This window comes from Roseateles flavus (assembly GCF_039872765.1).
Classification (GTDB): Bacteria; Pseudomonadota; Gammaproteobacteria; order Burkholderiales; family Burkholderiaceae_C; genus Roseateles_B; species Roseateles_B flavus.
Map to the genome: position 1 here is coordinate 1 of NZ_JBDPZC010000015.1, position 55,199 is coordinate 55,199.

The following is a 55,199-nucleotide window of genomic DNA, read 5'->3' on the forward strand; positions in this document are numbered from 1 at the left end:
CGAAGCGAGCTGAACAAGCGCCGCGCTACAGTTGTCCACAGCCGGCATCAGCCGATGTCGGCCCCAAGCCCTGGGTCAAAGTTCAATCGGCAGGGTGGGTCAAATTTAGATCGGCGCCAACACCACTTGCCTTCGAAGGCGTTGACAGAACGCGTTCGGCGGCAGTTCCCCCAGCTGGAGTTCGAGTTTCATCATCCGGCCTGGTACCTGCTTCGCAATCCTGCGCTTTCGGCCGACAGCGTGCGGCGACTGGTGGGTCAGATGCCGAAGCCATGGCGAGAGAGGCTGAAGTCCTTGGACAAAGCCGACATTCGAGCGCTGAGGATTGGGGGAGGCCTGGTGGAAGTCGCTGCGCTAGGGAGCTGGTCCTTCTTGGACGCGGTTCTACTATTCGAATGCCTTAGACGAAAGGCCGAGCAGCGCGCCGATGAAGAACGGCTTGATGCGCTAATTGCAATTCTGTACGGATTACCGCTGCTGTACTGCGACGATTCAGTTTGGAGCCTTGTCGCTTCCCAGACGAACGATGCCCAGCATGAACTTGGTGCAGAGATACTGGAGGCGCTTGATGCGGGGCTAGAGCTAGACGGTCAGCGCAGCCGAGGAGTTCGGTTTCCTGTGGACAAGCGGCTGCTCGCCCTAGGGATGCAGTGGCACGAAGTCATGAACTACAAGCGCAAGCATTCCCGCGCATTGCGCGAAAGGCGGACCTATCGCAACTATCTGGAAGAAGGGTTGAACACCTTTTCCGGTAGCGCGTCGAGCCTTGCCAGAACTGCTTTCACGCCTGCTGGGTCGAACGACGTTATGAGTGGCGAATGGTGGGTGCCACCCATCGACGAACGGCTCTGGGTATGGGCTTTGCAAACGCCGGCGCGGGGGCCTTGGCGGCGATACGCCAGTCGTGAGGACATCGATGAAGCCTGGAACTTGTACCGTGCAGAGAAGGCGGGAGAGCTGTGATCGCAGTCGTCCCGGAGCCGTTCCCCGATGAGAGTGTTCGGAGCATCTTCCAGCGCATTGGGCTACTCAATGGTGGCCGCCGCTCCCGATGCGACAACTCGCAAGGTGTGCTGGCCGTGCTGGTGAACCAAGCGGGACTGCCAGAGAAATCGCTCATCACGGACCACAGCCATGTTGGCTATCTGCGCTTTGTGAGCAAGGCGCACGCCGCTGTGCCAGTTCACTCGCATAGCGACCGATTTGCGAATCCTTCCCTGACGAGATGGCCGACGGCCGGTCCCCGTGTATGCCTTGACTGCATCGGAGAGGACTTGCATACGCGCGGCATCAGCTACTACCGACGCGCGCATCAACTGCCTGGTGTGGAGGCATGCCTCACGCATGCAGCATCGCTGGTCCTTCCTTCGCCTGATCAGAGCGGCGCGCTTTTGGTGGGACTTCCCGAGAAGACGCGGCCTGTCGATCCGAGCTTCGCTGAACATCTGGAGCATCCGGTCATCGAGCGCTTTGTATCGCTATCGATGATGGCGCTCAAGTCGATCATTCCGATTGCCCCCTCAGGCATGACTGCAGCACTTGGCCGCCGCGCCGCCATGCATGGCGTCCGAATCACGGTTTCTGGCAAAGGCCGACGTCTCAGCGACTGGGCGCGGAGCGTGCTGCCCGCTGCATGGGTTGCAACTCATTTCGCGGCATTGCACCAGAAACCCATTGGCGAGCACGCACCGTCGGTGGACGACGTATTCCGCGCCCGGCATGTCGCTCACAAAACCGCGTCGTACCTACTTGCCATGGCATTGCTATGGGACTCGGCGGAAGACGCCATGCGCGACTGTGCAGCCGCGCCGACACACACGAACTGTGAGGTTCCGACGGGCGCTGGTCGTCGCGCACTACGAGCAGTCCTCGACGGAAAGTCCATCATTTCTGCTTGCCGTGCCGAGGGCGCGAACATGCAAGCACTTGAAATAGCCATGCGCGCCGCACTTCGCGAGGGATCATTCCCTACGCTGGGCTCTATTGATGGCACATGCTAGCTGGCGACCGAAGCCGTCATGCTGGGGTGCGCTTGAGGATCCAACGCGCGATTGTCGGGCAGCGCAGCGTTGCGATGGCGGCGTGCTGAGAACTCTTGAAACGGCGGGTGTTCGGAAGCAGCTGACGAACCGCCGCGTCCGGCATATCCTGAACGGACCTGTTTCACCGGACCAAGACCATGTACCGGATGAGCCATCGGCAGACATTCCTGGATGTATTGCGCCTCTACTTTGCACCGCTGGTAGGCGCGGTACGTGGCGCGTTCAGGGAAGTCGCACGCGTTCGAAGGGACATCGAGCGTCGAAAGCATCGGGAGACCATGGACAAGCTGAACTTTTCCACTCATTGAACCGTCCCGGGGTTTCGGGGAGTCTCAACGCTCTGAGAGGATTGAGTCATGTTCGAGAAGAACAAGTTCACGCCTGATGTGCTTGGGCGCGCAGTGAGGATGTTTCAGGAACACAAAGGTTAGTACGCATCAAACGCGAGTGTTCGTCGGGTGCGGCAGAGATGCCAGTCATCGCTGTTGTCAGAGAGGTGTCCTAGGCTGCAACGGGAGATCCTCGGGCGCTTTGACTCCGACGAGCTGCCCACTGCCCGCCCCGAACGCCTGGCGAAGAGCAGGGTCGAACACCCCTCGTCCGAGAGTGTGGTCCTCCTCCATCAGCCGATCAAAGTCCGGGCTCCCAAACTCTCGCCCGACAGCGGGCATCTGATCCCAGATCTGGTCTTCAAGCATGCTCTCGTTCCGTCGGCGAAGGATGTCCCGATGTATGCGGCGGATCCTGGCGCGCTGCTTTCTGAGCGATGGCATGGGGAGGATGGAGCGTGAGCTAAATCGGTTGAACTGAAGACCAGGATTGGGAGCGTTCGGGATGGCCCACACCCGGCACTGTGGCGCTGCCGCCCTCAAATGTCCACCTGGGCCAGTGGACTTCGCGTAGAAGCACGTCGGCAAGACGCCGTTGAACGCGTCCTTGCGCGACTTGCTCCACGCATCGCTGCTACATCACCATCGATCTCATGTGCGGCCGATGCCTGGAAAGCATGCAAACATGAGGCCCAGCGCCACGCTGCAAGTAACCAAGCTCGCAAGTAGAAGGCCCGTTGCCTGCTCGTCGTGTGAGTACATCGACAGCAGCAGCAATGAACTTCCAACGGCACTGGTCTGCATGGCCATAAGCTCAACTTCGCGTCTTGTCATTTGACACTCCTCAGCCAACCTGCGTCCTGAGCAACAATTCTGGCTCCAGACCCTGCCGACGTCCGATGCGAGCATCGGTCAAGCAATGAAGATGTCGTAGTCCATCTCCATAGATTCCTACGTATGACGAGCCTACTTCACTGTCTGGCGTACTGAACCGATGTAGACGCAGGCGACGGTGCGCGGTGCACCTATTTGACTGCCTGGCGGATCGAGCCGATGTAAACGCAAGCGATGGCCTCGCCTTGTGCGTACAGGATGGTCTTGCTGAAGTCACACACGGACATGACTCCCTGCGGCGTCGCGCGACCAAGACCGATCACGTCACCGCGTTTGCAGCTGGCATAGGTGTCGTTGAACGTCTTTGCAGCGCCGTTCCCGCAGACCCGTTCTGCACCACCAGCGTTGCTTCCGTCACTGCCCGGTGGGAGGCCGGGGTCCGCGCTGCGAGCCAGTCCTGCAGCTGTGATCGCGAGGAGTAACGCCCCGGCAGTACCGAGTAGCTTGATGTTCTTTCGCACGTGCATGCTCCTGAAGCCAAAAGGAACCCTTGCGCCCTGATTTGGCAAAGGTCGGGGAACTGGGCCGGTACGTCAGAGCGCCGATACACCTCGTGAACGTTCGTCAGCCCAAATAGGCGATTTTCGCCTATTCCGAAATCGACTTGAGCATGGCCTGTAAAGCCATGAGCAAGCGCCCCGTCTTCGACCCCAAGCAGACCTTCCTTGATCTGCTGCGGGAGTGCCGCAATTCGTCTGGAGTAAGCCAAGTCGAGTTGGCCAAGCGAATGGGTTGGGCGCAGACGGACATCAGCAAGGTCGAGCGCGGCGTTCGAAGGCTCGATGTGCTCGAACTACGGCTGTGGGTTGCGTCCATCGGCTATCCGCTCGGTGCCTTTGTCGATGAATTGGACCGACGGCTCTCGAGTCAGAACGCGTTGGCCAAGAAGTGGGCGCCATCGCGTTCAAACAATCAGCCTGCGTGACGATGCAGGGTGGGCCGACGCCGAACGGAAGCGACACCTGTTGCGAATCTGGCTGGCCGCAGTTGACTTCGGTGATGAGATCGTTGCCCTGCGCACGGGACATAGCAACAGCGTAAGCAAGGACGCACAGAGCTCTGAGTAGGCGCACGCCCCAAGTAGTCGAGCTCGACAACGGGCTTCGAGACATTGACATCATGCAGAGGCTGATCCGCGCTTGCAGTCCCGCCTGTCATGGCGTCTTGGAGGTCGAGGATTGGCCAGCTCGGCCCCGGGCTGCGTCCAGAGACGGGTGGGTATGGCGGCCTTCCTGGTACATCGGGCGCAGACCAGCGGCCAAATGAAGCTCACGGCTGCCGTCCTGAAAGGCGCTGCAGTGACATGGCGCTTCCAAACAATGACATCCGCGGTTCGGCGCCTGATCAGCTCAAGACGCAGAGACTTCGAAAATTTGCCAGGCGTTTGAGGGCCTCGGCAGGTCGCCGGCTCCTGGGAGGCCGACTTCGAAACTTTGTTATCAGCATCCTTGAGGGAGGCTGAGAACAAAGTTTCGAAGTGGCGGGCAAATTATCGAAGTCTTTGGGGGCATGCCTGTGAGGCATCCCGGGAACAAGTTCCCGGGGATTGCGCATGCGCTCCCCCCTGGAGATGAGCCGGCCGATCGATGTCAGTGTGCACCGGCCCTTGCAGTCCTGCCTGGGTGGCGCGCTTCCGAGCGCCAGTGAGTCTGTCCGCCGGTGCATTGATGCCGCGTTTGTGGAGCGGCACTGCAGGCAGGTCCGGTGTCCTCGTCCATGCAGATGAACGCCTGCCAGCGCTGGCGCCAGGGGCGCATGCGCAGACACGGCGTGATGGCGGGCCGCGTGAGTGCCGGATCCTGCATCGCCGGCCCGGCCGCGCTGAGAGCAGGCGAGAATCGCCGGCGACCCCTGCCCCGGTCCCTGGCCGCGCCCTGATCCGACACCCGAGGAGCACACCAGGCGCGATGGCAGGGTGCTGATCCTCGACCGGGCGGTCCCTCGCCCGCAACAAAGGAAGTTCATGACCCAGGACACCCTCGACGACCTGCTGCTGCGCGACGCGCACATCCAGACGGTGAAACCCATGCTGTGGGCCTCGCTGGCCCTGGCGGTGGCCGGCCTGGTGGGGCTGCTCTTCAAGGCGATGCCGCTGACGCTCATCGGCTGGATCGGCAGCTGGCTCGCCGGCCCCATGGCCCTGAGCCGCCTGGCCCCCGCCCTGGGGACCTCGCCGCTGCTGAAGTACCCGCTGTTCCTCGGTTGCGCCATGCCGGGCCTCAGCCTGGCCGCGCCCGTCTACGGCCTCCTGGCCTCACGGAGCCTGCAACAGACCGCGCAGCAGGCGCTGACGCAGCATGAGGCGCGCGAGCGACGCCGTGAGCGGGAGGCCCGCGTCCAGCCGGCGCCGGCCGCCGCCGCTTCTGTCGCAGCGGCGCCGCCCCGCAGCGCCGTGGAAGCCCTGCCGGTGCTGCGCCTCGTCGCTGCGGGCATCGGGGACGGCGCCGAGCTGCAGCTGCGGATCAAGAGCCCGCCGCCCGGCATGACGGTGCCGGCCGATGCCGAGCTGCCGCCTGTGCGCGCCAGCCACGATGTCTTCGGCGTGGGCTACCACCTGGACGCCGGGTCGCACTGGGTCTCGGTCAGCCGCCAGGAAATGAAGGAGGCCGGGCTGAGCCTGGACCAGCTCCATCAGCGCTCGCTGGCCAACCTGACGAAGCTGGTCAAGGGCAAGCCGGGCCTGCGCGTGATCGGGGATCCCGAACAGGCGAGCTACCGTGGCCTGCTGCTGGATGGCGACCACGAGGCCTGCCTGGTGCTGCTGGATGCCTTGTGGGACCAGGTGCTCAAGCCCCACACGCCCCATGGCGCGGTGGTGGCCATTCCCAGCCGCGACGTCCTGGCCTTCTGCGACGCCCACTCGAAGGAGGGCATCGCGCAGCTGCGCGAGGCCGCCGCGCGCATCAAGCCGGATGCCAAGGGTGCGCTGAGCCAGCAGCTGCTGCTGCGCCGCCAGGGGCGGTGGGAGCTGTTCAAGGGCTGAGCTTGCGGCTGGCACGGGGGCTCAGGACCTCTTTCGCCGTCTGCTAGGCCCCTGTCGCATTGCCGGGCGGCCGTTCGAAGGCGGCGCTGCGCGTTCCAGTTCCTGCCGAAGCAGCTGGTCGAACTCGGGCGACTGGAGGAACCGGTCGGTGATTTCGATGGACTCGACCGACGTCCGGACCCACTCCCTGATGGTCTGAAGGTGGGAATCGATGCAGACCAGGCACTGCTCCAGGTGCGCTTGAGCAGCCGTGCAGCCCTCCAGGCTGTGCAAGGCGAAGCGCCTGACGAACTGGTGGACCAGGTCATTGCGCAGGGCCAGCAGCTCGCGAAGGGTCCGCTGGAGGCTGTCGATCTGGTGCGCAGGCATGGCCAGCGCATGCCTGAAGGAAGCGTGGGGGCTGGCGGTACTTTTTGCGGCGGTCGGCGCGGCGGTCGCGCCGGCCTCGTCGATGACGCCGGTGGCGAGGAACTCATTGATGAGCTGGCCGAGCGTCATTGTTGAGAATCTGGCGGCCCGCTCAGCGGCCAGGGTCTCCCATTGCGCGATGGGACCCGCCAGGGAGCTCTGGACCACCAGCTGCTTCAGGAGATGCTCGCAGCACTGAAGCTTGAGCAGGCAGTGGCCCAGCAGCTGCTCGATCCCCGCGAGCATTTGCGCTTGCTCAGTGGCGGCGCTCTCGGTAGCGGTCATGGCGTGCGTGCATTTCAAGGGCTGGGAAGCCGGCCATTGTGCGGCCCAGGCTCCGCCTTGCGAAACGCCGCCGGCGGCCGGCCCAGCAGGCGCTGGAAGGCGCGGCGCATGCGTTCGGTGCTGCCGAAGCCGCAGTCCTCGGCGATGCGCTGCACCGAGGGCTGCCCGCCCTCCAGCGCGGCGCGGGCGGCCTCCACGCGCAGGCGTTCCACCACATGGGCCGGCGTGGTGCCGGTCTCGGCGCGGAAGCAGCGGGCGAAGTGGCGGGGGCTCATGCAGGCGCGCGCGGCCAGCTCGTCCACGCGATGGTCCTGCCTCAGGTGCAGGCGGATGTGCTGCAGCAGCTCGCCGAAGCGGCCCTCCGGCCGCTGGGCGTCCAGCAGGGGCGAGAACTGCGACTGCCCGCCCGGGCGCCTGCGCTCCACCACCAGCTGGCGCGCGGCCTCGCGGGCCACGTCCTCGCCGCAGTCGTGCGCGACCAGGGCCAGGCACAGGTCGATGCCGGCGGTCATGCCGGCGCTGGTCCAGAGCTCGGGGCGTGGGGCCGAGCGGCTGCGCTGCGCGGGCTCGCGCACGAAGATGCGGTCGGGCTGCAGCCGCACGGCCGGGTAGCTGCGCTCGAACTGCCTGCTGCGGGACCAGTGCGTGGTAGCCGCGCGGTGGTCCAGAAGCCCGGCCGCCGCGAGCAGCAGGCTGCCGCTGCAGATGCTGGCCACGCGCGCCCCGCTGCGGCTGGCGCGCTGCAGCCAGGCGACCAGGCGGGCATCGCGGCTGGCAGCATCGACGCCGTCACCGCCGATCACCATGACGAGATCGTCGGCGCTGCAAGTGCGCGGCAGCGGCTGCACCGGCCAGGGCACGCCGGCCGAGCTGCGCACGGTGCCGCCCGCGTTCGCGGCCAGCCGCCAGGTGTAGCTGCCCGGCCGCTGCAGCCGGGCGACCTCGAAGACCGCCATGGGGCCGGCCAGGTCCAGCTGCTGGAATTCGGGGAAGAGGACGAAGACGATGCGGCAGGCCATGCCTCATTGTGGCAGGCACAGGCGCGGGTGGCGATGGCAGAAAAGGTGGGAACAGCGTCATGGCTGTCAATGCCCTCCTTGCGCACACTGGCAGCCTCTGGACTCAACGCACGCCTGGGAGGTGCATGCAGATGAATGTGGGCATCCTGATCTTCGACGAGGTGGAGCTGCTGGACATGGCCGGCCCCTACGAGGTCTTCACCACCGCGGCCCGGGTGCATGGTCGCAGCCAGCCGGCCGGCACGCCGCCGCTCTTCAATGTCTTCACGCTGGCCCGCAGCGCCGCGCCGGTGCAGGCCCGCGCGGGGCTGCGCCTGCAGCCGGACTGCACGCTGGACGACCATCCGCCACTGGACTGCGCCATCGTGCCCGGTGGCGTGGTGGATGCCGAGCTGGGGCAGGCGGCGCTGATGGACTGGATCGCCGCGCAGGCGGGCTCGGCGCGGCTGCTGGCCTCGGTCTGCACCGGCGCCCTGCTGCTGGCGCAGGCCGGCGTGCTGGACGGGCTGGAGGCCACCACGCACAGGGAGGACGTGGACGCCCTGCGTGCGCTGCGGCCCGGCCTGCGCGTGCTGGAGGGCCGGCGCTGGGTCGATGCCGGGCGCATCGTCAGCTCGGCGGGCATCTCGGCCGGCATCGACATGAGCCTGCACCTGGTCGAGCGCCTGCAGGGCCGCGAGCTTGCGCTGCGCACCGCGCGCCAGCTGGAATTCGACTGGACGGAGGCCGCATGAGCCCGCTCGGCAGCGATCTGATCACCATCACCGCCCGCCCGGACGTCGTCTTCGCGGAGGGCCAGGGTTCCTGGCTGGTCGACGAAGCCGGCAAGCGCTACCTCGACCTCGTGCAGGGCTGGGCCGTCAACAGCCTGGGGCACAGCCCGGCGCTGCTCGCGCAGGCGCTGGCTGCCCAGGCGGGGCGGCTGGTGAACCCGAGCCCGGGCTTCTACAACCGGCCGATGCTGGACCTGGCCCGGCGCCTGGTGGAACTGAGTTGCTTCGACCGCGTCTTCCTGGCCAGCTCAGGGGCAGAGGCCAACGAGGGCGCGCTCAAGCTGGCCCGCCGCTGGGGCCGCAAGGAACGCGGCGGGGCGCACGAAATCATCAGCTTCGAGCAGGGCTTCCATGGCCGGACCCTGGCGATGATGAGCGCCTCCGGCAAGCCTGGCTGGGATCGCCTCTATGCGCCCATGCCGCAGGGCTTCGCCAAGGCCAGGCTCGATGACATCGGCTCGGTGGAGCGCGCCATCACGCCGGCCAGCGTGGCCGTGATGATCGAGTTCGTGCAGGGCGAGGCCGGCGTCCATGTGGCCGACCCGGGCTTCGTGCGCGAGCTGCGGGCCCTGTGCACCGAGCGCCAGCTGCTGCTGATCGCGGACGAGGTGCAGACGGGCATCGGCCGCTGCGGCCATGCCTTCGCCTACGAGCGCTATGACGTGGAGCCCGACCTGATGACCCTGGCCAAGGGCATCGCCGGCGGCGCGCCGCTGTCCGCCCTGCTGTGCAAGGAGCGCTTCAACTGCTTCGAGCCGGGCGACCAGGGCGGCACCTTCTGCGGCAATCCCTTGATGGCGGCGGCCGGCCTGGCGGTGGTGAACGAGGTGTGCCGGCCCGACTTCCTGGCCGCAGTCCGTCAGCGCAGCGAGCAGCTGGCGCGGGGCCTGCAGGCGATCGCCGGGGACTTCCGTCTGCCCGGCGAGCGCGGCCTGGGCCTGCTGAGGGCGCTGGTCCTGCCCGTGGCCCGCGCGGAGGAGGTGGTCGAGGTGGCGCGCGGCCTGGCACCCGTGGGCCTGCTGCTCAATGCGCCGCGGCCGCAGCTGCTGCGCTTCATGCCGGCGCTGAATATCGGCGCCGAGGAGCTTGACGAAGGCCTGGCGCTGCTGCGGCGGGCGCTGCGGCAGGTCCTGGGCTGACGCCGCGGTGTCGGGCGGGGCGGCCCCAAGGGACCTGCCCGCTCGCGCCGCAGCGGCCCGCTTCAAGGGAAGATGAAGTGGGTGGTGAGGGTGCCGCCGGCCGTCAGCGTGAAGGGCCCGGCGTTCTTGACGGCGCCGGCCGCATTGCTCGCCGCGAGGCTGTAGCGCGCCGCTGCCGCGGTGTCCGGCACGAAGCTCAAGACGCTGGGCGCGGCGACATAGGGTGCGACCAGCGGGGCGCCGATGGGCACGAGGTAGGCGTAGGCCCCCGTGCTGGCATCGACACTGCCGCGGGCCACGGTGACCGAGCGGCCCATGCTGAGCGCCTGCGTGACGCGGACGCCGGCATCAACGGGCACGCTGCCCGTCAGCACCGTCCCTGCCAGCGTGCCGCCGGCCGAGGCGGGCGGGTTCAGCCCGCTGGCGCCGGTGGAGAGCGTGGTGACCACGCCGCTGGCCACGCTGACCCCGGTCACGACGGCCGTGGCACGGCCCGGGGCACTGACCACCAGGTCATAGCTGCCGGGTGCCACGGGCTGCAGCAGGTACATGCCGGTGCTGTCCGGCGAGGTGCTCTTGACGATGGTGCCGCCCTGCTCCAGCGTGACCACGGTGGCGCCCGTCGCGAGGCTGGCGTCGACGGAGCCGCGCACGCCCGAGACCAGGCGCGGAATCACGGCCACGACCGGCTTGAGCAGGTACTGCCCCGAGTTGCCGGCGCTCACGATGGACTTGCAGGCGTCGAAGTCCAGCACGAAGTCGGCCAGCTCGTTGGCATTGACGGTGATGTCCACATTGAGCTTGACGCCGGCCTGCGTGGCGCTGGGCGTGGTCAGGGCGACCTCGGTGCCGCCGGTCGGGACCACCGAGTTGGCCAGGGGCGTGCTGCCCCCGTTGCTGCCCAGCACCAGGCGCATCTGCGTGTAGTGGCCGGCAGCCAGCGGCGTGGAGCCCAGGGTGGTCAGCACGCCGTTGCGCAGGGTGAGCAGGTCCACGCGCAGCGCGGGGTTGAGGGTGAGCTCGGTCCAGCCGGCATCGGTGTCGGTGGCGCTGCTGCTCTGGTGGATGCGCACCTTCTGCAGCGTCACATAGACCTTGTCGAAGCCGCAGGCCGGGGCGTCCGTCAGGGAGAGCTGCAGCGTGCCGGCATTGCTGGAGGGCGTGCCGCTGTCACCGCCGCCGCAGGCGCTCACGGTGGCCAGCGTCAGTGCGGCCACCCCGGCGGCCACCAGGGTGGCGCCCCGTCTCAGGAAGGGCAGGAACTTCAACATGATCACCTCCGGAGGAAGAGGGGGTGGGCGCTGTCGAGGCAGGCCCGCCACCCAGGACTGTCTGCATAGTGCTCGTGAATGGTAGGTCGACGCCGTGCTCGCGTGGGAGGCGCGGGACCGTGGCTGTAAGCGAGTGCATCCCCTTGCGGGGAGGCCGGGCCGCCCCTGCAGCTTGCCTACACGCAAATTACTTCTCGCAACCGTGCCGCAACGACAGTCAGCGTAGTCTCGGCGCCGTGAACACGACATGCCACCCCCTGCGGCTGACGCTCACGCGCCGGCTCTTTCGCCCGTCGGCGGGGCCGACGGCCCTGAGCCTGACGCTGGCCGGCCTGGCCGTGCTGGGCGGATGCGCCGCGCCCACCGCGCCTTCGACGCCCTCGGCGCCCGCGGCGCCACCGCCGGCGGCCACGCCACCGTCCCCCGCCCCCTCGGCGGCCGACCAGCAGCGCCGTGGCGAATTCGACAAGGCCCTGGACAGCTGGCATGGCGCCACGGTCCAGGAGCTGCTGCGCAAGATGGGCAAGCCCGAGGCCATCACGCGCCGGGCTGATGGCAGCTTCGACTACCGCTATTCCAAGTCCACGCGGGCGGGCGCCGACGGCCGGCCGGCCTTCAGCTGCACGGTGCGCTACCTGGTGGATGCGCCGGCCCGGCAGGTGATCGGCCACACCATCGAGGGCTGCTGAACGGGCGGCGGCGCGCCACAATCCGCCGCATGATTCTTGACCTGGGCCCCCTGCGCCACAACATCGCCTTTCGCCGCCTCTTCGCCAGCCAGTTCATCTCCGGCCTCGGCACCATGGTCAGCTATGTGGCCGTGCCCTGGCAGCTCTATGAACTGACGCATTCCAACGCCCAGGTCGGCCTGCTGGGCCTGGTGCAGCTGCTGCCGGTGGTGCTGTGCGGCCTGCTGGGCGGCGCGGTGGCCGATCGCATGGATCGCAAGCGCCTGCTGATCGGCTCCGAGGCGCTGATGGCCCTGTGCCTGGCCGGCCTGCTGACCAATGCCCTGAGCGGGGCGCCGAGCGTGGTCATGATCTACGCCCTCGTGGCGGTGCTGCAGGGAGCCAGCGGCTTTCACCGTCCGGCGCTGGAGGCGCTGACCCAGAAGCTCGCGCGGCCGGAGGAGTTCGCGGCCGTGGCGGCGCTCTCCTCGGTGCGGGGCACGGTGGGCATGGTGGCCGGCCCGGCGCTGGCGGGGCTGCTGCTGGCACGCTGGGGCGCGGTGGGCGCCTATGTCTTCGACTTCTGCACCTTCCTGGCCGCGCTGTTCTTCATCGCCCGCATCCCGAGGGCCGCCATCGGCACGCCCGCCTCGTCCGAGGACCGTCCGCATCTGCTGGCCGACCTCGCCGAGGGGCTGCGCTTCGCCTGGTGGCGCCCGGAGCTGATGGGGACTTACATCGTCGACATCGTCGCCATGGCCTTCGCCTTCCCGGTGGCCCTGTTCCCGGCCATGGCCGCGGCGGACGGGCGCACCGAGTCCGTGGGCTGGCTGCTGTCGGCGATGTCGGTCGGCGCCCTGGTCATCGGCATCTTCAGCGGCTGGACGGGGCGGGTGCGGCGGCATGGCCGGGCGGTGGTCCTCGCCGCGGCCGTCTGGGCGCTGGGCGTCGTGGCCCTGGGCTTCGCGCCCAGCCTGCTGCTGGGGCTCGCCTGCCTGGCCGTGGCCGGCGCGGCGGACATGATCAGCGGCGTGTTCCGCGGCACCATCTGGAACGAGACCATCCCCAACGAGCTGCGCGGCCGCCTGGCCGGCATCGAGATGATCAGCTACCTCACCGGCCCGCTGATCGGCAACGCCCGCGCCGGCTTCATGGCCGATGCCTGGGGCGTGTCGACCGCCATCTGGATGGGCGGCGCGATCTGCCTGGCCGGCGTGGTCGCCACCGGCTTTGCGCTGCCGCGCTTCTGGGCCTACCGCAGCCAGCAGATGCCGCCGGCGGTAGCGCCGACCTAAGGTGCCAGGTCGAGGCGATGCAATGGCGGGTCGGTGACGCCCAGGTGCACCTGAGGAGCACCTGGGCCAGCGTTCCTTCGATCGGGTGGGCTTCGAGGGCAGCTGAAACCCTGACGGTCAGGCGCTGCCCTCGCTGGTGGTCCGAGCTGCCGTCCGGCCTCTTATCGAACCAGGTAGGAGAACTCGAAGTCGATGGTACTGTCAGCCGACCAGGTGGCCGGGAAACCGTTTCGCACAGCCTGGCCGTTGTAGGTGAGTGTCAGGAAGTCCTCGTTCGCCATGATGGTGGCCCAGCAGGGATAGGTCACGCCGTTGATCGTGACGACAGCCGGTAGGCCATGCTGTTCCATGGCCTGGTGCGCCCTGAACGGAAGTCCGAACTTGTAGGCACCCGTGGTGCTGCCGTACGCGGTGGTGCTACCCATCACGATGCGGACGGCAACATTGCAGCAAACGCCATTGCGCTGCTGGGAACCCGTTAGGGTGCCGTTCCCGATGGCGGGGGAGCCGCCAAACTGAGACCAGATGGGGGCGTAAGGCTTGCGTTGCTCGAAGATCGAGTTGTATGCGCAGTTGGCGCCCTCAGTGAAGCCAGACCCCAAGGTGCACCCGCTGATCTTGACGGCCATTGCGCTCTCCAGAGCCAGCGGACCCGACAGGGTGACGCCGGTGAGCGAGATGTCGGAACCGCTCAGGATGGTGGTGTCCGTCACCGAGGCGAAGCGGCCGTTTGCGATGTTCACCAGGGATGTGGCCGACGACGTCAGGACGTTGCGAACATAGAAGTTCGAAAGGTTCACAGCCCGGCTTCCCGAGAAATCAAACAGGCCCCCGCTCAACCAGATGTTGTTGAAGAACTGCGGGCTCGGCAGGCTGATGGCAGCCCTGACGGCCGGGACAGTCGCGCTCGCGGTGGTTGCCTCGAGATCACTGACCATCGCGCCACCCCCAGCGCTGCCGCCGCCTGGTATCGTGAAGTCCAGGGCTGGGCCCGTGGCCTCGGCAATCCGGACACGTCGGATCACCTGGCTGAAGCCCCTTTCGACACAGATGCCTCGGCCGGTCTTGCCCGGAACGCCCGGGACGCCGACGCCCTGGCATTCCAGATTCATGTCCTGGATCGAACCCTGGTCACCCATGCTGACAAGGTCACAGTTGGCCACCTTCTTGATCGTGGTGGCGCGCTGCCCGCCAGCGCCTTGCCAGGATTGGTAGTCTCGCTGCACCAGGCCCGCAGACACCCGGTAGATACCGGCCTGCCAATGCAAGGTTCCGGCCCCGGTGGCATCGATGGCGTTCTTGATGCTGGCCGTGTCATCTGCAGCGTCATCGCCCCTGGCGCCAAACTGCTTGACGGTGAAGCCACCCGTCGCCCGCAGCTTCCAGCGCTTGCTGTCGTTGGCGATGATGATGGACCCACCGTTGTCGTTGGACGAGGTATCCGCTGCGTCGTAATAGTAGGTGCCGCCACCGCCATCACCGGCGGCGTAGTAGCCGAGGACTTCGCAGACATCCCCGGAAGCGGCACCCGTGGTCGATTTCAGCTTGCCGATGGTAGTGACGGTAAAAACATTTGCCATGAAATTCCCCATATGAAGGTTGAGCACTACTGTCAGAATTGCAAGAAGAGGAGCTCGGCCAACTGGTTGGATGAGCGGCACAAGCGACAGAGAAATCACCGATGGATGGCGAGTCGTTTCGGTCTCCATGGACCGAGGTCTGGATTCCCTGGAGGAAGGGTGCTTGCATTCATGAAGGACACTGCCTAAATGAACGTATTCCCGTCTTGCATGTGTGCAAGTCTATGGATCAGGTAGCTCATGGCGTGAGCTAGCAAGCTTTCCCGCACGAAATGAGCAGGCGGATCATTAGAGGGGCTATCGATCCGGGAGATACCGTCCCTGGCGTGCACGGATCATTGACCCGGCATGCCGGTTGCCCCGTGAGCCCGAGCGGTTCGCATCCGAAGCCCTGGAGTCTGCCCGAAGCGCCATTGCCGGCTGTTCGATGCCTGCCTTGCGCTCCGTCATGGCGAACCTGGCGGGTCGACTTGACAGCTCAGGCAGCCCGGACCCCGAAGACCTGGCGCAAATAGGCCAGGAAGGTCTCGTCGTCGCACAGCGTCTTGCCGGGGCTGTCGCTGAGCTTGGCCACGGGCTGGCCGTTGGCATGGGTCAGCTTCATCACGATGTTCAGCGGCGTCAGGCCGAGATCGTTGCTCAGGTGGGTGCCAATGCCGAAGCCCAGCTGCACGCGGTCCGCGAAGTGGCGGTACAGCGCGATGGCCTTGTCCACGCTGAGGCCGTCGCTGAACACCAGGCGCTTGGTGTGGGCGTCGATGCGCAGGGCGGCGTAGTGGGCCAGGGCCTTCTCGCCCCAGGCGACGGGATCGCCGCTGTCATGGCGCAGCCCGTCGAAGAGCTTGGCGAAGTAGAGGTCGAAGTCGGCCAGGAAGGCGTCCATGCCCACCACGTCGGTCAGGGCGATGCCCAGGTCGCCGCGGTACTCCTGCACCCAGTCCTCCAGCGCGGCCTTCTGGTGGTCGCGCAGGCGCACGGTGCCCAGGGCCTGGAAGGTCTGCAGGTACTCGTGCGCCATGGTGCCGATGGGCACCAGGCCCAGCTCGCGCGCCAGTTTCACATTGGAGCTGCCCTTGAAGTGCTGCGGCAGGGCGTCGCGCAGCTGGCGCACGACCTCGCGCTGCCAGTCGCCCGAGAAGCGGCGGCGCAGGCCGAAGTCGAAGAGCTCGAAGGGATGGCGATGCCGCCCGGCCTCCTGCGCGAAGGCCTGCAGCGTGGCGATCTTGGCGTCCAGGCGGCGCTGGCCCTCGGCGCGCACGGCGGGGGTGTCCAGGCGGCGGAAATAGAGCTCGTTGACGATGGCCAGCACCGGGATCTCGAAGCCCATCACATGCACCTGCGGGCCGCGCGCGACGATGTGCAGGGTGTCGCCCTCGGTGCTGACCTCGATGAAGGCGCGCTGGAAGCGGAACAGGCGCAGGAAGTCGATGAAGTCGCTCTTGATGAAGCGCAGCCCGCGCAGATAGGCCAGCTCCTCGTCCGTGAGGCTCAGGGCGCACAGGGCGTCGAGCTCGCGCTCGACCTCGGCCTTCAGCGTGCTGAGCGGATAGGCCGGCGTGTTGCGGCACACGAAGCGGTACTCCGCCTGCGTCTGCGGATGGCGGTGCAGCAGGGCCTGCCACATCGTGAACTTGTAGAGATCGGTGTCCAGCAGGCTGCGGATCACGGGGGCTTGGGCGGGGGCGCTCATGGGGCGGTCCTTCAGAAGTCGGTGCTGAGGGCCAGGCGCACGCCGCGGGCCTGCATGGCCGCGAAGAAGTCGGCCTGCGCGGCCTCGAAGCCGGCCACGGGGCTGATGCAGTCGCGCAGCAGCACCAGCTTGCCGCAGGAGGCCGCGGGCAGATGCTCGACCAGGTGCTCCACCGTGGCCCGCACGCAATGGCTGCCGGCCTCGCCGGCGATCAGCAGCTGGTCCGCCCGGTCCAGCGCGGCCAGCAGCGGGCGGTTGAGCTGGGTGCGGGCGTCCTGTGCGTCGGGCACCTCGGCCTGCAGGGCGCTGTAGTGCTCGGTCCAGGGGTTCTCGCCCTTGCAGACGATCTGCACCGAACGGCCCTGCGCATCGGCCCAGCGGTCCAGTGCCGACTGCAGGCCGGCATGCACGGCCTGGCCCCAGCTGCCCATCTGGCAGTGCACGGGCCAGACCATCAGCGTGTAGCGGCCGGTGGCCTCGAGCGCGTCAAGATAGTCCAGCACGCGCGGCAGGGCCGCAGCCTCGCGCGGGCGCCACGTGCCGGCGCGGACCTCGGCCGCGGTGATCGGGGTGAAGGGCGCCGGGGCGGCCTGGCCGCTCGCATCCCGCCAGAAGCCGGGGTGGGCGATGTCAATGCGCTGGTGCGAATCCAGCGTCACGGTGATGCCCTGCAGGCGCGCGCCCAGGCGCTCCACCAGGGCCGCGGCGCGCAGCAGGTCCGCATGGGCGCCGCTCACCGGCAGGGCCGGTCGGGCCGGAGCGCCCAGGGCCGGCGTGTGCGGCAGCCACTCCTCGGGCAGGTCACAGAAGTCGTTCTGGGGATCGATCAGCAGCAGCTGGGTGTTCATGGCGGTCCTCCTGTTCAGGTCTTGCGCATGGAGCCCATCATACGCCTACTTAAATGCAATGTGAAATTAACTAGAGCCATGGGCTGAATGCGGCGTTCGCAGGCCGGTCCAGCAGGCATGAGCGCTGCCGCCGCCCAGCCCGGACCGCATTCGGCGCTATCCTCTGTTCGGTGAGCACTTCAACAAACTCCGCCCGCAAGCCGCCGCCCCTGATCTGCACCGTGGACCTGGTGCTGCTGACCCTCAGGGACGAGCAGCTGCAGGTGCTGCTGCTCAAGCGCGAGCGCGATCCCTTTGCCGGCGCCCTGGCCCTGCCGGGCGGCTATGTGCACGCGGACCAGGACCAAGGCTGCGAGGACGCTGCGCATCGCGTGCTGCGCGACAAGGCCGGCCTGGAGGGGCTCTACCTGGAACAGCTGGCCACTTTCAGCGGGCCGGGCCGGGATCCGCGGGGCTGGAGTGTGTCGGTGGCCTATGTGGCCCTGGTGGATGCCGGCCGGCTGGCCCGGCGTGCGCTCCCGGCGCCGGGCTGCAGCTGGCTGCCCGTGGACCGCCTGCCCGCCCTGGCCTTCGACCATGGGCATATCGTGGAGGCGGCGGTGGCGCGGGTGCGCAGCAAGAGCCTGTACTCCTCGCTGCCCGCCCACCTGTGCCCGGAGCCCTTCACCCTGCCCGAGCTGCATGCCGTCTACCAGGCGGTGCTGGGCGAGAGCGTCAATCCGGTGAGCTTCCGCCGCAAGATGGACGAGCTGGACATCCTCGACGCCGTCACCGGCGCCAAGCGGGCCGAGGGCCCCCACCGCCCGGCCCAGCTGTACCGGCTCAGGAAGGAATTCAGGCAGCGCCTGCGCCTGGTCGGGCGAGGGCTGAAAGCCTGATTGAGGGGGGAGCGCACGGTCCGGCCGTGCCGGACCCTGTCTAGAATTGTCTCCAGACAAAAAGCAGATGACAGATTCAGGGAGTCATCCCACGCTTGCGGAGGCCGCCATGCTCACTGCGGCTGAACTCCTTCGAATCATCGACATCCACGGCCAGGTGGCCGAAATGGGCCTGGACCAGGCCGGCGTCATGAAGCTGGTGACGCAGACCACCCTGGAGCTGGTCGCCGCCGATGGCGCCGTCATCGAGATCGCCGAGGGCGACAGCCTCAGCTACCGGGCTGCCAGCGGCACCGCCGTCGCGCAGCTGGGCGTGAAGGTGGCGCTGAAGGCCAGCCTGTCCGGCGAATGCATGCGCCGCGCCGAGGCCCTGATCTGCACCGATTCCGAAGCGGACCCGCGGGTGGACCGCGCCGCCTGCCGCCGCGTGGGCCTGCGCTCCATGGTGGTCGTGCCCCTGATGCACCTGGGCCAGCCGGTGGGCGTGCTCAAGGCCATGTCCCGCGAGGTCGGCCACTTCGGGCCCAGGCAAGCGGAGCTATTGACCCTGCTGGCACGCGTGGTGGGCACGGCCATGTACTGGGCCACGCACTACGGGCAGGACGACCTGTTCCAGCGGGCCACCCATGATGACCTCACCGGCCTGGCCAACCGCGCCATGTTCCTGGAGCAGCTGCGCGGGGCCCTGCAGCGCGCGCGCCGCACCCAGCAGGGCCTGGCCGTGCTGATGCTGGACATGGATGGGCTCAAGTCCCTCAACGACAACCATGGCCACAGCGTTGGCGATGCCGCCCTGGTCGAATTCGCCCGCCGGCTGAAGGACACGGCCCGCAGCGAGGACGTGGTCGCCCGCCTGGGTGGCGACGAGTTTGCCGTCCTGATGCCCTCGATCAGCGAGGCGGGCGGCCCCGCGCAGTTCCATCGCCGGCTGCAGGAGGCCCTGGTGGCTCCCTTTGACTTCCGTGGCGCCTGTCATCTGGTGGAGGGGAGCTGCGGCTGGGCCTTGCACCCGGCCGATGGGAGCAGTGCCGAGGCCTTGATCGACTGCGCCGACCAGCGCATGTACGCGTCCAAGCGCGAGCGCAAGAAGGGCCTGGCGGACGTGCCGGCGGGCGAGCCGGGCGCCTGAGCCGCGGGGCCACGCGCCAGCGGGTCTCAGCGGAGCCCGCACACCGCGATCGCGCCGGGTGTCCAGGCGCGGGCCCTGTGGCCCTCTTCGCTGGCTCAGTCGGGTGAGGGACCGGACCGCGCCTTGCGGGCCCGACGGGCCTGCTCGGCGGGCGGGGCGCCACCGCCTTCGCGCTGCAGGTCCAGCGCTCCCGCCGCCGCGGCCTTGAGCAGGCGCTGGAAGGTGGGGCATTGCGCATGGCTGGGCGCCGGGCAGGCGGCGGCATGGCGCAGCCCGCGGCTCACGGCGCGCAGGCGCAGGACCTGGGTGTCGATTTCGTCCGCCTTGGACGCCAGCAGGCCGCGGTCCACGCTGGGCTCGCCGTTGGGCAGGACCATGGTGCGGATCTCATCCAGCGACAGCCCCGCGGCCTGACCCAGCGCGATCAGGGCCAGCTGGTTCATCACGCCCGGCGGATAGCGCCGCCGGCCCGCACCCTCCCGCTCGAGGGGGGCGATGAGGCCGCGGCGCTCGTAGTAGCGCAGCGTCGAGGCCGCCACACCCGAACGCCGGGCGACTTCCGCGATATCCATCACAGATCACCTCTTGACTTGAAGTTGACTTCAACTTCTATCCTGACTTCCATGGGCTCGAAGGTCAAGTGGCCGGAGGGCGCAGGACGCAATCCACAGGAGGTGTGTGATGAATGGATCGACGGACATGCTGTCCATCCTGGCGCAGGGCCTGGCCCTGGGCACGGGTGCGACGGCGCTGATGGACCTCTGGCTCATGGGCCTGCGACGCACTGGCGTGGCGACCCTGGACTTCGCCCTGCTGGGCCGCTGGGCGGGGCACCTGCCGCAGGGGCGCTGGCGGCACGAGGCCATTGCGAAGGCCCGCCCCGTGCGCGGCGAGCGGGCGCTGGGCTGGCTCGTGCACTACGCCGTGGGCCTGCTCTTCGCGGCCCTGCTGCTGGCCTGGCAGGGGCCAGCATGGCTGGACGCCCCCCGCCTGGCTCCGGCCCTGTTGCTGGGCCTGGCCACCGTGGCGGCGCCCCTGCTCCTCATGCAGCCGGCCATGGGCGCCGGCCTGGCGGGGCGGCGCAAGGGGCCGGTGGGCCCCAATGTGCTGCGCAGCGCGGCCAACCACCTCGTCTTCGGCCTCGGCCTCTACCTCAGCGCGCTGGCGATCCAGCTGCTGCGCGCCGCCGCCTGAGTGCCGTCTTCCCTTCCCATTCATTCCAACGCAAGGAGTACTCCCTCATGAAGAAGCTCGCAGTCATCTATCACAGCGCCCATGGACACACGGCCCACATCGCCCGCCACATCGTCGAGGGGGCGCGGGGCGTGACCGGCGTGGAGGTCGACCTGCTGCAGGCCGAGACACTGGCCGACAGCCCCGATGCCGTCACCGCCTACGACGGCCTGCTGATGGGCTCGCCCACCTACCTGGGCGGCGTCTCCAGCGTGTTCAAGCGCTTCATGGACGCCACCGGCCGCCTGTGGCGCCAGCAAGGCCTGCGCGGCAAGCTGGCCGGCGGCTTCACGGTGTCCTCGCTGCCCTCGGGGGACAAGCAGTCCACGCTGATGTCGATGTTCGTCTTCGCCATGCAGCACGGCATGGTGTGGGTGGGCAATCCCATCCTGCCCGAGCAGCATGCGGGCGTTCCAGAGCATGAGGCGGCCAACCGGCTGGGGTCCTGGTCGGGCCTGATGGCGCAGTCCGGGCACGGCATGCCGGCCGATGCCTTCGAGCCGGGCGACGTCAAGACCGCCCGCATGTTCGGCCGCCACATGGCCGAGACGCTGCACCGCATGGGCGCGGCCTGAGGCGCGGGAGACGGCCATGATGCCTGCCCGCTTCGCCCCGGTCCTGTTCGCCCTGATCCTGTCAGGCCTGATGTCCGCGCTGGTCGCCGGCATCGCCAGCTGGAGTGCATCCAGTGCTGACATCCAGGATCCGTGGCCCTGGCTGCTGGCCTGGCGCAGCGCCTGGCTGCATGCCTGGCCCGTGGCCTTCCCCGCCGTGCTGCTGATGGCCCCGCTGACCCGCCGCCTCGTGGCCTGGCTGACGACACCGCGCTGAGTGGGCCCTCAGTCCAGCGGCCAGGGCATCCAGCGCGGCACGCGCGGCGCCTGGGTCGGCGCCTCCACGGGCGCGGCGGGCTGGCCCGCCTGGCGCCACCAGGCGGCAGGGCTGGGCGTGGCCTGCGCGGGCTCCAGCGCCTCGCCCAGGCGGGGCATCAACAGGGGCACGCCGCGTGCGGGGGCGAGCTGCAGCAGGGTCTCGGCGGGCTCATCCCAGTCGTGGGTGGCGAGGTTGAAGGTGCCCCAGTGCACCGGCAGCAAGGCGCCGCCGCCCAGCCACTCCCAGGCCTGCAGTGCGTTCACCGGGCCCAGGTGGATGTCGCCCCAGGAGGGGTGGTAGGCGCCCACCTCCAGCATCACCAGGTCGAAGGGGCCGAAGCGGTCGCGGATGAGCTGGTACTCGCTGCTCAGGCCGGTGTCCCCGCTGAAGAAGACGCGGTGGCGGGGCGACTCGATCACGAAGGAAGACCACAGCGTGGCGTTCCTGTCCTTGAGCCCGCGGCCCGAGAAGTGCTGGGAGGGCGCGGCATGCACGCGCAAGTCGGTGCCAGGCAGCGTGTGCGACTCCCACCAGTCCAGTTCGATGATGCGCTCGGGCGGGATGCCCCAGGCTTCCAGGTGCGCGCCCACGCCCAGGGAGGTGATGAAGGGCTGCGGCCGCTTGGCCAGGGCGCGGAGGGTGGGGTAGTCGAGGTGGTCGTAGTGGTCGTGCGAGATCAGCACGGCGTCCAGCGGAGGCAAGGCGCGCAGCGGCACCGGGGGCGGTTGGTAGCGCTTGGGGCCGGCCAGGGTGGAGGGCGAGACCCGCGGACCCCAGACCGGGTCGGTCAGCAGGCGCAGGCCGTCGATCTCGATCAGCACGCTGGAATGGCCCAGCCAGCTGGCGCGCAGGCCGCTGCCGGGCGCGCGGGTCCAGGTCTCGCGCGGGTTGGCCACGGGCAGCGGGCCGGGCGGCCGGCGGCGGCCGTCGGGGCAGAGGATCTCCAGCATGGAGGCCCGCGGGCCGTCCACATCACGCAGCCCCGGGGCGATGGGATGGACGTTGCGGAAGCCCTGGCCGTCCCAGCGCGGCGAGGCCTGCATGCGTTCCAGACGTGCGCCGCTGGCGCGCTTGCCCATTGATTTCATGTGCCGGAGCTCCCGGGGTGTCGAGGCTTCACATCCTATGCGCTGAGGGCCTCGGCGGTTCTCAGCGGGCGCCGCTGCCGGGTCGCCCGGCGGCCGGGGCCTCCAGGGGCTTCACGATGAGGCGACTGGCCTGGACGGGCCCCAGATGGCGGTCCGCCAGGCGCTGCACAGTGCCGTCGTGCAGCAGGCTCAGCAGGGCCTCGCGCAGGCGGCGGCGCTCGGCCTCGGGCAGGGTCTTGCGCGACAGGGCCCAGGCGCCCACGCTCAGGGAATCCGGCCACCAGGCGCGCAGGGCCAGGTCCTCCGGCCACTGGGGTGAGCCCTCGTAGAGCTCCATGGGATAGACCAGGACGGCCTCGATGCGCCGGGCCTTGAAGGCCTTCAGCAGGCTGGGCTTGTCGGCGCTTTCGCTGACCCGACCGGCCTGGCGCAGGGCCTCGATCCAGGGCTCGGTGGCGGGCGCGTGGCGGGCGCCGCGCACCACGCCCAGGCGCAGGCTGGCATCGGCCAGGAAATCCGCAGGGCCGGCCAGCCGGCGTGCCAGCTCCAGCGAGACCAGCAGGTGCAGCTGGGCCTGCACCAGGGGAACGAACTCCGCCAGGCGCTCGCGGTCCGGGGTGATCAGGGCGGCGGTCACGATGTCCGCGTCGCCCGTCTCCAGCGCCTGCCATAGCCGCACATTGCTGACCGCCGTGCCCTGCAGCCGGCACTGGCTGCGCGCAGCCAGGGCTTCCAGGAGGTCCACGTCCAGGCCATGGGCCCGGCCGTCACTGCCGACTTCATAGAGGCCGGGGTAGTGCTGGAAGGCCACGCGGAAAGGGCCGCAGGCCTGGGCGGCGGGCAGCAGGAGGGCGGCAAGCACGAGCGCGGCCCCAGCGGCCTGCAGCGGGAAGCAAGGGCGGGGGCCGACGATCGGCATGCCTGTCTCCGACGTGAGTCTTGGCTCCCTGACCCGTGCGGGCGAGCGGACTCGGTCGAGGGCCGGCCCGCTTCATCGCAGGTCCCAGGATAGCGCGAGGCCCGGAAGGCCGCAGCACCTGCTGCGGGTGACACCGCGGCGTGTTCATGAAAAAGGCCCCGCGAGCGGGGCCTTTCGTGCCGGGGGCGGGACGCGTCAGTGCACGCCGTGCATCTTCTTCTTCATCCAGGGGCTGAGCATCATCAGCACCAGGCCGGCGCCGATGGGGATCAGCGTGAAGATCAGGAAGAAGGTGGACATCGAGTAGGTGGCCGAGATGTGGTCGATGTAGGAACCCGACTTGCCGGCCAGCCAGTTGGCAATGGCGGTGTTCAGGAACCAGAAGCCGAACATCAGGCCCAGCAGGCGCGCCGGGGCCAGCTTGGAGATGTAGGACAGGCCCACCGGAGAGACGCAGAGCTCGCCCATGGTGTGCAGCAGGTAGGCCAGGGTCAGGAACATCATGCTGACCTGCGCCGTCTTGGCGCCGGCGGGAATGCCCATGGAGCCATAGGCCAGGGCGCCGAAGCCCAGACCCAGCAGCACCAGGCCCACGCCGAACTTCACCGGGCCGCTCGGGTTCCAGTACTTCTCCCACATCTTGGAGAACAGCGGGGCCAGCAGCACCAGGAAGAAGGAGTTCAGCACACCGAACCAGGTGGCGGGCACCTCGGACTGGTCCATCTGGAACTCGCGGTTGAGCATCCACAGCACCAGGACCCAGATGCCGCCGATGGCCAGCACCAGCAGGGCATTGCCCAGCGGATAGCGCGACACGGTGTGGCTGGCCAGCTTGAACAGCAGCCAGCTCAGGATCACGGTGGGGATCACCGTCATCAGGCTGTTGATCACCTTGAAGGTCATGCCGGCGGTGCCCACCAGGGCGCGGTCGGTGTAGTCGGCCGCGAAGATGGTCATGGAGCCGCCGGCCTGCTCGAAGGCGAACCAGAAGAAGATGGTCGAGAAGGAGAACACGCCGATGGCGATCAGGCGGTCCAGCACCACGTTGGGCGGGGTGTCGTCCTCGGCGGCGGCCGCGGCGGCGGCGTTGCTGTCAGGCGTGCCGCCGATGTTGCCGAAGATGCCCTGGCTGAGGTGGAACTGCAGCGCGCCCAGGATCATGAAGATGCCGGCCAGGCCGAAGCCGAGGTTCCAGCTGATCTTCTCGCCGATGTAGCCGCACAGCAGGATGCCGAAGAAGGCGCCCGAGTTCACGCCCATGTAGAACAGGGTGTAGCCGGCGTCGCGCAGGGATTCGTTGCTCTTGTTGTAGAGCTGGCCCACGATGGCCGAGATGTTCGGCTTGAACAGGCCCGTGCCCAGGATCACCAGCCCCAGGCCGGCGAAGAAGGTCGGCTTGGTCTCCATGAACAGGCAGATGTGGCCGGCCGCGATGATGAAGCCGCCCAGCAACACCGAGCGGCGCGTGCCCAGCAGCTTGTCGGCGATCAGGCCGCCGAAGATGGGGGTCAGGTAGGCCAGGCCGGTGTACCAGCCGTACAGCGAGGTCGCCTCTTCACGGGTCCAGCCCCAGCCGCCCTTCGCGGCGGTCGAGACCAGGAAGAGCACGAGCAGGGCGCGCATGCCGTAGTACGAGAAGCGTTCCCACATTTCCGTGAAGAACAGGACGAACAGGCTGTCGGGATGGCCGAGGATGGTCTGCGGCGCCCCGGGGGTCTGAATTTTGTTCAAACGACACTCCGTGCTGGATCGATGGTTCTGGGCCTGGAGCGCCCGGCTCCCTCTCGGACCGGATCGACGCAATCCACGGGTTGGCCGTGCACTGGGCTCACATAGGACAAGCCGCCTGGAGGCAGGCTCCGGCGGCGGCGGGCGTATTGTCGCCGCGCGTTTACAGCGTGTTTCTGCGGGTTCCTACCAAGGGCAAGACCTGACCCCCATGTCTTTTAGCATGGGTTGCCGGCCCTGGCAGGGGCCGGTGTGCGGCGTTCGCACCAGATTCAGGCCCGCGGCTGCCAGCGCAGCAGGCGCAGGCCCAGCAGCACGACCAGCAGCGCGGCGCCCGCATCGGCCAGCACGGCCAGCCACAGGCTGCCCCAGCCGGCGAGGGTCAGGGCCAGCACCACGGCCTTGAGTCCCAAAGCCAGGCCGATGTTCTGCCACAGCACCTGCTTGCAGTCCCGCGAGAGGGCGATGAGCTCCGGCAGGCGGCGCAGGTCGTCCTGCATCAGGGCGATGTCGGCGGTCTCCAGCGCCGTGGCGGTGCCGGCCGCACCCATGGCGATGCCGATGTCGGCGCGTGCCAGGGCCGGGGCGTCGTTGACGCCGTCACCCACCATGGCCACCAGGCCGTGCTCGCGCAGATGGGCGATGGCGGCGAGCTTCTGCTCGGGCAGCAGCGGGGCCTGGACCTGCGCCTCGGGCAGGCCCAGTTCGCGGGCGGCGGCCAGGGCGGCGCCGCGCTGGTCCCCGCTGAGCATGTGCACCTGCACGCCGGCTGCCTGCAGCGCGGCCACGGTGCTGGCGCTGTGCGCACGCAGCCGGTCGCGCAGGGCCAGCAGGCCTTCGCAGCGCCAGCGCCCGGCCTCCTCGCGCAGCAGCCACAGCACGCTGCAGCCGGCCTCGCTCCAGGCGTGCGCGGCGGTCTCTGCGGCAGGGCTCAGGGCCGCCCGCTCTCGCGCCAGGGTCTCGTTGCCCAGCTGCCAGGCCTGGCCGTCCAGGCGGGCGCGCACGCCGCGGCCGGGCAGGGTCTCGAAGTCCAGCAGGGGGATGAGGGTCAGGTCTTGCGCCGCGGCGGCCTCCAGCAGGGCCAGGGCCAGCGGATGGCGTGAGCCGGCGTCCAGGCTGGCGGCGTGGCGCAGCAGGCCGGCCTCGTCCAGCGTGCCCAGCACGGTGTGCCCGACCAGGGCCGGCCGGCCTTCGGTGAGGGTGCCGGTCTTGTCCAGCGCGATGCTCTTCAGCAGGTGCGCCTGCTCCAGATAGAGCCCGCCCTTGATCAGCAGGCCGCGGCGGGCGCCGGCCGTCAGCGCGCTGACCACCGTCACCGGCGTGGAGATCACCAGGGCGCAGGGGCAGGCCACTACCATCAGCACCAGGGCCTTGTAGATCCAGGGCGTGAAGGGCCCGCCCAGCCACAGCGGCGGCAGCAGGGCCAGTAGCAGCGCGGCCGCAACGACCAGAGGCGTGTAGACCCGCGCAAAGCGGTCCACGAAGCGCTGCGTGGGCGCGCGTTGCGCCTGCGCCTCCTGCACGGCCTGCGCCATGCGGTCCAGCAGGGTGTGGCCCTTGGCGGCCGTCACCGTCATCAGCAGCAGGCCCAACTCGTTGACCGAGCCGGCCAGCACGGTGTCGCCCGGCTGCTTGGGCACGGGCAGGCTCTCGCCGGTCAGCGCGGCCTCGTTGACGCTGGACTGGCCTTCGATCACCTGCCCGTCCAGCGGCACACGCTCACCGGCCCGGATGCGCAGCACGGCGCCCAGGGGGACCTGCCCGCTGGGCCGCTCGGCCCACTGGCCGTCGGGCAGGCGCAGCCAGGCGGTCTCGGGCACCAGGGCACTGAGGGCGCGGATGGCGTCGCGCGCCCGCGCCAGGCTGAGGGCCTCCAGCATCTCGGACAGGCCGAAGAGCCAGACCACCATGGCCGCCTCCGGCCACTGGCCCAGGACCAGAGCGCCGATCACGGCCAGGCTCATCAGCAGGTGGATGTTGAGCGTGAGGCTGCGCAGGGCCACCCAGCCTTTGCGCAGGGTGGGCAGCCCGCCCAGGACGACGGCTGCCAGGGCGCAGGCGATCACCGCGGCCTCGGCGGCGCCCGCGTAGTGCAGGGCTTCGGAGCCCATGGCCGCGACGCCAGCCGCCGCCATGCGCCAGCGCAGGGCCACGGGCACCGCGGGCGCGACCGGTGCTGCGCGCTGCGCATCCAGCGGCACGGCGTCCAGGCCCGCGGCGCGGATGCGCTGCTGCAGGGCCTGGACCAGGCCGGGGGCGTCCGCCGCGTCGTGGTCCACGCTGAGCACGCGGCCCAGCAGGTCGAAATGCAGGGCGCGGATCGCGGGCTCGCCGGCCAGATGCTTGCGCAGCAGGGCCTCCTCGGTCGGGCAGTCCATGCCGGCGATGTGCAGACGCAGGCGCTGCTGACCGGGCGCCAGGCCGGCCAGGGGGGCGGCGCTCACCGATGGCGCCGCGCAGCCGCTGCTGCAGTGGACCTCGGCGGGGCCTTGCCCCTGATCGTGGTCGTGGTTGTGGGCATGCGCGTGCTCGTGTGTGTGTGCGTGCCCGCAGCAGGGCTCGTCCCGGGCTGTCGTGCAGGCGGAAGGGGCCTGTGGCTGGGCGTTGGCGCAGGAGAGCTTGGTCATGGAGGGGTATTTCACAGCCTGTAGCCACTCCAGAGTCAAGCGACTATGCTGCGGCCTTTTCCAGCAGCGCTGCCCCAGGGGCAGAAGGTCAGTGCCCATGCGCATCGGCGAACTCAGCAAGGCCACGGGGGTCGACATCGAGACCATCCGCTTCTATGAAAAGTCCGGCCTGCTGCCCCCGCCGGCCCGCAGCGGCAATGGCTATCGCGACTACGCCCAGCCCCAGCTGGAGCGCCTGGCCTTCATCCGCCACTGCCGGGCCCTGGACATGTCCCTGGCCGACGTCGGCCTGCTGCTGCAGAGCCTGCAGAGCGAGGACCCGCAGCAGCTGGCCAGCGTGGACGCCCTGGTCGATGCGCAGCTGGCCCGGGTGCGGGCGCGGCTCAAGAGCATGCAGGCCCTGGAGGCGCAGCTGCAGGCGCTCAAGAGCCGCTGCGATGCGCGGCACGAGCAGCACGCCTGCGGCATCCTGGCCGAGCTGGTGGCGGCGGCTCATGGCGAGGCCTGCGCCTGCCATGGCGAGAAGCCGGCCGAGGAGCCGCGCCGATGATGAGCACCGCCTCCTTCGGCGCCCGCTGGCGCGCCCGGCTGAGCCCCTTCGTGCCGGCGCCCCTCACCGCCCCGTGGCGCGAGCTGCTGCTGGGGGCCCTGGGCGTGGGCCTGGGCCTGCTGTGCACGGAATGGATCAGCCGCCACGCGCTGGCGGGCCAGGCCCTGTGGTTCGTCGCGCCCATGGGCGCTTCGGCGGTGCTGGTGTTCAGCGTGCCGGCCAGCCCGCTGGCCCAGCCCTGGTCGGTGCTGGGGGGCAATGTGATCTCGGCCCTGGTCGGCGTGGCCTGCCATCACGTGCTGGGGGCCTCGGGGCCTGCGCTGGCCGCCGCGGGGCTGCTGGCGGTGCTGGCCATGATCGCCCTGCGCTGCCTGCATCCGCCCGGCGGCGCAGTGGCCGTCACCGCGGCGCTGGGCAGCCCGACGCTGGAGAGCCTGGGCTATGGCTACGCCTTCTGGCCGGTGGGGCTGAACTCGCTGCTGATGCTGCTGCTGGCCCTGGTCTTCAACCGCCTGGCCGGCCGCCACTATCCGCACCATGGCGCCGCGCCGGCGAACGTGCACCGCACGGCCGACCCCCTGCCCAGCCGTCGCGCGGGCTTCGTGAAAGAGGACGTGGACGCGGCCCTGGCCTCCTTCGGTGAGATCCTGGACATCGACCGCCAGGACCTGGAGGAGATCCTCGTGCGTGCCCAGCAGCACGCCCAGCAGCGGCACTGGGGCGCCATCCGCTGCGCCGACGTGATGGCCCGCGACGTGGTCTGCATCGGTCCCGAGGCTTCGCTGGACGACGCCTGGGGCCTGCTGGCCCGCCACAAGGTCAAGGCCCTGCCGGTGGTGGACACCAGCCAGCGCCTGGTGGGCATCGTGTCCTTGCACGACTTCTTCCTGGGCCGCGAGCCCTCGGCGCTGGAGCGCTTCCCGCGCATGACCGAGGCCCGCCGCGTGGCCGACATCATGACGCCCAAGGTGCGGAGCGCCCGGCCCGAGCAGGCCCTGGCCGAGCTGGTCGGCGCCTTCTCCGACGGCGGCCTGCACCACATGCCGGTGGTGGACGAGGCGCGGCGCGTGGTGGGCATGATCACGCAGTCGGACGTGGTGGCGGCGCTGTTCATGCGCCAGCCAGAGCAGGCGCTGTCTGGCTGAGCGGCAGGCGGCTGCCGGGCGGTGCCGACGCGCCATCCCTGTGCATCGCCGCATGCCCTATGCTTGGGCTGCTGTACTTCTTCTGCTTCATGGTCCCCAGCCACGACCCGCCCCTGCGCTACCGCACCCTCTCGCCCTGGAAGCTGTGGCGGCATGGCACGCCGGGCGAGCGGGCCCTGCTGCTGGGAGGCTGGGGCCTGCTGCTCCTGCTGAGCATCGCCCTGGGCCTGGCCTCGGTGATCGGCCGCTGGTCCGGCCTGCCGCTGCAACTGGGCGGCGTGCAGGTCTACATCTCCATCTATCCGCCCCTGCTGATCTGCCTGTGGCTGAGCCTGTGCTGGGGCTGGGGCTGGGGCGCGGTGCCGGCCTACCTGGCCACGCTGAGCCTGGCGCTCTATGCCGGCATGCCCTGGTACTGGGCCCTGCTCTTCGCCTGCGCCAATCCGCTGGGCTTTGCCATCATGGTGATGGGCTACCAGGCCATCGCCATGCGCCGTGACCTCCGCGGACTCAGCGCGCTGCTGTTCTATGTCCAGCTGAGCTTCGTGGCGAGCATCTTCAGCTCCAGCGGCGCCCTGCTGTGGTGGTACACGAACGGCATCGACCGCACGGCCATGCTGGCCATCTGGCAGGGCTGGTGGCTGGGGTCCTTCGTGCAGAGTCTGTTCATCGTCGGCCCGCTGATGGCCCTGGGCTGGCCTGCCATTGACGCCTGGCAGGCGCGCCATCCGGCCCTGATGAGCACCCCGGCGGGCGATCCGCGCCGCGCGGTGCTGCGCCTGCTGGCGGCTGTCACGGCGGCCGTGATCGCCTACGGCTTCCTGACCCTGCACCTGTCCTCCGCCCAGGTGGAGCTGCTGCGCCGCCTGCCCGGCGCCGCGCTGGGGCCGGCGCTGGAGGTGATGCTGCAGAGCAGCTGGGTCTTCTTTGGCGTCTTCTCGCTGATCGTCCTGTTCATGGCCTTCTTCGGCTACCAGCTCTTCGTGCACTGGCAGCACTCGGTGGACCAGCTGCTGGCCGAGCTGCAGCACGCCAACCGCAGCCTGGAGACCCTGGCCCATACGGACGCCCTGACGGGGCTGCTGAACCGGCGGGCCGCCGACGAGCGCCTGCTCGCCGAATGGCATCGCACCGTGCGCACTGGCTCCGGCGCCGCCCTGGTGATGCTGGACATCGACCACTTCAAGCAGATCAACGACCGCTACGGCCACCTGGCGGGCGATACCGTGATCCGCACCCTGGCCCAGGCCATCAAGGCGGAGGTGCGCGAGATGGACATCGCCAGCCGCTACGGCGGCGAGGAGTTCCTGGTCATCCTGCCCCAGACCGGGACCCAGGGCGCGCGCGGCTTCGCCGAGCGCCTGCGCCGGCGGGCCGAGACCTGCGAGGCGGTGCATGCGGGCGAGGTCATCCGCTCCACCATCAGCCTGGGGCTGGCCGAGCTGAGCGCCCGGGATCCCGCCCACCTGAGCGCGCTGGACCGCGCCGACCAGGCGCTCTACAGCGCCAAGAAGGCCGGCCGCAACCGCACCGAATGCGCCCCGGCCGCTGGCGAGGCGCCGTCTGGAGCCCTCAGAGCTTGAAGTCGTAGTCGATCGTCAGCGGCGCATGGTCGCTGAACTTCTGGTCCTTGTAGATGGACTCGCGCCGGGCCAGGGCGGCGAGCTGGGGCGTGGCGAAGTGGTAGTCCAGGCGCCAGCCCACGTTCTTGGCATAGGCCTGGCCGCGGTTGCTCCACCATGTGTAGCAGGCGTCCGTGGTGTCGGGCTGCAGCTGGCGGTAGACGTCCACCAGGCCGCCCTGGGCCGGATCGATCAGCTGGGTCACCCAGGCGCGTTCCTCGGGCAGGAAGCCGCTGTTCTTGAGGTTGCCCTTCCAGTTCTTGAGGTCGGCTTCCTTGTGGGCGATGTTGATGTCGCCGACGAGGATGAACTCGCGCTGCCCCTTCAGCGCCATCAGGTGCGGGTAGATGGCCGCGAGGAAGCGGAACTTGGCCTGCTGGCGGTCCTCGCCGCTGGAGCCGCTGGGGAAGTAGCAGCTGATCAGGCTCAGCTTGCGGCCGGGCTTGTCGAAGCGCTTCTCGATGTAGCGGCCTTCGTCGTCGAATTCGTGGACGCCGATGCCGGTGATGATGTCGCTGGGCTCGTCGCGGGTGTAGAGGCCCACGCCGGAGTAGCCCTTCTTCTGGGCGTAGTGGAAATGGCCCTTGAGGCCGCCCGGGCTGCAGAAGATCTGGTCGACATGCTCATGCTGGGCCTTCACCTCCTGCACGCCGACCGCGTCGGCCTGCTGCTGGGGCAGCCAGTCGAAGAAGCCCTTGGTGGCGGCGGAGCGGATGCCATTGAGATTGGCGGTGATGAAGCGCACGGTCGATACCTCGGCTGAGACGGAGAGGCGCCAGTATCGCAGTGAGGCGGTGATGAACTGGTCTGATGTCGGTCCGCAACAGCCTCGCACCAGGGCAGTGCAAGCGAGCCAGGAAAGGTGACGCACGCGGCGCAGACTTGCTAGATTCTCGGCACCCGATCGGCAAACGTTTGCCCATCCATTCCGTCACGCCGTCCGCTCAGGCACGGCCCCCGGGGCCCGCCAGCCCTGCGAGGGGCACCCAGCCGGGACGGCCATCGTTCTAGGAGTCCCACGATGAACCGCAAGCCCCTCATCCAACGCGCGCCCCTGGCGCTGGCCGTGACCCTGGCTCTGCAGGCCCTGGCGGGCAGCGCGGCCCAGGCGCAGGAGGCGCCCAAGGCCGAGGCCGCCCGTCCCCAGACCAACCAACTGGAGGCCGTGGTGATCACCGCCGAGCGCCGGGTGGAGAACATCAAGGACGTGCCCAACGCGGTCTCGGCCATCAGCGGCGAGAAGCTGGACGTCATCAATTCCAGCGGCCAGGACATCCGCGCCCTGTCAGGCCGTGTGCCCAGCCTGAACATCGAGTCCTCCTTCGGCCGGGCCTTCCCGCGCTTCTACCTGCGCGGCTACGGCAACACCGACTTCCGCCTCAACGCCTCGCAGCCCGTCTCGCTGATCTACGACGAGGTGGTGCAGGAGAACCCCATCCTCAAGGGCTTCCCGGCCTTCGACGTGAAGAACGTGGAAGTGCTGGCCGGCCCCCAGGGCACCCTGTTCGGCCGCAACACGCCGGCCGGCGTGGTGAAGTTCGAGTCGGTCAAGCCGTCCAAGCGCCAGGACGCCTATTTCAACGCCTCCTTCGGCAGCCAGGGCATGGTGAACCTGGAAGGCGCAGCCAACCTGCCGGTGGGCGGGGACTGGGCCGTGCGCATTTCGGCCCAGAACCAGCACCGTGGCAACTGGGTCAAGAACGAGCTGCCCAATGCCAAGACGCCCGACACCGAGGGCTATGACGACCGCGCCGTGCGCATCCAGGCGCTCTATGAGGCCAACCAGGCTTTCAGCGCCCTGTTCAACGTGCACAACCGCGAGCTCAAGGGCAGTCCGCGCCTGTTCCGCGGCTCTGTCATCAAGCCCGGGACCAATGAGCTGGTCGATGGTTTCGACCCGGCCAAGATGGTCATCGACGGGACCAACGAGCAGCGCCTGCACAGCACCGGCGCCAGCCTGCGCCTGAAGTGGGCCCTGGACGGCGTGACCCTGCACTCCATCAGTGCCATCGAGACCGTGCAGCCCTTCAGCCGGGGCGATGTGGACGGCGGCTATCGCTATCACAACCCCTTCTCGGGCGACCCCAAGACGCCGCCCTATCCCACCCAGGGCGAAGCGACCTGGCAGATGGACACCTCGGACGCCCTGATGGGTCACCGCCAGCTGACGCAGGAATTCCGCCTGGAGTCGCAGGCAGCCGGCCCGATGCGCTGGCAGGGCGGTCTCTACCTCTTCGACGAGAAGTACACGATGCGCAGCGTGGACTACACGGCGGCCAAGCCGGCCGACAGCATCGTGGACACCCGCCAGACCAACAAGGCCTGGGCCCTGTTCGGCTCGGTCAACTACGAGCTGCGCCCCGATCTCAAGCTGCGCGGCGGCCTGCGCTACACCCAGGACAAGAAGGACCTGAACACCGTTGGCAAGGTCAACGACGGCGCCGGCACCAGCGCCAGCACCGACGACCACAAGGTCAGCTGGGATGCCTCCGGCACCTATGCCCTGGACAAGCAGACCAACCTCTACGCACGCGTCGCCACCGGTTTCCGTGCCGCCTCCATCTACCCGGCCAGCGGCTTCGGCACGCAGAGCAAGGCGCGCCCCGAAACCGTCACCTCCTACGAGGCCGGCGTGAAGAGCGAGTTCTGGAACCGCCGCGCCCGCCTGTCTGCCAATGTCTTCGCCTACACGGTGAAGGATCAACAGCTGACCGCCGTGGGCGGCTCGGGCAACTTCAACACGCTGCTCAACGCCAGCAAGGGCGAGGGCCAGGGCTTCGAGCTCAACCTTGACCTGATTCCGGTGGATCGCCTGATGCTCACGATGGGCCTCAGCTACAACGACACCAAGATCAAGGACCCCACGCTCTATGCCACCCGCCCGGGCAGCAATCCCGTGATGGTGGGCACGCCCGATGCCAGCGGCCGCTACAGCCTCTACAACAACCCGCTGCCCAACGCGCCGAAGTGGATCGCCAACCTGACGGCCCGCTACTCGATCCCGACGGCCGAGGGCAACGAGTACTTCATCTACACCGACTGGGCCTACCGCTCCAAGGTCAATTTCTTCCTGTACGAGGCCAAGGAATTCACCGGCAAGGCCCTGCTGGAAGGCGGCCTGCGCGCGGGCTATGTCTGGGGCGACGGCAAGTACGAGGTGGCCGGCTTCGTGCGCAACCTGACCAACAAGGTTGTCGTCAACGGTGCCATCGACTTCGACAACCTGACCGGCTTCATCAACGACCCGCGCACCTACGGCATCCAGTTCAAGGCCCTCTTCTGAGCCCTGGCTGATCCCCGCCCCGGTGGCCCGCAAGGCCCGTCACCCCCCTTGTTTCACGGGGCGGGGTGGCGGGCCTTTGCATGCCGGCTCAATACAATGCGGGCCACCTCGAGACCCGCATCACCTGCCCATGACCACCACCTCCACGCCCCTTGCCCAGGAATTCGTTGCCTTTGCCGTGGAGGCGGGCGTGCTGCGCTTTGGCGAGTTCAAGACCAAGGCCGGCCGCCTGAGCCCCTACTTCTTCAATGCCGGGCTCTTCAACGACGGCGCCAAGCTGGGCCGCCTGGCCGAGTTCTACGCCAAGACGCTGCTGGCCTCGGGCATCGAGTTCGACATGATCTTCGGCCCGGCCTACAAGGGCATCACCCTGGCCGCCGCCGTCTCGGTGGAGCTGGCCCGCCTGGGCCACAACAAGCCCTTTGCCTACAACCGCAAGGAAGCCAAGGACCATGGCGAGGGCGGCACCCTTGTCGGCGCACCGGTGCAGGGCCGGGTGCTGATCATCGACGACGTGATCTCCGCCGGCACCTCGGTGCGCGAGTCCATCGCCATGATCCAGGCCGCGGGCGCGACGCCCTGCGGCGTCTCGATCGCCCTGGACCGCCAGGAGAAGGCGGCCGAGAACGGCGTCGAGCAGCCCTGGTCGGCAGTGCAGTATGTCAACCGCCAGCTGCAATTGCCCGTGAGTGCCATTGCCGGGCTGTCCGACTTGCTGCAGTATCTGCACCACAACAGCTCGGCGGACATCGCCGCCCATGCGGCGGCTGTCCAGGCCTATCGAGATCGCTACGGAGTCTGATGCCACTTCCGCGCCGCCCCATGTTCTCGCGCCAGTCCCTGGGCCTGTCCCTGCGTCCGTCGCTGCCGCTGCTGGCTGCCTTGCTGGGCCTGCTGGGGACAGGTCTTGCCCAGGCCCAGAGCAAGCCCATCTACAGCTGCGTGGCGCCGGACGGCCGCAAGCTGACCTCGGACCGCCCCATCCCCGAATGCGCCACCCGGGAGCAGAAGCTGCACAACCCGGACGGCTCAGTGAAGTCCGTGCTGCCGCCCGCCATGTCCATGGAGGAGAAGGCGGCGTATGAGCTGCGGGAGCGCAAGCTGGCCGCGGAGCGCGCGGCTCAGCAGGACGCGATCCGTCGCGACCGCAACCTCATGATCCGCTACCGCAACGAGTCCGCCCACCGCGAGGCCCGGGAGTCGGCGCTGGACGACATCAACAAGGCCATGCAGGTCTCGGAGCGCCGCATCAAGGAGCTGGCCGCCGAGCGCAAGCCCCTGCTGGAAGAGGCGGAGTTCTACAAGGGCAAGCCCATGCCCGGCAAGCTCCGGCAGCAGCTGGATGCCAACGAGGTCTCGGTGGAGGCGCAGCGCGTGCTGATCGAGAACCAGAAGGCCGAGCTGGTGCGGGTCAACAAGGTCTTCGACCTCGAGCTGCAGCGCCTGAAGAAGCTGTGGGGCGGCGCCCCGCCGGGCAGCCTCGACGGCCCGGCTGCGCCCGCCGCCTCCCAGCCGAGCAGTTCGCCGCAGCCCGCCTCGGGCAGCAGCCGCTGAGAGGCCGCGTCCAGGGCCTGCCTGCCGGCCCCTCAATGACAAAGGCCGCTGTCTCCAGCGGCCTTTCTGCATGGCGCGGACCGGTCCTCAGCCGCCCAGCTTCTTCTTCAGCAGCTCATTGACCAGGGCCGGGTTGGCCTTGCCCTTGGTGGCCTTCATGGCCTGGCCCACGAGGGCGTTGAAGGCCTTGTCCTTGCCGGCGCGGAACTCGTCCACCGACTTCTGGTTGGCGGCCAGGACGTCGTCGAGGATGCGCTCGATCTCGCCGGTGTCGTTGGACTGCTTCAGGTCCTTGGCGGCGATGATGGCGTCCACGTCCGCACCTTCGCCGGCCCAGAGGGCGTCGAAGACCTGCTTGGCGGAGTTGTTGGAGATGGTGCCATCGGCAATGCGGGCGATCAGCTTCGCCAGCAGGTCGGCCTTCACCGGCGCGGCGTCGATCTCCAGCCCATCGCTGTTCAGCCGCTTGCTGATCTCGCCCATCACCCAGTTCGCCACCAGCTTGGGCGCCGCGCCCGCGGCCTTGGCAGCCTCGTAGTAGCGGGCCGTCTTCAGGCTCTGGGTCATCATGCTGGCGTCGTACTCGGGCAGGCCGTCCGCCTCGATGAAGCGCTTGGCCATCACGCCAGGCAGCTCGGGCATTTCGCCGCGCACCTTCTCCACCCATTCCTGCGCGATCACCAGCGGCGGCAGATCGGGGTCGGGGAAGTAGCGGTAGTCGGCCGAGTCTTCCTTGGAGCGCATGGCGCGGGTCTCGCCGGTGTCCGGGTTGTAGAGCACCGTGGCCTGCTGGATCTTGAGGCCGTCCTCGATCTGGTCGATCTGCCAGTTCACCTCGTAGTTCACCGCGTCCACGAGGAAGCGGAAGCTGTTGAGGTTCTTGATCTCGCGGCGCGTGCCATAGGGCTCGCCGGGCTTGCGGACCGAGACGTTGACGTCGCAGCGGAAGGAGCCTTCCTGCATGTTGCCGTCGCAGATGCCCAGCCACATCACCAGTGCGTGCAGGGTCTTGGCGTACTCGGCCGCCTCGGCGGCGGAGCGCATGTCGGGCTCGGAGACGATCTCCAGCAGCGGCGTGCCGGCGCGGTTCAGGTCGATGCCGGACTGGCCGTGGTAGTCCTCGTGCAGACTCTTGCCGGCGTCTTCCTCCAGGTGGGCGCGGGTGAGGTTCACGACCTTCTTCTCGTCCCCGACGAAGAACTCCACCGTGCCGCCCTGCACCACCGGGATCTCGAACTGGGAGATCTGGTAGCCCTTGGGCAGGTCCGGGTAGAAGTAGTTCTTGCGGGCGAAGATGGACAGCGGCGCCACCTTGGCGCCCACGGCCAGGCCGAAGCGGATGGCACGGTCCACTGCAGCGCGGTTGAGCACCGGCAGGGTGCCGGGCAGGGCCAGGTCCACGGGCGAGGCCTGGGTGTTGGGCTCGGCGCCGAAGGCGGTCGAGGACCCGCTGAAGATCTTGGACTGGGTGGACAGCTGGACGTGGTTCTCCAGGCCGATCACCACCTCGTAGCCGCGCACCAGCTTGCTGTTGGGCTTGTTCATGCTCAGATTCCGTTCGGGGCACGGGTGTGCCAGTCGGTGGCCTGCTGCAGGGCGTGCGCGGTGTGCAGCAGCTGCCCTTCCTTGAAGTAGTTGCCGATCAGCTGCAGGCCGACGGGCATGCCGGCCTCGCCGAAGCCCACCGGCACGCTCATGCCCGGCAGGCCGGCCAGCGAGCCGGGCAGCGTGAAGATGTCGGCCAGGTAGGCCTTGACCGGATCCTCCGCACCCTCGCCTGCCTTCCAGGCCACGCTGGGGGCGACCGGGCCGGCGATGACGTCGCAGTGCTGGAAGGCCTGCTGGAAGTCGTCGGCAATCATGCGGCGCAGCTTCTGGGCCTGCAGGTAGTAGGCGTCGTAGTAGCCGTGGCTCAGCACATAGGTGCCGATCATGATGCGGCGCTTGACCTCGGGGCCGAAGCCTTCGGCACGGGTCTTCTTGTACATGTCCAGAAGATCCGTGTAGTTGGCTGCGCGATGGCCGAACTTCACGCCATCAAAGCGGCTTAGGTTCGAGCTGGCCTCGGCCGGGGCGATGATGTAGTAGACCGGGATGGCCAGCTCCGTGCGGGGCAGGCTCACCTCCACGAGCGTGGCGCCCAGCTTCTCCAGCTCAGCCAGGCCCTGGCGCACGGCGCTGTTGACGTCGGCGGACAGCGCGGCGGGGAAGAACTCACGAGGCAGGCCGATGCGCAGGCCCTTCAGCGGCTGTGCGGCCGTGGCGCCTTCGCGGGGGGCCAGCATCTGCGCATGGAAGTCCTGCGGGGGCTGGTTGATGCTGGTGGCGTCGCGCTCGTCAAAGCCGCTCATGGCGGACAGCAGCAGGGCGCAGTCCTCGGCCGAGCGGGCCATGGGGCCGGCCTGGTCCAGGCTGGAGGCGAAGGCGATCATCCCGTAGCGCGAGCACACGCCATACGTCGGCTTGATGCCGGTGATGCCGGTGAAGCTGGCCGGCTGGCGGATCGAGCCGCCGGTGTCGGTGCCGGTGGTGGCGGGCACCAGGCGGGCCGCCACGGCCACGGCCGAGCCGCCCGAGGAGCCGCCGGGCACGCGGCTGCGGTCCCAGGGGTTGTGGGCCGGGCCGAAGGCGCTGTTCTCGTTGGCCGAGCCCATGGCGAACTCGTCGCAGTTGAGCTTGCCCAGCGAGAAGGTGCCGGCCGCGTTCAGGCGGGCCACGACGGTGGCGTCAAAGGGGCTGCGGTAGCCGGCCAGGATCTTGGAGCCGGCCGTGGTGGGCATGTCCGCGGTGACGTAGATGTCCTTGTGCGCCAGCGGGATGCCCAGCAGGGGGCTGGCCTCGCCGGCAGCCAGGCGGCGGTCGGCCTCGGCCGCATGGGCCAGGGCGCCGTCGGCGTCCACATGGAGGAAGGCGCCCAGTTGCGACGCGGCGGTAACCCGTGCAAGAAGGTGTTGGGTCAGCTCGGTGGCGGAGAAGGCCTTGGCGCGCAGGCCCTGGCCGAGCTCGGCCACGCCCATTTCGTGGAGAGACTTCATTCGATGACCTTGGGGACCAGGAAGAGGCCGTCCTCGACGGCGGGGGCGCTTCGCTGGTTGAGCTCGCGCTGGTTGCTCTCGGTGACCGCGTCCTCGCGCAGGCGCAATTGCACGTCCTGCACGGCGGAAAGCGGCGTGTAGAGCGGCTCGACACCGCTGGTGTCCACCGCGCTCATCTGCTCGACGATGGAGAAAAAGCCATTGAGCTGGCCGAGCAAGGCGCCTTGCTCCGCATCGGAAAGTTCGAGGCGGGCGAGGTTGGCGATGCGGCTCACGTCATCCTGGGTCAGGGCCATGGGCGAGTCCGGGTCGGTTGGAGGTCCTGGGCATCGCGTCGATGCTCGATGAAAACTCGGCGTCGGGCGCGATGCATTGCCGCTTACAGACTGCAAAAACAGGGGCTGTCAGGGGCTAGTCAGGGGTCTAAACAAAGGGGTGATCGGGTATTATCTCCGCTTATCTCCATGGTAACGGGGCTGCAGGCCGCCAAGGCACCGGCAGCCTCGTTGCACATGGTGCGAACACCCCCGTGCAGCCCTGGTGTCACCGCCTCGGCTGCATTCGTTTGACGCCCGCCGCCCCTCCCGAGGCCCATCCTGAGAATTGCCAGTGCCGAGCCCGCGTGATCCCTGCCGCCGCCCGGCCTGAAGCCCCAGCCCCACACCATGTTTTCGTCCCTGCGCCGCTACTTCTCCACCGACCTGGCCATCGACCTCGGCACCGCCAACACGCTGATCTATGTGCGTGGCAAGGGCATCGTGCTGGATGAACCCTCCGTCGTCGCCATCCGCCACGAAGGCGGCTCCAGCGGCAAGAAGACCATCCAGGCCGTCGGCCGCGAGGCCAAGGCCATGCTGGGCAAGGTGCCCGGCAACATCGAGGCCATTCGCCCGATGAAGGACGGCGTGATCGCCGACTTCGTGATCACCGAGCAGATGATCAAGCAGTTCATCAAGATGGTGCACGACACCAAGCTGCTGCGCCCCTCGCCCTGCATCATCATCTGCGTGCCCTGCGGCTCGACCCAGGTCGAGAAGCGCGCCATCCGTGACGCCGCCCTGGGTGCCGGCGCCTCGCGCGTGGAACTGATCGAGGAACCCATGGCCGCCGCCATCGGCGCCGGTCTGCCGGTCTCCGAAGCCTCGGGCTCCATGGTCATCGACATCGGCGGCGGCACCACCGAGGTCGGCGTGATCTCGCTGGGCGGCATGGTCTACAAGGGCTCGGTGCGCGTTGGCGGCGACAAGTTCGACGAAGCCATCATCAACTACATCCGCCGCAACTACGGCATGCTGATCGGCGAGCCCACCGCCGAGGCGATCAAGAAGCAGATCGGCTCCGCCTTCCCCGGCTCCGAGGTGAAGGAGATGGAAGTGAAGGGCCGCAACCTCAGCGAGGGCGTGCCGCGCAGCTTCACCATCTCGTCCAACGAGATCCTGGAAGCCCTGACCGACCCGCTGAACCAGATCGTGTCCGCCGTGAAGAACGCGCTGGAGCAGACCCCGCCCGAGCTGGGTGCCGACATCGCCGAGCGCGGCATGATGCTGACCGGCGGCGGCGCCCTGCTGCGTGACCTGGACCGCCTGCTGGCCGAGGAAACCGGCCTGCCTGTGCTGGTGGCCGAGGACCCGCTGACCTGCGTGGTGCGCGGTTGCGGCATGGCGCTGGAGCACATGGAACGCCTCGGCTCCATCTTCGCTTCCGAGTGAGGCCTGCTGCGCGGCCGCCATGCGTCGTTGGGCGGTGCTCGGGATCCTCACGTACCTCCAGTACGCTCCGGTCCCTGCGCTCCGTCCGCCTAGCCTGGCGCCCGCTCGCGACGGCCCGATACACCGTGATGGCCTGACCAACTAGTTCGCAAGCCATGCCCTTCGGCACCCTGGAGCGCAATGCGCCGCCGCTGTTCCGCCAAGGCCCCTCGGCCTTGACGCGGCTGCTGCTGTGCGCGGCCTTCGCCATTTTCCTGATGGTGCTGGATGCCCGCTTCAAGGTGGCGCAGCCGGCGCGCACGGCCGTGGCCCTGGTGCTCAACCCGGCGCAGCGCCTGTTGCTGTCGCCCGTCGATGCCTGGGAGAACCTGGGCGACTACCTCCGTGGCATGGAGAAGGCCATGGCTGCCGAGGACCTGGCGCGGCGCCAGCTCGTGGCGCAGGCCGAGCGCCTGTCGCGCGCCCAGCAGCTGCAGGCCGAGAACCAGCGCCTGCGCGAGCTGCTCAAGATGCAGCAGGCTCAGTCCGTGAGCGCGGTCGCGGCCGAGGTGCTTTATGAGGCACCGGATCCCTACTCCCGCCGCGTCAGCATCGACCGCGGCAGCCAGCACGGCGTGCACCTCAGCTCGCCGGTGATCACCGAGGCCGGCGTGCTGGGCCAGGTGACGCGGGTCTACACCTTCTCGTCCGAGGTGACCCTCATCACCGACAAGGACGCCGCCATCCCCGTGCTCAACACCCGCACCCAGCAGCGCGGCGTGGCCTTCGGCGGCGAACGCGGCCTGGAGCTGCGCTTCACCGCTGCCAATGCCGACATCCAGGCGGGCGATGTGCTCTCCACCTCGGGCCTGGACGGCATCTACCCCCCGGGCCTGCCGGTGGCCAAGGTGGCCCAGGTGGAACGCCGCGGCGACACCAGCTTCGCCCGCGTGAGCCTGCAGGCCACCGTGCCCGTGGACAGCGTGCGCCATGTGCTGGTGCTGGCCCCGCTGGCCGTGCATGAGGCTGCCCGCGCCGAGGCCGCCGAGGCCGCCAGCAAGGAAGCGCAGGCCCTGGCCGAGCGCAAGGCCCAGGCCAAGGCCGATGCCAAGCTGCGGGCCGCCGAGCTGAAGGCGGCGAAGGAGGCTGCCAAGGAAGCGAGCAAGGACAGCAAGGGAGGGAGCCCGCGATGATCATGCCGCGCGCCGCCAGCCAGCTGCTGCTGCCGGCCAACCCCCTCTTCATCGCCTTCAGCCTGCTGCTGGCCCTGATGCTGGACATGGTGCCCCTGGGCCGCCAGCCGGCCATGCCGGACTTCCTGTCCATCGTGCTGGTGTTCTGGAACGTGCACCAGCCGCGCCGGGTCAACGTCGGCTGGGCCTTCCTCTTCGGCCTGCTGGTGGACGTGCACCACGGCGCCCTGCTGGGCCAGCACGCCCTGGCCTACAGCGGCCTGAGCTTCGGCGCCGTCGCGCTCCACCGCCGCCTGCCCTGGTTCACGCGCTGGGGTCAGGCCTTGCATGTGCTGCCGCTGTTCGCGCTGGCCCATGCGGTGTCTCTGGTGGTGCGCCTGGCCGTGGGCGGCATGTGGCCGGGCTGGCCGTTGCTGCTGGCGCCTTTCTTCGAGGCCCTGCTGTGGCCCCTGGCCAGCTGGATCCTGCTGGCGCCGCAGCGCCGTCCGCCCGACCGCGACGAGCACCGCCCGCTGTGAGGCGGGGCCCTCTGCCTCCATGACCCAGCTGCACAACATCCACCAGGAGCAGGCGCGCTTTCGCGTGCGGGTGCTGGCGGCCGCCGGTTTCGTGCTGTTCTGCTTCGGCCTGCTGGCCGCGCGCCTGGTCTACCTGCAGGTGATGCAGCATGAGACCCTGCTGGAGCGCGCCGAGTCCAACCGTGTGACCGTGGTGCCCATCGTGCCCAACCGCGGCCTCATCGTGGACCGCAATGGCGTGGTGCTGGCCAGCAACTACTCGGCCTACACGCTGGAGATCACGCCCTCCAAGGTGGTCGACCTGGACGCCACCATCAACGAGCTGGCCGAGGTGGTGGAGATCCAGGGCCGCGACCGCAAACGCTTCAAGCGCCTGATGGAGGAGAGCAAGAACTTCGAGTCCCTGCCCATCCGCACCAAGCTGACGGACGCCGAGGTGGCGCGCTTCGCCGCCCAGCGTTTCCGCTTCCCCGGCGTGGACATCAAGGCGCGACTCTTCCGCAGCTACCCGCTGGGCGAGGTGGGCAGCCACCTGATCGGCTACATCGGCCGCATCAACCAGGCCGAGAAGAAGGCCATGGAGGAGTGGGCGGACGAGGACGTCGCCAACTACCGCGGCACCGAGTACATCGGCAAGCTGGGCCTGGAGCAGTACTACGAGCGCGAGCTGCACGGCCAGACCGGCTTCGAGCAGATGGAGACCAGCGCCGCCGGCCGCGCCGTGCGCCGGCTGCGCCACCAGCCGCCCACGCCGGGCAATACGCTGAAGCTGTCCATCGACATCCGTCTGCAGGCGCTGGTGGAGGAGCTGTTCAAGGACCGCCGCGGTGCCCTGGTGGCCATCGACCCCCGCAACGGTGAGGTCCTGGCCTTCGTCTCCAAGCCGACCTTCGACCCCAACCTCTTCGTCGACGGCATCGACGCCGACAGCTGGACCGCGCTCAACGAGGACATCGACAAGCCCCTGCTCAACCGTGCCCTGCGCGGCACCTACCCGCCGGGCTCCACCTTCAAGCCCCTGATGGCCATGGCCGCGCTCAACAGCGGCAAGCGCGCCGCGAGCACGGTGATCATGGACAACCTGACCTACAGCTTCGGCGGCCGCACGTTCGGCAGCCCGGAGACCGATCGCCCCGGCCCCAAGGACATGCGCCTGGCCATCGTCAGCTCCTCCAACGTCTACTTCTACAGCCTGGCCAACGAGATGGGCGTGGACCTGATCCACGATCAGCTGGAGCCCTTCGGCCTGGGCCGCAAGACCGGCATCGACTTGGCTGGCGAGGTGACGGGCGACCTGCCTTCGCAGGAGTGGAAGCGCAAGAAGTTCCGCAAGGCCGAGCAGCAGAAGTGGTACGCCGGCGAGACCATCTCGCTGGGCATCGGCCAGGGTTACAACAACTTCACCATGCTGCAGATGGCCACGGCCTACGCCACGCTCTCCACCGGCGGCCAGCGCTTCAAGCCCCGGCTGGTGCGCGAGATCGAGGATGTGGTCCAGCACCAGGGCCGGCTCATCGCCAGCGAGGCCCTGGACCCGATCCCCCTCAAGCCCGAGCAGGTGGACGTGATCCGCAATGCCATGAACGGCGTGACGCTGGAGGGCACCTCGCGCCAGGTCTTCATGGGCGCGCCCTACCAGAGCGGCGGCAAGACCGGCACCGCGCAGGCCGTGGGCCTGAAGGCCGGCGAGAAGTACAGCAGCATCAAGACCGACGAGCACAAGCGCGACCACTCGCTCTACGTCGCCTTCGCGCCGGTGGACAAGCCCACCATCGCCCTGGCCGTGATCGTTGAGAACGCGGGCTGGGGCTCGGGCGCCGCCGCGCCCATCGCACGGCGCGTGTTCGACTACGCCCTGCTGGGCCAGTACCCCAGCGAGGAAGACATCGCCCAGACGCAGCAGGGCAAGACCATGGCCCCGATCGGCACGCCACGCAAGGCCAGCGAGGTGCCCCTGCCCGGCCAGCCGGTGCTGGTGCCGCTGGCGGCCAGTGCGGCGCTCCCGGCCTCCGTGCCGGCCGCGGCCTCCATGCCCCTGTCGACGCCGAGCCGCGGAGGAGCGCCCGCCTCGGCGCCCGCGACGCTGCCCGCCCGCCCGGCCACCTCGGCCGCCGCCACCGCCAGCGGAGCCCGCCCATGAACAACAGCTTCAGCCTGCGAGCCCTGCGCGACCGCATCCGCCCCTGGACCGAAGGCCTGGACTGGCCCTTGCTGCTGGCGGTCTTCTGGCTGATGGGCCTGGGCCTCTTCTGCATGTACTCGGCCGGCTACGACCACGGCACGCGTTTCGTCGACCATGCCCGCAACACGCTGCTGTGCCTGGGCGTCATGCTGGTCATGGCCCAGGTGCCGCCGCAGCGCCTGATCAAGATCGCCGTGCCGCTGTACAGCGTCGGCCTGCTGCTGCTGCTGGCCACGGCCCTGTTCGGCGTGACCAAGAAGGGCGCGACGCGCTGGCTCAACGTGGGCATCACCCAGATCCAGCCCTCCGAGATCCTCAAGATCGCGATGCCGCTGATGCTGGCCTGGTGGTTCCAGAAGCGCGAGGGCCAGTTGCGCCTGCCGGACTTTGCCGCTGCCTTCGTGCTGCTGGCCGTGCCCGTGGGCCTGATCGCCAAGCAGCCGGACCTGGGCACCGCCCTGCTGGTGCTGGCCGCCGGGCTCTACGTGATCTTTTTCGCCGGCCTGTCCTGGAAGCTGATCCTGCCGGTGATGGTGGCCGGCGGCATCGGCATCGCCGCCCTGGTGATGAGCGAGGAGCAGATCTGCCAGCCCGACGTCACCTGGCCCGTGCTGCGCGAGTACCAGAAGCACCGCGTCTGCACGCTGCTGGATCCCAGCAAGGACCCGCTGGGCAAGGGCTTCCACATCATCCAGGGCGAGATCGCCATCGGCTCCGGCGGCGTCACGGGCAAGGGCTTCATGAAGGGGACGCAGACCCACCTGGAGTTCATCCCCGAGCGGACCACCGATTTCATCTTCGCAGCCTATGGCGAGGAGTTCGGCCTGATCGGCGCGGCGGCCCTGCTGCTGGGCTTCACCGCGTTGATCCTGCGCGGCCTGGTCATCGCCTTCGAGGCGCCCACGCTGTTCGGCCGGCTCATGGCCGGCGCGGTGACGCTGTCCTTCTTCACCTATGTGTTCGTGAACATGGGCATGGTCAGCGGCATCCTGCCCGTGGTGGGGGTGCCCCTGCCCTTCATCTCCTATGGCGGCACGGCCATGGTGATGCTGGGCCTGAGCCTGGGCATTCTCCTGAGCATCGCCAAGTCCAAGCGCTACAAGCGGCACTGAGGTCGTGGCCGCCGCGGCACCCGCGGAGCTTCAGCCGCGGGCGGCTTCGGCGTCGTCCGGCCCGGCCCCGGCCTCGGGCTCGGCCACCGGATGGGCATGGAAGCGGATGGTGAAGCGCGCGCCCGGGCCCATGCCGTCGGGCTCGACGAAGCCGGGGCGCCGCGGGCGGGCGTCGTCCAGCGTGAGCTCGGCCTCGTGCTGCTGCGCGATCTCCCGCACGATGGCCAGGCCCAGGCCCGAGCCGTCCACATTCGTTCCCAGGGCCCGGTAGAAGGGCTGGAAGACCTGCTCGCGCTCCGCCTCGGCGATGCCGGGCCCGGAGTCCTCCACCTGCAGCACGCAGACCTGGCCGAAGGGATCCTCGACGATGCGCACGGTGATGGTGCCGCCGGCCGGCGTGTAGAGCAGGGCGTTGTCGACCAGGTTGCGGATCAGCTCGCGGATCAGGATGGGGTGGCCCAGGATGCGCAGGCCGCTGTGCTCGTCATCGGGTCCCTCGTAGCCCAGGTCCAGGCGCTTGTCGAGGGCGCGGGGGACGAAGTCGCGCACCGTCTCCATCGCGATCTCGGGCAGGTTGATCTCGGAGCGGCGCGCCGCGTGCTCCTGGTCCTCGGCGCGGGCCATGGCCAGCAGCTGGTTGACCATATGGGCCGCGCGCTGGCTGGACAGGGCGATCTGCTGCAGCGAGCGCTTGAGCTCCTGTGGCGAGCTGCGACCTTCGTCGATCTCGCGCTGGGCGAACTCTGCCTGCGTGCGCAGGCCCGCCAGCGGCGTCTTGAGCTGGTGGGCCGCGTCGGCCAGGAAGTGCTTCTGCGTGCTCAGCGACTGGTCCAGGCGCTGCAGCAGGTCGTTGATGGCGTGCACCAGGGGCGCCACCTCGTCGGGGATGCGGCGCTCGTCGATGGGGCTGAGGTCCGAGCTGTCACGCGAGCGGATGCGCCGCTGCAGCTCGTTGAGCGGCGCGATGCCTCGGGCCAGCGCCAGCCACACTAGCAGCACGGCCAGGGGCAGGATCACGAACTGCGGCAGGATCACGCCCTTGATGATCTCGTTGGTGAGCCGGGAACGCTTGCCCAGGGTCTCGGCCACCTGCACCAGCATCTGCCCCTTGGCGTTGCCCTCCGGCGTCACCCACAGATAGGCCACGCGCACGCTTTCGTTGCTGACCTCGTCGTCGCGGAAGCGCAGCTCCCAGGGCACGACGGCTTCGTCGGGATTGGGCGCGGGGAGTTCCTTGTCGCCGCTGAGGAACTCGCCGCGCGTTCCCTGGACCAGGTAGTAGACGGTGTCGGACTCATCGGCCCGCAGCAGGGCCGCGGCCTCGGGTGAGAGCGCGTAGCGCGAGCGTGCGTTGGCCGCTGCCTGGCTGCGCGGTTCCGCGGCCACCTGCAGGCCCAGGGAGCGGGCCATCTCCCCCAGCTCGCGGTCGTAGGGCTTGCTGGCGATGCCCTGAGCGACCAGCCAGGTCAGGGCAACGCTGATGGGCCAGATGACCAGCAGAGGGGCGAGCATCCAGTCCAGGATCTCGCCGAACAGGGAGCGTTGACCGCTGTCAGCTGCCATCAGGCCGGGCTCGGCAGGACAAAGGCAAGACCTGACCCCGTGGGGCGTTCAGGGTCCTGGCGAAGCTGCAGCGCATTCAGCCGGGGATCTTTTCCAGGCAGTAGCCCAGGCCGCGCACGGTGGCGATGCGGATGGGCCCCTGCTCGATCTTCTTGCGCAGGCGGTGGATGTAGACCTCGATGGCGTTGTTGCTGACTTCCTCGCCCCACTCGCACAGCCGCTCCACCAGCTGGTCCTTGCTGACCAGGCGGCCGGCGCGCTGCAGCAGCACCTCCAGCAGCGAGAGTTCGCGGGCCGAGAGCTCGACCATCTGCTCGTTGATGTAGGCCACGCGGCCGGTGGCATCGAAGGACAGCGGGCCGTGCTTGATGATGCTGGACGCCGTGCCCAGGCCCCGGCGGGTGAGGGCGCGCACGCGGGCCTCCAGTTCCTGCAGCGAGAAGGGCTTGGCCATGTAGTCATCGGCGCCCAGGTCCAGGCCCTTGACGCGCTGCTCGACGCTGTCGGCCGCGGTGAGGATCAGCACCGGCATGGTCGCGCCCCGGGCGCGCAGCTTGCGCAGCACCTCCAGGCCATGCAGCCGGGGCAGGCCCAGGTCGAGGATCACCAGGTCGAATTCATGGGAGGCCAGGGCCGCATCGGCTTCGGTGCCGGTCGAGACCTGGTCCACCGCATAGCCGCTGGAGCGCAGGGCGCGCAGCAGGCCATCGGCCAGCACTTGGTCATCTTCCGCGATCAGGATGCGCATCGGTGTCTCCTTGGCCTTTGTCGCCCGGATGGCAAGGGCGACAGCTTTCCCCCATTCTAGGGACTGAAATCGGTTGCGCACTCCTGCCAGCGCGTGTCAGCAGCCTGTGGCACAACTACTGTACAAACATACAGATTCGGCCATAATGCGTGCACTCACAGGAGCAATCAATGGACGCCCCCGCCAAGACTGTCAACACCGAAAAAGCCAAGGCCCTGCAGGCCGCCCTCGCCCAGATCGAAAAGCAGTTTGGCAAGGGCTCCATCATGCGCCTCGGCGAGGGCGAGAAGATCGAGGACATCCAGGTCGTCTCCACCGGCTCCCTGGGCCTGGACATCGCCCTGGGCGTCGGCGGGCTGCCGCGCGGCCGGGTGATCGAGATCTACGGCCCGGAGTCCTCCGGCAAGACCACCCTGACCCTGCAGGTCATCGCCGAGATGCAGAAGCTCAGCGGCGTCTGCGCCTTCATCGACGCCGAGCACGCTCTGGACGTGCAGTACGCCCAGAAGCTGGGCGTGAACCTGCAGGACCTGCTGATCAGCCAGCCTGACACCGGCGAGCAGGCCCTGGAGATCGTGGACGCCCTGGTGCGTTCGGGCTCCGTCGACCTGATCATCGTGGACTCGGTCGCCGCCCTGACCCCCAAGGCCGAACTCGAAGGCGAGATGGGCGACGCCCTGCCCGGCCTGCAGGCTCGCCTGATGAGCCAGGCCCTGCGCAAGCTCACCGCCACCATCAAGAAGACCAACTGCACGGTCATCTTCATCAACCAGATCCGCATGAAGATCGGCGTGATGTTCGGCTCGCCCGAGACCACCACCGGCGGCAATGCGCTGAAGTTCTACGCCTCGGTTCGCCTGGATATCCGCCGCATCGGCTCCATCAAGAAGGGCGAGGAAGTCATCGGCTCCGAGACCAAGGTCAAGGTCGTCAAGAACAAGGTCGCCCCGCCCTTCAAGACCGCCGAGTTCGACATCCTCTACGGTGAAGGCATCAGCCGCGAGGGCGAGATCATCGACATGGGCGTGGCCGCCAAGGTGGTGGACAAGTCCGGTGCCTGGTACGCCTACAGCGGCGAGAAGATCGGCCAGGGCAAGGACAACGCCCGCGAGTTCCTGCGCGAGAACGCCGATCTGGCCATCGAGATCGAGAACAAGATTCGCGAATCCCTGGGCATTCCCCTGATCGGCGTCGAAGCGAGCGCCGAGTAAGGCTGGCGTACGCCCGCCCCAGCCCCAGCCCGGCCCGCGCTTCCGCGCCTGCCACGCGCATTGCTCCGTCTCCATCCCCCTGCCAGCCCATGCACTCCCTGCCTGATGCCCGTCCGCCCCTGCCCGCCGGCGAGGGCCCGGCCCTGGTGCAGCGCTTCTGGGCGCTGTACCAGGCGCGGCGCTGGGCCGAGGCACAGGCGCTGCTGGCACCGCCGGCCGAATGCCTCTGGTGGGCCACGCAGGAGCGTTTCCGGGGTGCCGATGCCATCGTGCATGTGAATGCCGTCTACCCCGAAGGCTGGACCATCCATTTGCTGGACCTCCAGGCCTTGGCAGACGGCCGCGTGCTGAGCCTGGTGCGCGTGGATCAGGACGGGCACAGCTTCTATGCCAATAGCTACTTCCACGTCCGGGATGGGCTGATCCAGCAGATCGACGAATACTGGTCCGATGTGCAGGCCGCACCGGCCTGGCGGCGGGATCCCCTGGCGCCGCTGGTGGGGCGCTCTGCCCTGCCTGCGGACCGGCGCCACGGTCTGCCCCTGGATCCGTCTGGCTTGCCGGGCCCCAACTGAAGCGCCACGGCCCGCTCCGGGCCGGGACACGACCATGGCCAGTCGCTCCTCATCGCTCAGCCTCAAGGCACGCGCCATCGCCTTGCTGGCCCAGCGCGAGCACAGTGTGGCCGAGCTGCGGCGCAAGCTGCTGCGCCTGGCCCAGTTGCGCGACCTGCAGGCCTGGGAGGCCGAGCAGGGCGTGCCTGCCGGCGCTCGGCTGTCTGGCGAGCCTTCCGCGCTACCGGGCATGCCCCAGGCGTCTCGCGCCATCGGCAGCTTCGACCTGGCCGAAGACTGGGGCGAGGGTGAGCTCGACGCCTTCCTGGAAGGCTGGGACGCAGCGCCGGCAGCCCTCGACGACGAGGGTGCTCCGCTGCTCACCGACCTCACGGGCGACACGTCTGCCGACCTGCACAGCGTCGTGCACGGAGAGCCGGCGGGCATGGCTGACGTCAGCCAAGGCCGACAAGGCCGCGAAGGGCGTACTGATCCTCACCGGCAGGGCCGGCTGGACGGTCCGGCCGCTGCCGAGTGCACGCAGCGTCGCGCAAGGGAACGGACCTCCCGAGGGGCCGTGGCACCGAGCCCCGAGGCCCGCCAGGCCATCATGGACGAGGAAAGGCAGCAGGCCCGCGCGGAGGAAGTCGAGCAGCTGTTGCAATGGCTGCAGCAGCGCGCCTACCTCAGCGAAGCCCGCCTGGTGGAATCGCGCATCAATGCGCGGGCCGCCCGTTACGGCAATCTGCGCATCCAGCAGGAGTTGCGGCAGCTGGGCGTCGCGCCCGACGAAGCGCAGCAGGCCCGCCTCAAGGAAAGCGAACTGGAGCGCGCCCGCGACGTCTGGCAGCGCAAGTTCGGTGGCGAGGCGCCGGTGGATGCCGCCAGCCGGGTCCGGCAGATGCGTTTCCTGGCCGCGCGGGGCTTTTCCTCGGAAGTCGTGCGACGGGTGCTGCGCGGCGAGGACGAGTGAAGCCGGGCCTGAGCCCGGCCTGGCCATCGCGACCGGGTCGTCCGCCCCCTGTCGGCACACGGATTGCCAGGGGCCTGCACCAAAAGGAGGCACAGCGACAGCCTCATGACAGGCTTGGTGCAGCGCAACATGCTACATTGGCGGCCTGCGCGAGCGCGCCCGCCGGTCTGACGAGGCCTGCGGGCCGTTTTTTGCGCCCTTGCACCGCCGCTGTTCCATGTCCTCCTTGTCCTCCAGTCCAGAGCGTCAGCTGATGCATCGCCGCGCCATTGCCGTGCAGGTGTATTCGCGCGCCGACGGCCTGTTCGAGGTCGAGGCGGAGCTGCAGGACAGCAAGACCCGCGACATCCCCCTGGCGGGCGGCATCCGCCGTGCCGGCGAGCCCGTGCATGACATGGGCCTGTGGCTGGTCGTCGACCGTCACCTGGACATCCTGGCCGCCACCTCCAGCACCCGCTGGATGCCCTATCCCGGCCAGTGCGACCAGCATGGCGACGCCTACCGGCAACTGGTGGGCCTGAACCTGATGACCGGCTTCCGGGCTGCGGTCAAGCAGCGCCTGGCCGGCGTCAAGGGCTGCACCCACCTCACCGAGCTCTGCCAGCACCTGCCCACCGCGGTGATCCAGGCCTTCGCGGGCGTGGTGCTGGATGTGCGCGAAGGCGCGGAGGATGGCACGCCACCCTTCCAGATCGACCGCTGCCACGCACTTCGCAGCGACGGTGCCGTGGTGCAAACTCATTACCCTCGCTGGTATCGCGGCGCGGCGGTGACCCCGCCAGCCGCCGGTAACGGCAACCTTTCCTGACTATCCATCAAGCGAGACCTCCCCATGAAGATTCACGAGTACCAGGGCAAGGAAATCCTGCGCCAGTTCGGCGTGCCGGTGCCGCGCGGCATTCCCGCGTTCACGGTGCAAGAAGCCGTCGAAGCGGCCCAGAAGCTGGGCGGTCCGGTCTGGGTGGTCAAGGCCCAGATCCACGCCGGTGGCCGTGGCAAGGGCGGTGGCGTGAAGGTCGCCAAGACCCTGGACGATGTGAAGGCCCTGTCCGAGAAGATCCTGGGCATGCAGCTGGTCACGCACCAGACCGGCCCGGAAGGTCAGAAGGTCCGTCGCCTCTACATCGAAGACGGCGCTGACATCAAGAATGAGCTGTACGTCTCGCTGGTCACCGACCGCGGCACGCAGAAGGTCGCCTTCATCGCTTCCAGCGAAGGCGGCATGGACATCGAAGAGGTCGCGCACTCGACCCCCGAGAAGATCATCACCGAGATGATCGACCCGCTGACCGGCCTGACCGAAGCGCAGAGCCGCAAGATCGCCGCGGCCATCGGCCTGACCGGCGCCTCGATCGACCAGGCTGTCGACATCTTCGCCAAGCTGTACAAGTGCTACATGGACACCGACGCGTCGCTGGTGGAGATCAACCCGCTGAACTGCGACTCCAAGGGCAACCTGATCGCCCTGGACGCCAAGTTCAACTTCGACGCCAACGCCCTGTTCCGTCATCCCGAGATCGTGGCCTACCGCGACCTGGACGAAGAGGATCCCGCTGAAGTCGAGGCCTCCAAGTTTGACCTGGCCTACATCTCCCTGGACGGCAACATCGGCTGCCTGGTGAACGGCGCCGGTCTGGCCATGGCCACCATGGACACCATCAAGCTGTTCGGCGGCGAGCCGGCCAACTTCCTGGACGTCGGTGGTGGCGCCACGGCCGAGAAGGTGACCGAGGCCTTCAAGATCATGCTGAAGAACAAGTCCGTGAAGGGCATCCTGGTCAACATCTTCGGCGGCATCATGAAGTGCGACACCATCGCCGAAGGCGTGATCACCGCCTGCAAGGCCGTGAACCTGTCCGTGCCGCTGGTCGTCCGCATGAAGGGCACCAACGAAGAACTGGGCAAGAAGATGCTGGCCGAATCCGGCCTGCCCATCATCGCCGCCGACACGATGGCCGAAGCGGCCACCAAGATCGTCGCCGCCGTCAAGTAAGCCCAGCAAGGAACAGAACCATGAGCATCTACATCAACAAGGACACCAAGGTCATCACCCAGGGCATCACGGGCAAGACCGGTCAATTCCACACCCTGGGCTGCCAGGCCTACGCGAACGGCAAGAACGCCTTCGTCGCCGGCGTGAACCCCAAGAAGGCGGGTGAGAAGTTCTCTGACATCCCCATCTACGCCACCGTCAAGGAAGCGGCCAGCCAGACCGGTGCCACCGTGTCCGTGATCTACGTGCCGCCCGCTGGCGCCGCTGCCGCCATCTGGGAAGCCGTTGAAGCCGACCTGGACCTGGCCATCTGCATCACCGAAGGCATTCCCGTGCGCGACATGCTGGAAGTGCGCAACAAGATGAAGGCCAAGGAAGCTGCCGGCGGCAAGAAGACCCTGCTGCTGGGCCCCAACTGCCCCGGCCTGATCACCCCGGACGAGATCAAGATCGGCATCATGCCCGGCCACATCCACCGCAAGGGCCGCATCGGCGTGGTCTCGCGCTCCGGCACCCTGACCTATGAAGCCGTGGCACAGCTGACCGAGCTGGGCATCGGCCAGTCCTCCGCCGTGGGCATCGGTGGTGACCCGATCAACGGCCTGAAGCACATCGACGTGATGCAGGCCTTCAACGACGATCCGGACACCGACGCCGTGATCATGATCGGCGAGATCGGCGGCCCGGACGAGGCCGAAGCCGCCCGCTGGTGCAAGGCCAACATGAAGAAGCCCATCGTCGGCTTCATCGCCGGTGTCACCGCCCCTCCGGGCAAGCGCATGGGCCACGCCGGCGCGCTGATCTCCGGTGGTGCCGACACGGCTGACGCCAAGCTGGCCATCATGGAAGAGTGCGGTTTCAAGGTGACCCGCAACCCGTCCGAGATGGGCCGTCTCCTGAAGTCGCTGCTGTAAGCGACACCCACGCCCGGCGGGGCGCTGCTGCGTGGTTTCACGCAGCAGCCGTCCCTGGATGGCGATGGACAATCCCGTCAGGCCATGCCGGTCTGACGCATCAATGTCAAAGGGGGCTTCGGCCCCTTTTGGCGCTTTTGATGCCGGCAAGGCCTGGGGCTGGGCTGCGAAACCCCGTAGACTGGTCCCGCTTGCGGCCTCATCTCTCATTACCTCGTGCACATGGACATGCTCACAAGCCCCGAGTTCTGGCTGGCCGTCGGTCAGATCATCATGATCGACATCCTGCTGGGCGGGGACAACGCCGTCGTGATCGCCCTGGCCTGTCGCAAGCTGCCGGATGCCCAGCGCACCAAGGGCATCATCTGGGGCACCATCGGTGCCATCGTGCTGCGCGTGGTGCTGATCTTCTTCGCGCTGACCCTGCTCAAGCTGCCTTACCTGAAGCTGGTGGGGGCGATCCTGCTGCTGTGGATCGGCGTCAAGCTGCTGGTGCCGGAAGATGAAGACGAGCACGGCAACATCCAGGCCAGCGACAAGCTCTGGGCTGCGGTGAAGACGGTGATCCTGGCCGACCTGGTGATGAGCGTGGACAACGTCATCGCCATCGCCGGTGCGGCCGAAGGCGCGGGTGGTGGGCACCAGATGCCCCTGGTCATCTTCGGTCTGCTGGTGTCCATTCCCATCATCGTCTGGGGCAGCCAGCTGGTGATCAAGCTGATGGATCGCTTTCCGCTGATCATCACGCTCGGCGGCATGCTGCTGGGCTGGATTGCAGGCACCATGGCCCTGAGCGACCCGGCCGTGCTGCCGCGCCTGGTCCCCGGGCAGTCGGCCGCGCCTGCGCTGTGGCACTACGGCGCCGGAGTCCTGGGTGCCCTGGCGGTGCTGGTGATCGGCCGGCTGATGGCCATGCGCGCTGCAGCCGCGAGCCGCTGAGGACACCCATGGGCACCGGCGGCTTTCTGCGCAAGTGGTTCGGGAGGGACAAGACCCCGAACGCGGCGCAGCTGGCGCCCGGGGCCACGGCACTGCCAGAAACGGCCCCACCCTCCGAGCAGTTCAGCACGCGCTACGCCCTGGGTGACGAGATCGGGCGCGGGGCCATGGCCATCGTCTACAAGGCCACCGATCGGACCACGGGCCAGCAGTTGGCCATCAAGCGCCTGGCGCTGCAGCGCGAGTTCTCCCAGGAAGACCTGGCTGACGTGCGTGCCCGCTTCATGCGCGAGGCGCGGGCGGCCGCTCATCTGGAACATCCTGACATCCTCCGTGTGCTGGACGCTGGCGAGGCCGACGGTGACACCTGGATCGCCATGGAGTACGTGCTGGGCCGGGACCTCAGCCACTTCACCCGCCCTGGCGAGCTCCTGCCCGTGGCCGAGGTGCTGCAGCTGGTGGCTCGGCTGGCGCGGGCGCTGCACTATGCCCACAGCCATGGCGTGGTGCACCGCGATATCAAGCCGGCCAACATCATGCTGGACCGCGTCAGCCACAGCGTGAAGCTGATGGACTTCGGCATCGCGCGCATCGCCGATGGCAGCCGCACCCGCACCGGCCTGGTGTTGGGCACGCCGTCCTTCATGTCGCCCGAACAGCTGGCCGGTCTGCACGTGGACGGCCGCAGCGACCTCTACTCGCTGGGCGTTCTGCTGTTCCAGC

Annotated in this window: 51 protein-coding genes and 1 other RNA gene (1 of these 52 running past the window's edge); 33 read left to right on the plus strand and 19 right to left on the minus strand. The window is 68.6% G+C overall.

The features are described from left to right. A partial coding sequence (locus ABDJ40_RS22280) for a hypothetical protein (protein ID WP_347613008.1) occupies positions 1–963 on the plus strand: 963 nt, incomplete at its 5' end. Next, positions 960–2,000 (plus strand): TniQ family protein, encoded by a 1,041-nt coding sequence (locus ABDJ40_RS22285; protein WP_347613010.1) that lies wholly within the window; start codon positions 960–962, stop codon positions 1,998–2,000. The genes ABDJ40_RS22280 and ABDJ40_RS22285, both read left to right, overlap by 4 nt. Before the next feature lie 1,022 nt (positions 2,001–3,022). Here ABDJ40_RS22285 and ABDJ40_RS22290 read toward each other — a convergent pair. After that, the gene (locus ABDJ40_RS22290; RefSeq protein WP_347613011.1) at positions 3,023–3,205 is read right to left on the minus strand and encodes a hypothetical protein; all 183 of its coding nucleotides are present in this window, start codon (positions 3,203–3,205) and stop codon (positions 3,023–3,025) included. A 191-nt stretch (positions 3,206–3,396) separates the two neighbouring features. Continuing rightward, on the minus strand, positions 3,397–3,726 hold the full coding sequence (locus tag ABDJ40_RS22295) for a hypothetical protein (RefSeq protein ID WP_347613013.1): 330 nt from the start codon (positions 3,724–3,726) through the stop codon (positions 3,397–3,399). Between the two features lie 164 nt (positions 3,727–3,890). Here ABDJ40_RS22295 and ABDJ40_RS22300 point away from each other — a divergent pair, with 164 nt between their 5' ends. Both ABDJ40_RS22300 and ABDJ40_RS22305 read left to right on the plus strand, forming a co-directional pair. Beyond that, positions 3,891–4,190 (plus strand): helix-turn-helix domain-containing protein, encoded by a 300-nt coding sequence (locus tag ABDJ40_RS22300; protein WP_347613014.1) that lies wholly within the window; start codon positions 3,891–3,893, stop codon positions 4,188–4,190. A gap of 1,038 nt (positions 4,191–5,228) precedes the next feature. Then, positions 5,229–6,248, plus strand: coding sequence for a DUF1444 domain-containing protein (locus ABDJ40_RS22305; protein ID WP_347613016.1), 1,020 nt, complete (start codon positions 5,229–5,231; stop codon positions 6,246–6,248). Positions 6,249–6,269: 21 nt separating this feature from the next. Here ABDJ40_RS22305 and ABDJ40_RS22310 read toward each other — a convergent pair whose 3' ends face one another. Both ABDJ40_RS22310 and ABDJ40_RS22315 read right to left on the minus strand, forming a co-directional pair. Beyond that, positions 6,270–6,941 carry a hypothetical protein gene (locus tag ABDJ40_RS22310; RefSeq protein ID WP_347613017.1) on the minus strand — a complete coding sequence of 224 codons (672 nt, stop codon included), beginning with the start codon at positions 6,939–6,941 and terminating at the stop codon, positions 6,270–6,272. Positions 6,942–6,955: 14 nt separating this feature from the next. Further along, the gene (locus ABDJ40_RS22315) at positions 6,956–7,960 is read right to left on the minus strand and encodes a GlxA family transcriptional regulator (protein WP_347613020.1); all 1,005 of its coding nucleotides are present in this window, start codon (positions 7,958–7,960) and stop codon (positions 6,956–6,958) included. Positions 7,961–8,085: 125 nt separating this feature from the next. Here ABDJ40_RS22315 and ABDJ40_RS22320 point away from each other — a divergent pair, with 125 nt between their 5' ends. Both ABDJ40_RS22320 and ABDJ40_RS22325 read left to right on the plus strand, forming a co-directional pair. After that, the gene (locus ABDJ40_RS22320; RefSeq protein WP_347613021.1) at positions 8,086–8,694 is read left to right on the plus strand and encodes a DJ-1/PfpI family protein; all 609 of its coding nucleotides are present in this window, start codon (positions 8,086–8,088) and stop codon (positions 8,692–8,694) included. After that, positions 8,691–9,872 carry an acetylornithine transaminase gene (locus tag ABDJ40_RS22325; RefSeq protein WP_347613023.1) on the plus strand — a complete coding sequence of 394 codons (1,182 nt, stop codon included), beginning with the start codon at positions 8,691–8,693 and terminating at the stop codon, positions 9,870–9,872. The genes ABDJ40_RS22320 and ABDJ40_RS22325 overlap by 4 nt, the downstream gene beginning before the upstream one ends. Before the next feature lie 62 nt (positions 9,873–9,934). Here ABDJ40_RS22325 and ABDJ40_RS22330 read toward each other — a convergent pair whose 3' ends face one another. Next, positions 9,935–11,143: a DUF4382 domain-containing protein gene (locus ABDJ40_RS22330; protein ID WP_347613025.1), complete on the minus strand. Its 1,209-nt coding sequence runs from the start codon at positions 11,141–11,143 to the stop codon at positions 9,935–9,937. Between the two features lie 236 nt (positions 11,144–11,379). Here ABDJ40_RS22330 and ABDJ40_RS22335 point away from each other — a divergent pair, with 236 nt between their 5' ends. After that, positions 11,380–11,832 (plus strand): hypothetical protein, encoded by a 453-nt coding sequence (locus ABDJ40_RS22335; protein ID WP_347613027.1) that lies wholly within the window; start codon positions 11,380–11,382, stop codon positions 11,830–11,832. 29 nt (positions 11,833–11,861) lie between these two features. After that, a complete protein-coding gene (locus ABDJ40_RS22340) occupies positions 11,862–13,106 on the plus strand; it encodes an MFS transporter (RefSeq protein ID WP_347613028.1) in 1,245 nt (414 codons plus the stop codon). Positions 13,107–13,267: 161 nt separating this feature from the next. On the opposite strand, the gene ABDJ40_RS22345 is transcribed toward ABDJ40_RS22340, so the two are convergent. The 3 genes from ABDJ40_RS22345 to ABDJ40_RS22355 all read right to left on the minus strand — a co-directional run bounded on the left by ABDJ40_RS22345 (position 13,268) and on the right by ABDJ40_RS22355 (position 17,224). After that, positions 13,268–14,815 (minus strand): glycosyl hydrolase family 28-related protein, encoded by a 1,548-nt coding sequence (locus tag ABDJ40_RS22345; protein WP_347613030.1) that lies wholly within the window; start codon positions 14,813–14,815, stop codon positions 13,268–13,270. Positions 14,816–15,164: 349 nt separating this feature from the next. After that, positions 15,165–16,376 (minus strand): nicotinate phosphoribosyltransferase, encoded by a 1,212-nt coding sequence (gene pncB / locus ABDJ40_RS22350; protein WP_347613032.1) that lies wholly within the window; start codon positions 16,374–16,376, stop codon positions 15,165–15,167. Positions 16,377–16,387: 11 nt separating this feature from the next. Continuing rightward, the gene (locus tag ABDJ40_RS22355) at positions 16,388–17,224 is read right to left on the minus strand and encodes a cysteine hydrolase family protein (protein WP_347613034.1); all 837 of its coding nucleotides are present in this window, start codon (positions 17,222–17,224) and stop codon (positions 16,388–16,390) included. 170 nt (positions 17,225–17,394) lie between these two features. Here ABDJ40_RS22355 and ABDJ40_RS22360 point away from each other — a divergent pair, with 170 nt between their 5' ends. Together ABDJ40_RS22360 and ABDJ40_RS22365 are read left to right on the plus strand one after the other, a co-directional pair. Continuing rightward, positions 17,395–18,102 (plus strand): NUDIX hydrolase, encoded by a 708-nt coding sequence (locus ABDJ40_RS22360; RefSeq protein ID WP_347613036.1) that lies wholly within the window; start codon positions 17,395–17,397, stop codon positions 18,100–18,102. 109 nt (positions 18,103–18,211) lie between these two features. Continuing rightward, positions 18,212–19,231 carry a diguanylate cyclase domain-containing protein gene (locus ABDJ40_RS22365; protein ID WP_347613038.1) on the plus strand — a complete coding sequence of 340 codons (1,020 nt, stop codon included), beginning with the start codon at positions 18,212–18,214 and terminating at the stop codon, positions 19,229–19,231. Between the two features lie 95 nt (positions 19,232–19,326). Here the strand turns inward: ABDJ40_RS22365 and ABDJ40_RS22370 are convergent, their stop codons facing one another. Further along, positions 19,327–19,803, minus strand: a complete 477-nt coding sequence (locus ABDJ40_RS22370) for a helix-turn-helix domain-containing protein (RefSeq protein WP_347613039.1) — start codon at positions 19,801–19,803, stop codon at positions 19,327–19,329. A 109-nt stretch (positions 19,804–19,912) separates the two neighbouring features. Here ABDJ40_RS22370 and ABDJ40_RS22375 point away from each other — a divergent pair, with 109 nt between their 5' ends. From ABDJ40_RS22375 to ABDJ40_RS22385, 3 genes are read left to right on the plus strand one after another with little or no spacing between them, the layout of a single operon-like run. Beyond that, a complete protein-coding gene (locus ABDJ40_RS22375; RefSeq protein WP_347613041.1) occupies positions 19,913–20,425 on the plus strand; it encodes a DUF2938 family protein in 513 nt (170 codons plus the stop codon). 47 nt (positions 20,426–20,472) lie between these two features. Next, positions 20,473–21,039, plus strand: a complete 567-nt coding sequence (locus ABDJ40_RS22380) for a flavodoxin family protein (RefSeq protein ID WP_269630784.1) — start codon at positions 20,473–20,475, stop codon at positions 21,037–21,039. Positions 21,040–21,055: 16 nt separating this feature from the next. Further along, on the plus strand, positions 21,056–21,295 hold the full coding sequence (locus ABDJ40_RS22385) for a DUF2798 domain-containing protein (protein WP_347613044.1): 240 nt from the start codon (positions 21,056–21,058) through the stop codon (positions 21,293–21,295). A gap of 8 nt (positions 21,296–21,303) precedes the next feature. Here the strand turns inward: ABDJ40_RS22385 and ABDJ40_RS22390 are convergent, their stop codons facing one another. The 4 genes from ABDJ40_RS22390 to ABDJ40_RS22405 all read right to left on the minus strand — a co-directional run bounded on the left by ABDJ40_RS22390 (position 21,304) and on the right by ABDJ40_RS22405 (position 27,699). After that, positions 21,304–22,425, minus strand: a complete 1,122-nt coding sequence (locus tag ABDJ40_RS22390) for an MBL fold metallo-hydrolase (protein WP_347613045.1) — start codon at positions 22,423–22,425, stop codon at positions 21,304–21,306. Positions 22,426–22,486: 61 nt separating this feature from the next. Continuing rightward, positions 22,487–23,344, minus strand: coding sequence for a substrate-binding periplasmic protein (locus tag ABDJ40_RS22395; protein WP_347613046.1), 858 nt, complete (start codon positions 23,342–23,344; stop codon positions 22,487–22,489). A 195-nt stretch (positions 23,345–23,539) separates the two neighbouring features. Beyond that, the gene (locus tag ABDJ40_RS22400) at positions 23,540–25,075 is read right to left on the minus strand and encodes a peptide MFS transporter (RefSeq protein ID WP_347613047.1); all 1,536 of its coding nucleotides are present in this window, start codon (positions 25,073–25,075) and stop codon (positions 23,540–23,542) included. Between the two features lie 269 nt (positions 25,076–25,344). Further along, the gene (locus ABDJ40_RS22405) at positions 25,345–27,699 is read right to left on the minus strand and encodes a heavy metal translocating P-type ATPase (protein WP_347613049.1); all 2,355 of its coding nucleotides are present in this window, start codon (positions 27,697–27,699) and stop codon (positions 25,345–25,347) included. A 97-nt stretch (positions 27,700–27,796) separates the two neighbouring features. Between ABDJ40_RS22405 and ABDJ40_RS22410 the strand changes: the two genes are divergently transcribed. Genes ABDJ40_RS22410 through ABDJ40_RS22420 form a run of 3 tightly spaced genes read left to right on the plus strand, consistent with a single transcriptional unit; the run spans position 27,797 to position 30,977 of the window. Further along, positions 27,797–28,249, plus strand: a complete 453-nt coding sequence (locus ABDJ40_RS22410; RefSeq protein ID WP_347613050.1) for a Cd(II)/Pb(II)-responsive transcriptional regulator — start codon at positions 27,797–27,799, stop codon at positions 28,247–28,249. Beyond that, positions 28,249–29,394 (plus strand): HPP family protein, encoded by a 1,146-nt coding sequence (locus ABDJ40_RS22415; RefSeq protein ID WP_347613051.1) that lies wholly within the window; start codon positions 28,249–28,251, stop codon positions 29,392–29,394. Before ABDJ40_RS22410 ends, ABDJ40_RS22415 begins: the two co-directional genes overlap by 1 nt. A 59-nt stretch (positions 29,395–29,453) precedes the next feature. Beyond that, positions 29,454–30,977 carry a sensor domain-containing diguanylate cyclase gene (locus ABDJ40_RS22420; protein WP_347613054.1) on the plus strand — a complete coding sequence of 508 codons (1,524 nt, stop codon included), beginning with the start codon at positions 29,454–29,456 and terminating at the stop codon, positions 30,975–30,977. Here ABDJ40_RS22420 and ABDJ40_RS22425 read toward each other — a convergent pair. After that, positions 30,967–31,761 carry an exodeoxyribonuclease III gene (locus ABDJ40_RS22425; RefSeq protein ID WP_347613056.1) on the minus strand — a complete coding sequence of 265 codons (795 nt, stop codon included), beginning with the start codon at positions 31,759–31,761 and terminating at the stop codon, positions 30,967–30,969. The genes ABDJ40_RS22420 and ABDJ40_RS22425 overlap by 11 nt on opposite strands. 276 nt (positions 31,762–32,037) lie before the next feature. On the opposite strand from ABDJ40_RS22425, the gene ABDJ40_RS22430 reads away from it, so the two are divergent. The 3 genes from ABDJ40_RS22430 (at position 32,038) to ABDJ40_RS22440 (ending at position 35,853) form a co-directional block, all read left to right on the plus strand. Next, positions 32,038–34,299, plus strand: coding sequence for a TonB-dependent receptor (locus tag ABDJ40_RS22430; protein ID WP_347613057.1), 2,262 nt, complete (start codon positions 32,038–32,040; stop codon positions 34,297–34,299). Positions 34,300–34,429: 130 nt separating this feature from the next. Beyond that, complete coding sequence (gene pyrE, locus ABDJ40_RS22435) at positions 34,430–35,101, plus strand: orotate phosphoribosyltransferase (protein WP_269630795.1); 672 nt, start codon at positions 34,430–34,432, stop codon at positions 35,099–35,101. Next, positions 35,101–35,853, plus strand: a complete 753-nt coding sequence (locus ABDJ40_RS22440) for a hypothetical protein (RefSeq protein ID WP_347613059.1) — start codon at positions 35,101–35,103, stop codon at positions 35,851–35,853. Before pyrE ends, ABDJ40_RS22440 begins: the two co-directional genes overlap by 1 nt. 87 nt (positions 35,854–35,940) lie before the next feature. On the opposite strand, the gene gatB is transcribed toward ABDJ40_RS22440, so the two are convergent. Genes gatB through gatC form a run of 3 tightly spaced genes read right to left on the minus strand, consistent with a single transcriptional unit; the run spans position 35,941 to position 39,184 of the window. Beyond that, positions 35,941–37,398: an Asp-tRNA(Asn)/Glu-tRNA(Gln) amidotransferase subunit GatB gene (gene gatB, locus ABDJ40_RS22445; RefSeq protein ID WP_347613061.1), complete on the minus strand. Its 1,458-nt coding sequence runs from the start codon at positions 37,396–37,398 to the stop codon at positions 35,941–35,943. A 2-nt stretch (positions 37,399–37,400) separates the two neighbouring features. Next, entirely contained in the window at positions 37,401–38,888 is a 1,488-nt protein-coding gene (gene gatA, locus ABDJ40_RS22450; RefSeq protein ID WP_347613063.1) for an Asp-tRNA(Asn)/Glu-tRNA(Gln) amidotransferase subunit GatA, read from the minus strand. Further along, positions 38,885–39,184: an Asp-tRNA(Asn)/Glu-tRNA(Gln) amidotransferase subunit GatC gene (gatC, locus tag ABDJ40_RS22455; protein ID WP_347613065.1), complete on the minus strand. Its 300-nt coding sequence runs from the start codon at positions 39,182–39,184 to the stop codon at positions 38,885–38,887. The genes gatA and gatC overlap by 4 nt, the downstream gene beginning before the upstream one ends. A 369-nt stretch (positions 39,185–39,553) precedes the next feature. On the opposite strand from gatC, the gene ABDJ40_RS22460 reads away from it, so the two are divergent. The 6 genes from ABDJ40_RS22460 (at position 39,554) to rodA (ending at position 45,581) form a co-directional block, all read left to right on the plus strand. Beyond that, positions 39,554–40,597, plus strand: coding sequence for a rod shape-determining protein (locus ABDJ40_RS22460; protein WP_183102363.1), 1,044 nt, complete (start codon positions 39,554–39,556; stop codon positions 40,595–40,597). 49 nt (positions 40,598–40,646) lie between these two features. Continuing rightward, positions 40,647–40,731, plus strand: a non-coding RNA gene (locus tag ABDJ40_RS22465) — sX9 sRNA. 21 nt (positions 40,732–40,752) lie between these two features. Next, on the plus strand, positions 40,753–41,769 hold the full coding sequence (mreC, locus tag ABDJ40_RS22470) for a rod shape-determining protein MreC (protein ID WP_347613067.1): 1,017 nt from the start codon (positions 40,753–40,755) through the stop codon (positions 41,767–41,769). Continuing rightward, positions 41,766–42,287 (plus strand): rod shape-determining protein MreD, encoded by a 522-nt coding sequence (mreD, locus tag ABDJ40_RS22475; RefSeq protein ID WP_269630800.1) that lies wholly within the window; start codon positions 41,766–41,768, stop codon positions 42,285–42,287. Before mreC ends, mreD begins: the two co-directional genes overlap by 4 nt. A gap of 19 nt (positions 42,288–42,306) precedes the next feature. Further along, entirely contained in the window at positions 42,307–44,427 is a 2,121-nt protein-coding gene (mrdA, locus tag ABDJ40_RS22480; protein WP_347613068.1) for a penicillin-binding protein 2, read from the plus strand. Beyond that, a complete protein-coding gene (rodA, locus tag ABDJ40_RS22485; protein ID WP_347613070.1) occupies positions 44,424–45,581 on the plus strand; it encodes a rod shape-determining protein RodA in 1,158 nt (385 codons plus the stop codon). The genes mrdA and rodA overlap by 4 nt, the downstream gene beginning before the upstream one ends. Before the next feature lie 30 nt (positions 45,582–45,611). On the opposite strand, the gene ABDJ40_RS22490 is transcribed toward rodA, so the two are convergent. Both ABDJ40_RS22490 and ABDJ40_RS22495 read right to left on the minus strand, forming a co-directional pair. Beyond that, positions 45,612–47,144, minus strand: coding sequence for a sensor histidine kinase (locus ABDJ40_RS22490; RefSeq protein ID WP_347613071.1), 1,533 nt, complete (start codon positions 47,142–47,144; stop codon positions 45,612–45,614). 76 nt (positions 47,145–47,220) lie between these two features. Continuing rightward, positions 47,221–47,892: a response regulator gene (locus tag ABDJ40_RS22495; RefSeq protein WP_183105499.1), complete on the minus strand. Its 672-nt coding sequence runs from the start codon at positions 47,890–47,892 to the stop codon at positions 47,221–47,223. A gap of 170 nt (positions 47,893–48,062) precedes the next feature. Between ABDJ40_RS22495 and recA the strand changes: the two genes are divergently transcribed. The 8 genes from recA to ABDJ40_RS22535 form a co-directional block, all read left to right on the plus strand. Next, a complete protein-coding gene (recA, locus tag ABDJ40_RS22500) occupies positions 48,063–49,103 on the plus strand; it encodes a recombinase RecA (RefSeq protein WP_347613072.1) in 1,041 nt (346 codons plus the stop codon). An 89-nt stretch (positions 49,104–49,192) separates the two neighbouring features. Next, positions 49,193–49,678 carry a nuclear transport factor 2 family protein gene (locus tag ABDJ40_RS22505; RefSeq protein ID WP_347613073.1) on the plus strand — a complete coding sequence of 162 codons (486 nt, stop codon included), beginning with the start codon at positions 49,193–49,195 and terminating at the stop codon, positions 49,676–49,678. Between the two features lie 34 nt (positions 49,679–49,712). Further along, a complete protein-coding gene (locus tag ABDJ40_RS22510; protein WP_347613075.1) occupies positions 49,713–50,630 on the plus strand; it encodes a regulatory protein RecX in 918 nt (305 codons plus the stop codon). Between the two features lie 217 nt (positions 50,631–50,847). After that, positions 50,848–51,438: a DUF2889 domain-containing protein gene (locus ABDJ40_RS22515; protein WP_269630807.1), complete on the plus strand. Its 591-nt coding sequence runs from the start codon at positions 50,848–50,850 to the stop codon at positions 51,436–51,438. A 24-nt stretch (positions 51,439–51,462) separates the two neighbouring features. Further along, positions 51,463–52,623: an ADP-forming succinate--CoA ligase subunit beta gene (sucC, locus tag ABDJ40_RS22520; RefSeq protein ID WP_269630808.1), complete on the plus strand. Its 1,161-nt coding sequence runs from the start codon at positions 51,463–51,465 to the stop codon at positions 52,621–52,623. Between the two features lie 20 nt (positions 52,624–52,643). Then, positions 52,644–53,537 (plus strand): succinate--CoA ligase subunit alpha, encoded by an 894-nt coding sequence (gene sucD, locus ABDJ40_RS22525; protein ID WP_269630809.1) that lies wholly within the window; start codon positions 52,644–52,646, stop codon positions 53,535–53,537. A gap of 222 nt (positions 53,538–53,759) precedes the next feature. Continuing rightward, positions 53,760–54,476 (plus strand): TerC family protein, encoded by a 717-nt coding sequence (locus ABDJ40_RS22530; RefSeq protein ID WP_347613077.1) that lies wholly within the window; start codon positions 53,760–53,762, stop codon positions 54,474–54,476. Positions 54,477–54,484: 8 nt separating this feature from the next. Next, a protein-coding gene (locus ABDJ40_RS22535; RefSeq protein ID WP_347613079.1) for a serine/threonine-protein kinase crosses the window boundary here: on the plus strand, positions 54,485–55,199 show its 5' portion. The gene runs 353 nt beyond the window's last position; the window shows 715 of its 1,068 coding nt (coding positions 1–715); the start codon lies at positions 54,485–54,487; the stop codon falls past the right edge of the window.

What these genes read in the sequence shown, in the direction of transcription:
- mrdA (WP_347613068.1), top strand. Translation starts at nt 42,307, where the DNA reads ATGACCCAGCTGCACAACATCCACCAGGAGCAGGCGCGCTTTCGCGTG.
- pncB (WP_347613032.1), bottom strand. Translation starts at nt 16,376, where the DNA reads ATGAGCGCCCCCGCCCAAGCCCCCGTGATCCGCAGCCTGCTGGACACC.
- ABDJ40_RS22290 (WP_347613011.1), bottom strand. Translation starts at nt 3,205, where the DNA reads ATGACAAGACGCGAAGTTGAGCTTATGGCCATGCAGACCAGTGCCGTT.
- ABDJ40_RS22300 (WP_347613014.1), top strand. Translation starts at nt 3,891, where the DNA reads ATGAGCAAGCGCCCCGTCTTCGACCCCAAGCAGACCTTCCTTGATCTG.
- gatA (WP_347613063.1), bottom strand. Translation starts at nt 38,888, where the DNA reads ATGAAGTCTCTCCACGAAATGGGCGTGGCCGAGCTCGGCCAGGGCCTG.
- ABDJ40_RS22515 (WP_269630807.1), top strand. Translation starts at nt 50,848, where the DNA reads ATGTCCTCCTTGTCCTCCAGTCCAGAGCGTCAGCTGATGCATCGCCGC.
- ABDJ40_RS22415 (WP_347613051.1), top strand. Translation starts at nt 28,249, where the DNA reads ATGAGCACCGCCTCCTTCGGCGCCCGCTGGCGCGCCCGGCTGAGCCCC.
- sucD (WP_269630809.1), top strand. Translation starts at nt 52,644, where the DNA reads ATGAGCATCTACATCAACAAGGACACCAAGGTCATCACCCAGGGCATC.
- mreC (WP_347613067.1), top strand. Translation starts at nt 40,753, where the DNA reads ATGCCCTTCGGCACCCTGGAGCGCAATGCGCCGCCGCTGTTCCGCCAA.
- ABDJ40_RS22395 (WP_347613046.1), bottom strand. Translation starts at nt 23,344, where the DNA reads ATGCCGATCGTCGGCCCCCGCCCTTGCTTCCCGCTGCAGGCCGCTGGG.
- ABDJ40_RS22370 (WP_347613039.1), bottom strand. Translation starts at nt 19,803, where the DNA reads ATGGATATCGCGGAAGTCGCCCGGCGTTCGGGTGTGGCGGCCTCGACG.
- ABDJ40_RS22510 (WP_347613075.1), top strand. Translation starts at nt 49,713, where the DNA reads ATGGCCAGTCGCTCCTCATCGCTCAGCCTCAAGGCACGCGCCATCGCC.
- ABDJ40_RS22355 (WP_347613034.1), bottom strand. Translation starts at nt 17,224, where the DNA reads ATGAACACCCAGCTGCTGCTGATCGATCCCCAGAACGACTTCTGTGAC.
- ABDJ40_RS22490 (WP_347613071.1), bottom strand. Translation starts at nt 47,144, where the DNA reads ATGGCAGCTGACAGCGGTCAACGCTCCCTGTTCGGCGAGATCCTGGAC.
- ABDJ40_RS22345 (WP_347613030.1), bottom strand. Translation starts at nt 14,815, where the DNA reads ATGGAGACCGAAACGACTCGCCATCCATCGGTGATTTCTCTGTCGCTT.
- pyrE (WP_269630795.1), top strand. Translation starts at nt 34,430, where the DNA reads ATGACCACCACCTCCACGCCCCTTGCCCAGGAATTCGTTGCCTTTGCC.
- ABDJ40_RS22390 (WP_347613045.1), bottom strand. Translation starts at nt 22,425, where the DNA reads ATGAAATCAATGGGCAAGCGCGCCAGCGGCGCACGTCTGGAACGCATG.
- ABDJ40_RS22320 (WP_347613021.1), top strand. Translation starts at nt 8,086, where the DNA reads ATGCAGATGAATGTGGGCATCCTGATCTTCGACGAGGTGGAGCTGCTG.
- ABDJ40_RS22430 (WP_347613057.1), top strand. Translation starts at nt 32,038, where the DNA reads ATGAACCGCAAGCCCCTCATCCAACGCGCGCCCCTGGCGCTGGCCGTG.
- ABDJ40_RS22405 (WP_347613049.1), bottom strand. Translation starts at nt 27,699, where the DNA reads ATGACCAAGCTCTCCTGCGCCAACGCCCAGCCACAGGCCCCTTCCGCC.
- recA (WP_347613072.1), top strand. Translation starts at nt 48,063, where the DNA reads ATGGACGCCCCCGCCAAGACTGTCAACACCGAAAAAGCCAAGGCCCTG.
- gatB (WP_347613061.1), bottom strand. Translation starts at nt 37,398, where the DNA reads ATGAACAAGCCCAACAGCAAGCTGGTGCGCGGCTACGAGGTGGTGATC.
- ABDJ40_RS22440 (WP_347613059.1), top strand. Translation starts at nt 35,101, where the DNA reads ATGCCACTTCCGCGCCGCCCCATGTTCTCGCGCCAGTCCCTGGGCCTG.
- ABDJ40_RS22505 (WP_347613073.1), top strand. Translation starts at nt 49,193, where the DNA reads ATGCACTCCCTGCCTGATGCCCGTCCGCCCCTGCCCGCCGGCGAGGGC.
- ABDJ40_RS22380 (WP_269630784.1), top strand. Translation starts at nt 20,473, where the DNA reads ATGAAGAAGCTCGCAGTCATCTATCACAGCGCCCATGGACACACGGCC.
- ABDJ40_RS22325 (WP_347613023.1), top strand. Translation starts at nt 8,691, where the DNA reads ATGAGCCCGCTCGGCAGCGATCTGATCACCATCACCGCCCGCCCGGAC.
- ABDJ40_RS22385 (WP_347613044.1), top strand. Translation starts at nt 21,056, where the DNA reads ATGATGCCTGCCCGCTTCGCCCCGGTCCTGTTCGCCCTGATCCTGTCA.
- ABDJ40_RS22420 (WP_347613054.1), top strand. Translation starts at nt 29,454, where the DNA reads ATGCTTGGGCTGCTGTACTTCTTCTGCTTCATGGTCCCCAGCCACGAC.
- ABDJ40_RS22310 (WP_347613017.1), bottom strand. Translation starts at nt 6,941, where the DNA reads ATGACCGCTACCGAGAGCGCCGCCACTGAGCAAGCGCAAATGCTCGCG.
- ABDJ40_RS22340 (WP_347613028.1), top strand. Translation starts at nt 11,862, where the DNA reads ATGATTCTTGACCTGGGCCCCCTGCGCCACAACATCGCCTTTCGCCGC.
- ABDJ40_RS22305 (WP_347613016.1), top strand. Translation starts at nt 5,229, where the DNA reads ATGACCCAGGACACCCTCGACGACCTGCTGCTGCGCGACGCGCACATC.
- gatC (WP_347613065.1), bottom strand. Translation starts at nt 39,184, where the DNA reads ATGGCCCTGACCCAGGATGACGTGAGCCGCATCGCCAACCTCGCCCGC.
- ABDJ40_RS22315 (WP_347613020.1), bottom strand. Translation starts at nt 7,960, where the DNA reads ATGGCCTGCCGCATCGTCTTCGTCCTCTTCCCCGAATTCCAGCAGCTG.
- rodA (WP_347613070.1), top strand. Translation starts at nt 44,424, where the DNA reads ATGAACAACAGCTTCAGCCTGCGAGCCCTGCGCGACCGCATCCGCCCC.
- ABDJ40_RS22530 (WP_347613077.1), top strand. Translation starts at nt 53,760, where the DNA reads ATGGACATGCTCACAAGCCCCGAGTTCTGGCTGGCCGTCGGTCAGATC.
- ABDJ40_RS22495 (WP_183105499.1), bottom strand. Translation starts at nt 47,892, where the DNA reads ATGCGCATCCTGATCGCGGAAGATGACCAAGTGCTGGCCGATGGCCTG.
- ABDJ40_RS22410 (WP_347613050.1), top strand. Translation starts at nt 27,797, where the DNA reads ATGCGCATCGGCGAACTCAGCAAGGCCACGGGGGTCGACATCGAGACC.
- sucC (WP_269630808.1), top strand. Translation starts at nt 51,463, where the DNA reads ATGAAGATTCACGAGTACCAGGGCAAGGAAATCCTGCGCCAGTTCGGC.
- ABDJ40_RS22375 (WP_347613041.1), top strand. Translation starts at nt 19,913, where the DNA reads ATGAATGGATCGACGGACATGCTGTCCATCCTGGCGCAGGGCCTGGCC.
- ABDJ40_RS22365 (WP_347613038.1), top strand. Translation starts at nt 18,212, where the DNA reads ATGCTCACTGCGGCTGAACTCCTTCGAATCATCGACATCCACGGCCAG.
- ABDJ40_RS22460 (WP_183102363.1), top strand. Translation starts at nt 39,554, where the DNA reads ATGTTTTCGTCCCTGCGCCGCTACTTCTCCACCGACCTGGCCATCGAC.
- mreD (WP_269630800.1), top strand. Translation starts at nt 41,766, where the DNA reads ATGATCATGCCGCGCGCCGCCAGCCAGCTGCTGCTGCCGGCCAACCCC.
- ABDJ40_RS22330 (WP_347613025.1), bottom strand. Translation starts at nt 11,143, where the DNA reads ATGTTGAAGTTCCTGCCCTTCCTGAGACGGGGCGCCACCCTGGTGGCC.